The organism is Kitasatospora sp. NPDC058046, from assembly GCF_042885595.1.
Classification (GTDB): Bacteria; Actinomycetota; Actinomycetes; order Streptomycetales; family Streptomycetaceae; genus Kitasatospora.
Genome location: NZ_JBHVRS010000001.1, coordinates 488,290 through 544,295, shown reverse-complemented (window position 1 = coordinate 544,295; position 56,006 = coordinate 488,290). Strand labels below are relative to the sequence as shown.

Sequence of the window (56,006 nt, the reverse complement as noted above, 5' to 3'; positions counted from 1 at the left end):
CCCGGGGGCGGGCTGTCCCGGGGGGACCGGCGGCAGCACCGTGGTCGCGAACGGGTCCACCACCGGCGCGTTCGGGTGGCTCTCGTCGGCCACCTGGTCGGCGGTCTGCGGAACGTACGGGCGGACCAGCGGCGGGCCCTCGACGTGCGGCAGGACGGCGGTCTCGGTGAGGCTCGGGTCCGGGACGCAGCCGCACCCGGTGGAGCGTGCGGTGCCGCACGTCGGGCAGTGCTGGTCCGGCATCGGCCGGTCCTCCTCGGTTTCGCGTCGACTTCGCGGTCGGTCGGTCGTCGGTCAGTCGTCGTTCGTTCAGTTGGTCGATCGTCCGGTGCGCGTTCGGCGCGTGTTCCCGGCGGATCCGGGCGCACGATCGGGCCTGATTATGCAGGACCGTCCGAAGGGGGGACAGGGGCGTCCGTCCCCCGGCGGGGGTGTTGCGCCGGTTGGTGCGGGTTGGCTCCTCCGAGAACGCCCGGAGCGCGGCGGTTGTCCCCGGCGCTTACGCTCGGCTCAACCCGGTGGAACATACCGGGACGAAACCGACCAGCGCGGTGAGCTGGGAGTGATCATCCGCACGGCCCGGCCGACGGGCCCGGGACCCCATGGAGACGCCATGCCCACGGAGACGCCGTGATGCCCGGGGAGACGCCGTGACGCCCGCGGGGACCCGATGACGGAGCCGCGCACCGCGTCCGGCCGGAGCCCGGCGGGCGAGCCCGGCCCGCCGGCGGTCACCGTCCCCAACCTCTGGGTGCCGATCGGCGCCCTGCTGCTGGCGATGCTGCTCGCGGCCCTCGACCAGACCATCGTCTCCACCGCGCTGCCGACCATCGTCAGCGACCTCGGCGGCCTCGACCACCTCTCCTGGGTGGTCACCGCCTACCTGCTGGCCTCCACCGCCGCGACCCCGCTGTGGGGCAAGCTCGGCGACATGTACGGCCGGAAGCGCTTCTTCCAGGCCTCCATCGTGATCTTCCTGCTCGGCTCGGTGCTGTGCGGGATCGCCCAGAACATGGGCGAGCTGATCGCCTTCCGCGCCCTCCAGGGCCTGGGCGGCGGCGGGCTGATGGTGCTCTCCCAGGCGATCGTCGGCGACCTCGTCGCGCCCCGGGACCGCGGCCGCTACCAGGGCCTCTTCGGCGCCGTCTTCGGCGTCACCAGCGTGCTCGGCCCGCTGCTCGGCGGGGTGTTCGTCGACCACCTCAGCTGGCGCTGGGTGTTCTACATCAACCTGCCGATCGGCATCGTCGCCCTGGTGGTGATCGCGGCGGTGCTGCACGGGATGGAGGTCCGGCGCGAGCACCGGATCGACTACCTGGGCACCGTCCTGATCGCCGCCGTCGCCACCTGCCTGGTGCTGATGACCTCGCTCGGCGGGACCACCTGGGCCTGGACGTCCTGGCAGGTCGTCGGCCTCGGCGTGCTCGGGCTGGTGCTGCTGCTCGCCTTCGTCCAGGTCGAGCGGACGGCCGCGGAGCCGGTGCTGCCGCTGCGGCTGTTCCGCTCGCGGACGTTCAGCCTGGTCGCGGTGATCTCCTTCGTGGTCGGCTTCGCGATGTTCGGCGCGCTGACCTACCTGCCGACCTTCCTCCAGGTGGTCCAGCAGGTCTCGCCCACCATGTCCGGCATCCACATGCTGCCGATGGTGCTCGGCATGCTGCTCACCTCGATCGGCTCCGGCCAGATCGTCGCCCGTACCGGCCACTACCGGATCTTCCCGATCGCGGGGACGGCCGTGACGACCGTCGGGCTGCTGCTGCTCTCCCGGCTGGACGAGCACAGCAGCACCGCCGAGATGAGCTTCTACTTCCTGGTCTTCGGCCTCGGGCTGGGACTGGTCATGCAGGTGCTGGTGCTGATCGTGCAGAACTCGGTCGGCTACGAGGACCTCGGCGTGGCCACCGCGGGCGCCACCTTCTTCCGCTCCATCGGGGCCTCCTTCGGCGTCTCCATCTTCGGGACGGTCTTCGCGAGCGGACTGCGCAGCCGGCTCGCCGACGCCCTGGCGGGGGTGCCGCTGCCGCCCGGCTTCCGACCGGAGGTCATCACCTCCGACCCGCGGGTCATCCCCCGGCTGCCGACCGCCGTCCAGCCGGGCGTCTACCACGCGTACGCCGAGTCGATCACCCGGGTGTTCCTGTACGCGGTGCCGGTCGCGGTGGTCGCCTTCGTGCTGTCGCTGTTCCTGCGCGAACAGAAGCTGCGCTCCACCGTCACCGCTCCGGACCTCAGCGAGTCCATCGGGTTCAACCCGGTCGAGCGCACCTCGCTGGACGAGATCGCCCGCGCCCTCTCGGTGCTGAACAGCCGCGAGGCCCGGCGCGACCTCTTCCGGCGGATCACCGAGACCGCCGGGCTGGACCTGCGGCCCGCCTCCAGCTGGCTGCTCCTCCAGATGCACCAGCACGGCTCGGTCGAGCCGGCCGAACTGGCCGAGCGGCGGATCGTCCCGGTCTCGGTGATCGAGGAGGCCGTCCGGGAGGTGGAGGGCCGGGGGCTGGCGGCGAGGGCCGGCGGGCTGCCGCTGCGGCTCACCGAACCGGGGGAGGAGGCGGCGCTGCGGCTGGTCGCCGCCCGGCGCACCCAGCTCGCCGAACTGCTGGGGGACTGGGACGAGCAGCGGTACGCCGAGCTCGCCGGGGTCCTGAACCGGCTCAGCTCCTCGCTCTGCGCGGACCTGCGCGACCGTCCGGACCCGTCGGGACCGCAGGGGCCGTACCGTGGGGAGGGGCGGTCGTTCTGACCGTCCGTTCGTCCGTCTGCCCGTGGGGCGTGACCGGGAAGGGGTGGTGCGGCGTGCCGCTCGAGATCGAGCGCAAGTTCCTGCTGGAGGCCTTCGAGCCGCCGGAGACGGCGGTGCGGCAGCACATCGAGCAGGGGTACATCGCGATCAAGGACGACGGGACGGAGGTGCGGCTGCGGCGGATCGGCGGCAGCTGCGTCCTCGGCGTCAAGCGCAAGGCGTCCGGCGTCGGTTCCCCGGTGCGGATCGAGGTGGAACGCGAGCTGGGGGAACAGGAGTTCACCGAACTCTGGCCGGCCACCGAGGGCGCGCGGCTGGTCAAGGAGCGCTACACCTTCGACGCGTCCGGCGTCACGGTCTACGCGGACGTCTACCAGGGGGAGTTGGCCGGACTGCGCACCGTCGAGGTCGAGTTCGGCTCGGAGGCCGAGGCGGCGGCGTTCTCGGCGCCGGAGTGGTTCGGCGCCGAGATCACCGGCGTGAAGGCGTACAAGAACCAGACCCTGGCGACCGGCGGTCTGCCCAACTCCTGAGACCGGTAACGGGGTTACGGTGCCCCGAACCAGCGCGGGGTGTCGAGGCGGAACGGGTCGCCGGGGGCGAGCCGGCGCAGGCCGTCCTCCAGCTGGCGCAGCTGCTCCTCGCCCAGGGCCGCCGACCACTCCTCGCGCAGCTCGTCGAAGATCCGGGCCGAGCGGAGCAGGCAGTCCACCCCGCGTGCGGTGAGCCGGACCAGCTTGCGCCGGGTGTCGGCCGGGTCGGCGGCCCGCTCGACGTAGCCGAGCTGCTCCAGGCCGTCGATGGTCTTGCCCGCGGCCTGCTTGGTGACGCCGAGGCGGCGGCCGAGCTCGGTGGCGGTGGTGCCGTGCGGGCCGATCGCCTGGAAGACGAAGCCGTGCATCGGGCGCAGGTCGGGGTGGCCTTCGCGGGCGATGCGCTCGTGCAGCTCGTCGATGATCGTCCGGAAGGCCAGCAGCAGGCGCAGCGGTAGCTCAAATCCCGGCGGGGACGGTTCGCTTGACACGATAGACAACCTCATTGACCATATAGACAACTTCATTGTCCATCTTAGGGGGTTCCCTCGCCATGCCCGTCATCCGCCGGACCGACGCCCGCCGCACCGAGACCCCGAACGCCGTCATGACCACCTACGCCTCGCCCACCCAGGGCGCCACCTCCCTCGCCGTCTGGCACGTCGACATGACCGCCGGCGCCCGGGGCCCGCTGCACGCCATGGACACCGAGCAGGTCTGGACACTCCTCACCGGCACCGCCCGGGTCGACCTGGCGGGGGAGACCTTCACCCTCGCCGCCGGGGACACCGCCGCCCTCCCCGCCGACACCGTCCGGCAGATCGCCACCGACACCGGCTTCACCGCCGTCGTCGCCTCCCCGTCCCCCGCCCACGCCTACAACCCCGACGCCGTCACCCCGCCCGACGCCTGCGCCCTCGCCCCGCGCGACGATCAGCGCGTCCTCCCGCCGTGGATCGCCTGAGCCTGATGCGGACGAGGACGGGGGCGGCCGAGGACTCGCCCCGGCCGTCCCCGCTCGACGGTCGCCGCTACTGCTGACCCTCGATGTCGTCCTGCACGTCGTCCAGGTTCTGCTGACCCTGCTGCTGGGCCTGCGAGGCCTTCTGCTGGGCCTCGTCCTGTTGCGGTTGCCCGCTTCCGATGCGCTGCTTGGCCTCTTCCTCGGCCTGCTGGGCCTTGTCCCGGAACTTGTCGCCGATACCCATGACCGTTCCCCTGTCCCTCGGGTTCTGGGCTCTACCTCCAGGCTTCCACCCGGGCCCGGTCCCTGCATGTCGACGCCCCACTACCCGCCGTGACCGCCGGTGCCTCCGAACGGTCCGGCCGTGAGGTGTAGCAGACTGCTCCCCGTAAGCAGTCACCGGAGCAGAAGGAGTGCGCCATGTCCGTCGTCAAGATCAACGTCCTGACGGTGCCGACCGAGCAGCGCGAGGTGCTGGAGCAGCGCTTCGCCTCCCGGGCCGGCGCGGTGGAGAACTCGGACGGCTTCGAGTGGTTCGAGCTCCTCCGCCCCGTCGAGGGCACCGACCAGTACCTCGTCTACACCCGCTGGCGCAGCGAGGAGGACTTCAAGGCCTGGATGGAGGGCCCCATGAAGGCCGCCCACCAGAACGGCCCCGCCGGCGAGGCCCCCAAGCGCCCCGCCGCCTCCGGCTCCACCCTCTGGTCCTTCGAGGTCGTCCAGTCGGCGGGCCCCAAGGCCTGACGTATGTACGGAAGTTGCGCGCCCCGGGGTTCCTTGAACCCCGGGGCGCGCTGCTGTGTGCGGGCTGGATGCGGCCGCCGTATTGGAGTCGGGGAGGGAATCGCGCTGGCTGTGGATGCCTTGCTCATGCCTTCGAAAGTCCATCTGACGGATGCTCCTCGAAAGCCGTGTCTGCTCGTCTGCGGAGCGGCAGGTCTACGAGTCGTTCAGCAGCCGTTGACCGTGGATCTTCGCGGCGTTTCCCCAGTGGCAGGCTGTGCATCGCTCCAGGCGAAAGTAGGGTGACGAGTCTTTTGCTTTAGCCTCAGTCACCCTTCGGAAGTTGCTTGTATATTGCACACGCCCGCAGGGGGCATCGGCCGAGTGGTAGATGGTCAGGATGGGGCCTGGAGTGATGCGCACCAGGCATGGGAGGCTTGCGCTTCGACCGCCGAGACGCCTGGCCTCATGGTCGACCTCCCGCAGTTTGGTCGCCATTTGCATGCGCAACTCCTCCTGGGCTTGGTGGTGTTCATCCAGGATTTTGAGTCGACGAAGTCGAAGGGTGTTCATTTCTTCCGGAATTGCCATTGCAACCTCGTAAGCAGTTCTCCTAGCGTGAAAATCATTGAACATGGAAATCTTGGGCAAGCGCAAGGCGATGCTGGAAATATTTCCAATATGATCATCTTGGTCAAATGGAGGATCGATCTTGATCATGAATGGCAGAGCTTGATGTATTAGCAGTTGGGGAAATGCCTTGCATATTAATCCGTTCAAGTGGGCGGCCAGTGCCCTGTGAGAACTCGCTTCGACCTTCGGCCGCAAGATGATTGGCCCGCCGGGCCGGGATGGCAAGGGGGAAGGGCGTTGTGGGCGGCAACCTGCACCGGCTTGTCGTTGAGTCGGAGGTCGCGTACTGGTCCGACGGCGCTGGCCGGTGGGGTGGGCAGCGTTCAGGGGGCTGCGACGGAGAGGGGGTAGTGGAGGGTGGGGAAGGGGGCGTGGTGGGTGGGCCAGAGGAGGCGGAGGTGGAGGGGTGGGGGGGTTGAGGGGGAGGCGGGTGAGGGTGCCGGCGGTGAGGTGGGTGTGGACGGCGTGGGTGGGGAGGAGGGCGATGCCGAGGCCCTGTTCGGCGCAGGCGCGGGTGGTGGGGACGGTGCCGGTGTGGAGGCGTCGGATGTGGTGGCCGAGGAGGCGTTCGCCGGCGAGGTGGTAGGAGCAGGCGGGGGTGTCGACGAGGAGGCGGTGGCCGCGGAGGAGTTCGGGGGTGAGGGCGGTGGCGCGGGCGAGCGGGTGGGTGGGGGCGGCGACCAGGGTGAGGGGGACGGCCTGGAGGTCGAGGTGATCGAGCGGGGCGGGCGGCAGGGGGAAGCCGAGGGCGCCGAGCGGGCCGGGGGCGTCGAGGATGAGGGCCGCTTCCAGGGCTCCGGCGGCGACGCCGTCGAGCAGGATGTCCCGGGTGGCGTCGGTGTGGAGGGAGATGTCCAGGTCGGGGCGGTGGTCGGTGAGGCGGGCCAGGACGGCCGGGAGGTGGGTGGCGGCGACGGCGGCCAGCACGCCGAGGCGCAGGCGGGTCCGGGTGACGGCGACTTCGCGGCGAGCCTGGTCGGCCTGGTCGAGGAGTCGGCGGGACCAGGGCAGGAGGCGTTCCCCGGCCGGGGTGAGGGTCAGGTCGGGCCTGGCCCGGTCGAACAGGTCGGTGCCGAGGCTGTGTTCGAGGGTGCGGACCTGTTCGGAGACGGAGGCCGGGGCGAGTCCGAGGGCCATGGCCGCGCCAGTGACGGTGCGGTGGGCGACGAGGGCCTCGAAGACGCGCAACTGACGTAGTTCCACTGGTTTCCCCGGTTCCCCCGAAGGTCCGTACGGTGCCTGTGCGAGTGCTGCGGGACAGGGTACGGGGGTGGACGGGGTGGATGGGGTGCCGGAGGTCAGTGGCTGCCCGGGGCCTCCGGCCGTACGGCGAGGGTGTGGGCCTCGTGGAGGGTGGCGGTCGCTTCGGCGTGGGCGCCGTGGACGAGTTGGGCCATGGCGAGGTCGGTGAGTGCCCGGACGAGGCGGTGGGTGTCGTCGGTGGGGCCGGTCGCGTGGAGGTGGCGTTCGATCCGGACGCTCCGCCGTAGCCGGGGGAGCGTGAGGTGGGCGTAGTAGGTGGGGTGGTCTCCGCGGACCGCCCGGCGCAGGTCGAGCCGCCGGGTGAGGGTGCCGAGGGCGGCGAGCAGGGCGCGGTCCTCCGGCAGGGGTAGGGGGTCGTCGGGGTGCTCGGACGGGTCGTCCTCGTCGGGCAGTCGGTCGGTGGGCTCGGGCCTGCCGGTGACGGCTTCGACGGCCCGCGCGAGGGTGGCCAGGCCGTCCTCGAAGGACTCGCGCAGGCTGAAGGACCAGTGGTGGAGGCTCAGGCCCAGCACCGGTTGGAGGGGGCGGCCCGGGTCGACGCCGAGCGCGAGCGGGTCCGGGGTGTCGGCCGCGGCCTGTTCGTCCCGTACGCCGGAGCGGGCGAACAGGGCGCTCCGCAGGCCCTCGTTGAAGCCGAAGTCGCCGGCGTCGCCGCGGGCGGGCAGGAGTTCGCAGGAGCGGGCGGCGTCCGCGAGCAGCCGGTGCGACTGTTCGGCGCGGCCCAGATCGGCGAACCACAGGGCGGCGCCGGCCGTCCGCAGGGCCGGGACGGGGCTGCGGGCCGGTTCCGTGCGGCCCTCGCGCAGCCGGGCGAGGGCCTCGTGTTCGACGGCGACGGCCTCCTCGGTGCGGTCCGCGAGGCGGAGCAGCACGGTGAGGTCGAGCAGCCGCCACGCCAGGTCGCTCCCGCCGGGCTCGGTCACCGCCCGGGAGCGGTCGGCCACCGTGCGGGCGGCGTCCACGGCCTCGTCGAACCGTCCTGCCTCGGCGAGGCCGTGGGCGAGGTCGGCGTGCAGGACGGCGGCCTGGCCGAGGCCTTCCACCGGCTGGTCCGCTTCGGCGCGCCGGGCCAGGTCGGCCGCCTCCCGCCGGGCGGCGAGGGCGGGGCCGTCGGCGTGCGCCAGGGAGAGTTGCAGGGCGAGGGAGGCCAGCGCGCGGGCGGCGTCGGCCAGGTGCTCGGTGCAGCCGTCGGCGACCAGGGCGCGGTAGATGCCGGCGGACTCCTCCAGGAACGGGACGGCCTCCTCGGGCCGGGGCTCGGGCCGGCCGTAGGCCCGGCCCCGCAGCGCCTCGGCCAGCGCGGGCAGGCCCGAGGCGGGGTCGGTGCGGGCCTGGATCCGGAGCCGGGCGACCGTCTCGTCGGTGACGGGTTCCCGCCCCGACCGGCGTGCTCGCGGTGCGGGGTGGTCGGACGGGGCTCCGTGCGCGGGTGTCACGCGTTTCCTTCCGGGGCGGGGGAGAGGGGTCTCCCGTCCGAACGTCCTTCCGGCGGGGAGGAGTTCCGGAGACCGCGTGCCCCTACTCGGCGAGCGCGCCGTCGAGGTACTCCCGCACCGGCGGGAACAGCGGGAACGGCACGTACTCGGCCAGCTCGGCGCGGGACGCCCACACCACCCGGTCCAGCTCGTCGGAGTCCACCACGGTGGCGGTGCCGCCGACCACCTCGCAGGCCGTGTACGCCATCCGCCGCCCGTTCTGCGGATGCTCCCGCTCGCCGAGCAGCCGGGCGGCGGCGACGCGCAGGCCGGTCTCCTCGGCGGTCTCGCGCACGGCCGCCGCCCCGGCGGACTCGCCCGGCTCGACCTCCCCGGCCGGGAACTGCCAGGACAGTTCGCCCTCGGCGATCCGCCGCCGCACCATCAGCACCCGGCCGTCCTCGACGACGATCGCGACGGCGACGGCGGGGGGTGCGTGCTCGGGGTTCTGCTCGGTCATCGCTCTGCTCCTCGGGTCAGGACGGCGTCGGTGTCGACGCCATCCTGACCCGGGGCCGCGGGCGCGGCCGACAGCAGGCAGCGGGTCGCGTGTCGTGTCGGCTGTGCGAGGTGTCGGCTACCGGTGCGCCGGCCCGTAGAGCGCCGACGGCGCGCCGGTGGCCAGTGCCCAGTAGCGGTCCCCGTACGACCAGTGCCACCACTCGGTGGGGTAGTTGACGAGCCCGGCGCCGGTCAGGACGCTGCCGAGCAGTCGCCGGTTGGCGCGGGCCTCCGTACCGATGTTGTCGGCGTGGGTGTAGCAGGCCCCGGCGCTCTCCTCCGGGTTGGCGTTGACCCTGGTGCCGAGGTCGAGTTCACGGCCGTCGGCGTCGACGAGGGTGAGGTCGACGGCGGCCCCGGCACTGTGCGGTGCGATCTCCGGCGGGGAGACGTAGCGGCTGGCCGACGACCTGATCCGGTCGTCCGGCCAGTCGGGGTTCGCGGCCCGCAACTCGGCGGCGTACTCGTCGAAGTAGCGGCTCTGGAGGGCCGGCGGCCGGTAGCCCTCGACGAACAGCAGCCGCAGGCCGTCCGGCAGGGCCGCCTGCGCGTCGAGCAGCCGGTCGAGCACGCCGGCCCGCAGCTGCGCGAAGGCCCCGGTGCCGTCCTGCTTGCGCCCGTCGACGGGCAGCCCGCCGCCGCTCCGTACGTCCGACAGCCGTACGTCCGACAGCCGCTCGCCGCAGTCCTGGACGGGGATCGCGGCGACCTTCGGGTCGGACATGAGGATGATCTCGCTCAACACGCCTCCTGGGTCTCGGGTCCGGGGTTAGCTCTTCTGGTCGTCGGCCCAGGTGATGTCCATCTGGTCGATGAAGTAGCGGCCCTCGAAGCGGAGGAAGACCTTGGACGAGGTGTCCCGGTCCGCGATCCAGCTCTTGTTCCACTGCACGACGGTGCCGGCGCCGTCGCGCTTGGGGTAGTAGAGGCCCTCGCGGCGTTCGGGCTGGCTGTAGAAGCCATGCCCGTTGGCCAGCCGGTACGGCGTCCGGACGAGGGCGCCGCTGTAGTCGTCGAAGAGCGCGGCCGGGAAGTTGGTGCGCGCGACGAGCTTCGGCGGGACGTAGTGGACGTCGACCTCGTCGGAGTTCACGTAGCGGGCGGGTTCCCCCTTCAGCCGGTGGAAGGCCCTGCGCGCGGCGCCCGCCGTGTCGTAGCTGTCGATGAAGGTCACGAGATCTCCCTCCCGCCCCTCCTGGTACCAGTCGCCCTGGGAGTGATGGTCGAAGTCGAAGGCCTCGATGCGGGTGCCCGGGGTGAGGAGCTCGCCGGGGACCTCCCGGAAGCTGGTCTCCTCGAAGAACTGCTCGACGGTCCGCACGCGCTTCTCGAAGCGGCGGGCCGGCACCCGGACCCGTCCCGTCCCCACCGGCAGGTCGGTGGCCTTCGGCGCCGGGGCGGGGGCGGGTTCCGGTGCCGGGAGGGGCGCGGGCGCCCAGGCGGTGCAGTTCAGGTCCTGGGCCCCGGCGCCCTTCTCCAGGATCAGGGGCCCGCTCGGCCGTTCGGCCGCCGGTTCGGCCAGGCCGAGGAGGCAGTTGGAGGAGTCGTGGAGGGCCATCAGCCGGCCGGTGTCGCGCTGGACGAAGGCCCGCCAGGCCTGCCGCCAGTACGAGGAGTCGCTGCCGGTGTCGGAGAACTTGGGCCGCAGGGTGACCTTGGCGCCCCGGCTCGACTCCTCGGCGGTCAGGTAGAGGCCGGTGGCCACGTGCCGGATCCGGTGGTTGAGCACCCGGAACCGCTCGGCCACCCACTGCTCGCCGTCGCTACCGGTCTCGGGCGCGAGCACCACCGGGGTACCCTCCGGGCTTCCCGGCGCGGCTCCGGCCACCAGGCCGGGAATGCGGTGGAGGCGTAGGACGAACGTCTCGGTGGGCCAGTCGACCAGCATCGTGGATACCTTTCGGCATGGGGATATGACAGAACGTCAAGACCATGATCGCTTGATCGGACGGATCGGCGCCAGGGCGTGCGGGGACGAAGGAACGGGCCAGTGGTCAGCAGGCCCGCAGGCGCTCCAGGAACTCCGGGACGCCGTCGACCCGGCGGTACGGCTCGAAGGCCGGTGCGAGCTCGCGGACCAGGGCGACGCAGCGGGGCGCGCCGATCCGGGTGGCCAGGTCGAGCGACTCACCGGTGACGGACACGGCCTGCTCGACCTCCTTGGCCTCCAGGTAGCCCCGGGCCTGGTACGTCAGGAAGACGCCGCGCGTCTTGTCTCTGGCGCGGGGCAGCAGCGCCATCCCCTCCGCGATCCGGGCCCGCGCCTCGTCCGTCCGGCCGAGGTCCAGGAGGCACTGGCCGGAGTCCACGGCCAGGTCGGCGGGGCCCATCCACGCGCACCACCCGGGTGCGGGGTCGGCGGCGTCGACGGCGAGGGCGGACTCGGCGTCGGACAGGTCCCGGTAGCAGGCGGCGCGGTCGCCGAGCGCCGCGTGGGCCCTGGCGCGGCGGAGGAGGAGCAGCGAGCGGGCGGTCGGGTGCGAGACGCCGGACAGGGCGTGCCCGAGCTGGTTGACGGAGACCCCCGCCTCGCCGAGCCAGGTGGCCTGGTAGGCGAAGTCGGACAGCACCCCGGCGCCGTGGTCGCGGTCGCCCGCGGCGTTCGCGGACTGCAGCGCGGCCTCCCACAGCTTTCCGGCCGCCCAGTGCCGGCCCTGGTCGAAGCGGTACCAGCCGCAGGTGGTGGCGAGCGAGGCGGCCAGCCGGTGGAGGCGTCGACCGGTCGCCTCGCCGTAGCGGCCCTCCTCGATCAGCTCCGTGACGGTGGCCAGGTGGGCGTCCATCAGGCGGACGGTGTGCTGGCGCTGCTCGGTGGGCAGGGCCGTCAGCTTCCTGCTGGTCTCCTCCAGCCAGTTCACGAGTTCGCCGTCCACGTGCTTGCCGTCCAGGGCCGAGGCGAGGCGCCCGGGCTCGGTCGTGGCCCACTGGGCGGCCAGGCCGCCCAGCGAGATCGCGCTGAAGGTCATGAAGCTGCGGCGGTCCATGGCGGCTCTCTGGGCGTCGTGGAGTGCTCGGACGGTGTGGGCGGCGCCCAGGGGCAGCGGCTCGTCCCGCCCGGGCAGCCAGTACGGCCAGCCGTACGCCTCCAACTCCGACAGCGGGACGTCGAAGGCCTCGGCGATGAGGAGCTGGGAGTCGGTGTTCGGCGTCTTGCGCCAGTGCTCCCACCGGCTGACGGCCGCCTTGTCGGCCCCGGAGCGGAGCCCGTGACGCCGGGCGGCCTTGTTCAGCTCCGCGACGAGGTCGCCCTGCGACCAGTGACGCAGTTCGCGCGCGTAGGCGAGGGGATGCCGGATCGGGTCGTCCACGGGGTCAATCCCATCATCGACAGTGACCGCGAGCCTACCGCCGGTGCGGGCGGGACAACCCCGGGACCACAGGCAATGGCTTTCCGGTGAGGGCGAGTTGGGCTGTACTCGACTCGCACCGACCGAGTTCCTCCACGAAGGGGATGACCGCGTGAAGTGGAACGCGCTCACCGACGCGCTCCGGGAGTCCGGGGCGCTGTCGGTCGACTGGGAGTCGGTGTTCCGGGCGGTGCCCCGACGCCTGTTCGTCCCGGACCGGGTCCACCACGGGGGTGAGTGGCTCGACCGGACGGAACGGCCGGGCGAGTGGGGGGAGTTGGTCGCCTCGGACGTCCCGCTCGTGACGAGGCTGGACGAGGACGGCCGCACGCCGGCCTCGTCCAGTTCGATGCCCACCGTCGTGGCCCGGATGCTCTGGCACCTCCGGGTCGCCGACGGCATGCGGGTGCTGGACATCGGCACCGGTGCGGGGTGGACGGCCGCGTTGCTGGCGCGCCGGCTCGGGGTGGAGAACGTGACCACGGTGGAGCTGGACCCTGAACTGTCCGGTGCGGCGTGGCGGCGCCTGGCGGCGAACGGCCTGCCGGTCACGGCCGTTGTCGGCGACGGCATGCTCGGCCATCCGGCGGGCGCGCCGTACGACCGGACCCATGTCACCGCGGCCGTGCAACGCGTCCCCGGGGCGCTGATCGAGCAGACGGTGCCCGGCGGCGTGATCGTCGTCCCGTACGGCACGGCGTTCTGCAACGGGGGGTTGCTGAGGCTCACCGTCGCCGATGACGGCCGGTCCGCGAGCGGGCCGTTCGTCGAGGATGTGGCGTTCATGTGGGTGCGGGACCAGCGCCCCGGGAGCGGCGAGTTCGAGATCGAGGACGTCCGGCACGGCCCGTCCGCCCTCGACCCCGCCGCCGTGGCCGAGTGCACCGACGCCGCGTTCGCGATCGGGCTGCGGCTGCCGGGCCTGTTCCGGCGGGAGGTGTGGGCGGGCTACGACCGTTTCGGTACGGGGCGGTTCGAGGTGTGGGACGGGGTCTCGTACGCCCACTGCCGCCTCGCCGACCGGGACGGGAAGCACGCCGTCTCGCAGTCCGGCCCCCGCGACCTGTGGGACGAGGTGACCGCCGCCCATGCCTGGTGGCAGCGCCAGGGCGAGCCGGGCCTCGACCGGTTCGGCCTGACCGTCACCGTCGCGGGCGAGCACCGGGTGTGGCTGGACGAGCCGGATCGCGTGGTCGGGTGATGGGTGGCATGAAGCGCGCCCTGGGCTCGCGGGCCCGGGGCGCGCCGGACTGTGCGCGCGTGCGCCGCCTGAACGGGTGATCAAGGAGCACCCGAAGGTGCTCGACACACTCTCGGATGCCTTCGGGGACGTTGTCGGACAGTGTCAGACCAGCGATCCCATGGCGCCGCATGCCCAGCGGCCGAGCCAGAAGGCGGCAGTGGATTCCTGTTGGTCTTCCGTGGAGCCGTCATGAGGCAGGAACTCGGTGGGTGCGATGTAGCCCTCGCCGGGATCGAGCCGAATGCGCAAGCAGTGGAGGGGGAATCCGCGTGCGACGTAGGACCGGAGGTCATCGGTGTGCGGGTAACAGGCGGCGTGATCCTCGCGGACCGTCCGGCAGACGTTCTGGATGTCGACGTCACCGAGCAGGATGTAGCGGGTGCCAGGCCCGAGGTTGATGCACAGTCGTCGCCGACCGGTGTGCTTGCGTGCGTGGCTCAGCTTGTCCCAGTTGTCGACGTGCAGGCCGATCAGCCGACCATCTTGGTAGTTGGGTGTCGTGGTCGGTGACTTGGCGACGCTGAGAGCCTTGCCAAGCATGTGGGTTCCAGGACTGTTGAGGTGGTCGGGGCCGATGCTCTCGGCCCCGACCACCTCGACGACGATGTCGTCGGCCGTGGACCGACCGGGTCGGAGCCGGTCGATCACGTCGTGATCGAGGGAACGCCAAGGGCCGATGGGAATGACAGCACCCTCTTCGAACCGGGCGTCGCCGCGGGTCGTGCCGACACTGGCGACCTGGGTGCGGGCTGCTAGGGCGGCAGGTGAGGCGTGGGCGACCTTGAGACTCATGGAGTCCTCCTGGACCCGGGCCCGTCGAGGTCATCCCCGAAAGTGACCTCCAGCTCGGCCATGAGCGCTTGGGCGAGCTCGATCTGCTGGGGGCGGTCGATGATGACCTTCGTGAGGTTGCCGATACCCCGAAGCATGGACAGGTCGTTGCCGCGCAGGTCGGTCGCTCGATAGGTGCCGCGGCCGAACTCGGTGTCTCGTAGCGAGCAGCCGTCGAAGACCGCAGCAGTGAGGTCGCACCCGTTGAAGGCCGACTCGGTGAGCACGCAGTCGGTGAAAGCGAGCGGGCCGGTGGTGCGGAGCTTCTCGAAGGTGGAGTAGTTCAGCTTGCAGTGGTCGAACAGCACGTTGTCGAGGGTGAGGCCGTTGTAGTTCCCGCCCATGATCTTGCAGTTCCTGAAGACGACGCGCGACAGCCTGCTGTCGACCCACTGGAGATTTCCCAGGTCGCAGTCGGTGAATTCGACCGAGTCCACGCGTACCTCGTCCATGCGAACACGGGAAGCACGAAGGTTGGTGACGCGGCCGGTGAGGAGACGGGTGTTGGCCAGGTCGAGGTCGCGTAGATCGGCGTCGGCATAGGCGAACTCCTGGACGATGCCCCGGCCGCTCTCCAAGGTCGAGGTGTTGGAGAGGTAGCCACCGGTGAGATCGGGCAAGGTGATGCTGATACGGCCGAAGGAACGGCTGGGCATGGTGAATGCTCGCTTTCCGTTGCGCCGGGCCAGCGCCGGTCGGCACTGGCCCGGCGACGCTCACTTCTTGTTCCAGTTGTCCCAGGTCGGACGGTTGTCGAACTTGGGGCCGGCGTTGTCCCAGGTGGGGCGGTTGTCGAACTTCGCCACCGCGGGGCCGGTCGTGCCGGCATCCACCAGGTCGCTGATCACGTCGGTTTCGATGGTCTTCAGCAGTTCGAGCAAGGTCATGACGCGGTCTCCGCTCGGACGGTATCGGACAGGGCGGTGAGAAGGGCCTGCCGCGACACGCGGCAGTGGTTCGTCTCGGTGGAGTCGAAGCGGCCGTTCTCGAAGAACCTGTTTCCGGCCTGAGCACCCCGACAGAAGCCGAAGTACTCGCAGGTGGCCTCGCAGGCGTCCAGGCCGGTCAGGAACTCGTCCACGTAGCGGAGCCGATGGGCGTTGGCCAGCATGTCGCGGATGGTGAGCTGCAGGACGTTCCCGGCCTGGAAGTCGTGGTACTCGGGGGATTGGACGCCCGCCAGCTCAGGGGAGAGAAGAACGACGTCCCCGATTGAAGAGACGGTCGGGATGGGGTCGATCCGAACGCTTTGCCAGCCGTCTCCGCCTCGCAGGGAGCGCAGGTAGGCGCCAAGGCGATCGATTTCGCGGACGGTCAGGCCGGGGTTCGAACGAGTCCAGGCGATCGCGCGGTTCCAGAACTCGGCTGCGGCTTCGAACATGGGGACGGGGCGGTGGGCATTGGCTCCCTCGCGCTCTTCGATGTTGATTCCTACGGTGTGGCAGCCCAGTTCGGCGAAGAAGTCCAGCAGTTCCTCCGGCCGGCCGATGCTGTCCACTGTGACCACGGCGATCGTGGAGAAGCCGATTCCGTGTCGGCGAAGACGCGCAATGCCTCGGAGGGTGCGATCGAAGACCGGCTTTCCTCGGCGGTCGACGCGCTCCGTGTTGAACTCGGCGGGACCGTCGATGCTCACCCCCACACGTACCTCGCGCTCCGCGAAGAACTCGCACCAGCGGTCACTGACCAAGGTGCCGTTGGTCTGGACATAGTGGTGCAGCAGGCCTTCATGCCGAAGGCTCTCGAACGGATCGGTCAACTCGGAGAGACGCGACGTCCCGAGCGCCAGCGGTTCACCCGCGTGCCACACAAGGTCCATCGGGGCATCGACGGTTGCGATCTCGCGGATCGACCGGGCAATGGCCTCGGCGACATCGGACGTCATCGGCGTCCGACGGTCCTTTCCGGGGAGGTAGCAGTAGCTGCACGCCACATTGCAGAAGCCGTCCGGTTGCACGACGACCGACCGCGGTCGGGGGGAGATCCGCCGGCGGTAGCGCTCGCGGGAGGTGAGTGGAGGTGTGCGGGCCACGGTGGTCCTCTCAAGCGTAGGGACGATCACTGGAAGCGGAGGTCTGCGTGCACGGTCTTGCAGGATTTGCTGACCAGCTCCGTGGCGATCGGGAGGTCACGCAGGCCTCCCGCTGGGATGCCGGATCGTTCGGCCGCCCAGGAACTCCCGAACCCGATGGCGATTTCCAGTTCCAGAGCGGCTGATCATCAGTCAACAGTGCTTCTGCGGATGAGACGAGGTCAGACTGGAGGACACATCACCGGACACTTCGATCGGTACGCCGTATCTCCTGTCGCTGGCCGATGTCGGCGGCTTAGCCTGGATCTGCGGGGGTGCAGAGATGCCCGGACACACACCGAATGGAACGTTCGTCACTGCGCGGATCAAGCGTGGGTGGCGCACTCAGGAGGACTTCGCTGAGGCGTACAACGCCACGGCTGGCACCTCGGGCTCGAAGGCCAGGATCTCGGTGCGTCAGGTCAGACGGTGGGAATCGGGACAGACCCTGTGGCCGAACCGGGACGCGCGTCAGGTCTTGATCCGGATGTTCGGTATGCCCTTGGGGCACCTGGGCTTCGTTCCGCCCGCCGGCAAGGCGATGGCGCGGGACACTGCGGCCGATGACGAACCCGGCATGGAGGATCATGTGCTTCGCCGAACATTCGTAGGCGGTGCTCTTGTCGCACCCTTGCTCGATCTTGCGGCACTGGACCATCTCGCAGCCGCAGCCCGGGACGCCTACCGATACGCCGACCAGGATCTTGTCGATCATCTGCGCAACGCGCTGGACGAGACGGCTCGGATTGATCTTCTCGACGGGCCGCATCGGGCAATGCCCGCCGCGCTTGGAATCCTCTCCGCGATCAACGGTGCTGCACGAGATGCCAAGCCCGGCATTCGTCAACAGCTACTCGGCCTGGGGGCGCGTGCGGCCGAACTGGCAGCGTGGCTTCACCGGGATGCCGGATCGCCTCACCGGACGATCACCTACTGGCACAACCAGTCGAAAGAATGGGCCACCTTCACCAGCGACGGTGCCATGCACGCCTACGTTCTCCTGCGTCAGGCGCAGGCCATGGGACGCCACGACCCGGCTCGGATACTCGCCTTGGCAGATGCGGCCACCAGTGGGCCGTGGGTCCTTCCGCCACGTCCACGTGCTGAGGCACTTCAGCAGAAGGCGCGCGGACTTGCGATGACCGGGGCCGCCGAGAAGCAGATCGAGCGAGTCCTGGACGAGGCGCATGGTTCGTTGGACCAGGCGGCCGAGCCGTGCGGGGCGGCGACCTGCACCGGGCCTCTCGGGGACGGCTACACCCGCGATCGGCTGATGGTGCAGTCCGGGATCTGCTGGCGTGAGGCCAAGCGGCCGGACAAAGCAGTTGCGGTGTTTCGGGCGCATCTCTCGGGGAGCGTCCTCGGACCTCGCGACCATGCCCACTACAGCGCGTTCCTGGCGGGGGCTCTCGCCGAGGCAGGTGAGCCTGACGAGGCGGCTGACGCGGCTCTCCGTGCCCTGGCCGTGGCCGCGCCTCCGCGTTATGGGCAGGTGATCACCGAACTCCACCGCACGGCAGAGATCCTGTTCCCGCACCGCGACCGTCCGGCGGTGCGGGAGTTCCACGAACGTCTGATGGTGACCGTGTCATGTTAGGACGAGACGAATTCCGCCACCTTGGCGATCACCTCGCTCTGCCAGGCCTTGGACTGCGGGTGGGCGTAGGACGGGTCGTCGTGGACGGCGAACCCGTGTTGCGCGCCGTCGAGTTCGTACAGTTCGGCCCCGGCGCCGAAGAGCGGCGCGAATCGACGGGACAGTTCGATGTCGACGAAGGTGTCCTTCGTACCGTGGATGATGAGTACGGGTGACCGCACGCCGGTGCAGAGCTGCACGGGGTCGAGGTGGAAGACCTCGTTCAGGAGACCGCGGCCCGTCTCGAACGGTTGACGGACGGAGAAGCCACGCTCGTCCAGCTTCACGGCGTGCTCTGTGGAGAGGCGGTCCTCGACCCATCCGGCTGCTTCGGTGATGAAGCGGTTCCGGTAGTCCATACGTGGGTTCAGCAGGACCAGCTTGTCGACCTCATCGGGTCGGCTTCCGGCATGTAGGGCTGCCGCACCGCCGGAGAACGAGGCGGCAACGACGTGGACCCGGCCGGGGCGATCGGCGATCTCTGCCAGGTGTCCGGACGCGGCCCGGATGTCGTTGGCGATGGAGGCGATCGTGATGTCGGAGAAGCGCCCGGCGCTCCTGCCGTGGGCCCGCAGGTCGAAGCGGAGGCAGGTGATGCCGGTGGCGGCGAGACCGGCCGCCAGGCGGCCGAAGAATCCGCCTTCTTCACGGGTGACGCCGGCGCCGTGTGCGAGAACGGCCAGAGCAGTTGGGGGAGTTGGCGAGGGAGTGACCGTGCCGGACAGTGCGGTGCCGTCCAGCGACCGAAATGCGGTCTCGTAGTCAGTCATGTCCACCGACGGTATCAACTCGCGGACGAGGCTGGAGCGTCCAGGGAGCGGAGGTTCCGGGGCGCGCTGGGGTGAGTGCGCTCGCGCCGCCCGAAAGGGTGATGTGGGTGGGGGTTTGACGAGGTGTTACGGCGTTGCGGTGAAAATTGCGGTGTCGGGTGCTCGGAGAAGCGCCCGGTGCATGGGCACAAGTAACCCCGGCGGTGCTCCAACACCCCGGGGTTTGGCACCAGGAGAAAGCAACTCCAGATGCAGATTCATCGTATCCCTCAGCACGCTCCCGGGTACACGATCCTGGACAACGGGCATGTCGTCCGCAAGCACTCGCTGTCGTGGGCCGCACGCGGCCTCCTCAGCTACCTGCTCAGTCTGCCGGACGGGGCGCGCGAAGACGTCCGTACGCTGGCCGCCAAGAGCGTGGAGGGTCGGACGAGCGTGGCTCGGGCGCTCAGGGAGTTGGAGGCGGCCGGGCACTACGTCCGGCGCACCCAGCGGGACCCGCTGACCGGGCAGGTGCGGACGGTCGTCTCGGTGCACGAGGTGCCGGTGACGACGGGCAAGGCGGTGCACACGGTGCCGCCGCTTCCCGTGCCCCCGGCCGCCGGTGGTCCAGCTCCAGGTGGGCCAGGCGTCGGGAAGGCGGGAAGCCCTTCCAAGGAACGGGAAACCAAGGACGTGGAACAACCTTCCGTCCGTCCCCCGGAGAAGTTGACGGCGGGCATGGCGCTGCTGCTCGAACTCGGGTGCCGGGAGCCGAAGATGGCCCTGGCGGGGAAGCCGCTTGGTGATCAGGCCGCGAGGGTGGAGCGGCTGCTGGCACAGGGCTGGTCCCGGAGCGCCTTGCTGGGCATCCTGGCGGCGCCGCTGCCGGAGAAGGTCACGCACAGCGTGGGGGCGGTCCTGGCGGGGCGGTTGGCGAGGGTGCCCGCTGTCCCCGAAGCGGCGGGAGATACGGGGCCCCGCAGGCACGAGTGCCCCGGCCGGGGCGGGATGTGCGGGCGGCCCGTGGCCGGGCCCGGGCAGGTGTGCGGGGCGTGCCGGGCTTAGCGCTCCGGCGGGCGGAAGGTGACCGGGGCGTCGAAGGCGGCGCGGCGGGTGGTGCGGCGCAGGGCGCGCAGGACGGGGGTGCCGAGGGTGAGGCAGAGCACCACGGTGAGTGCGGCGCGCGGCAGGTCCCAGCCCAGCGACGTGGTCAGGCAGTAGGCGGCGAAGCGGACCAGGTTGGCGGGCAGCGGGTCGCCGGGGACGAAGGAGATGGAGCCGGCCAGGCCGCCGATGTACGGCCAGCCCTGGAGGTTCATGATCGTGCCGTACAGCAGGGACGCAATGGCGCCGTAGGACGCCAGCACCACGAGTTCGCGCCGGCCGCGCAGCGAGGAGGCCCCTGGGAGCAGGCCCGCACCCAGGCAGACCCAGCCCATCGCCAGCATCTGGAACGGCAGCCACGGCCCGACCCCGCCGGTGAGCAGCGCGGAGGCGAACATCGACAGCGAGCCGAGGACGAAGCCGAAGCCCGGGCCGAGCACCCGCCCGGACAGCACCATCAGGAAGAACATCGGCTCCAGCCCCGCCGTGCCCGCGCCGAGGGGGCGGAGGGCGGCGCCGGCGGCGGCCAGGACGCCCAGCAGGGCCACGGACTTGGCGTCCAGGCCGGGGGCGCCGCCGCCCGCCGAGCGGCCCTCGGAGATCTGGGCGATGACGACGGCGAGGAGGAGGGGGAGCAGCAGGGCGAACAGCCACGGTGCGTCGGTGGAGTGGCCGACCAGCGCCGACTTGGTGGAGGCGAGCAGCGGCCAGCCGAAGGCGGCGACGCCGACGAAGGAGACGGACAGCAGCGCCGCGACGGACCGGCGTCCCAGCGGGACGGGACGAGTGCTCATGCGTCCAGCGCCTCCGCGACCTGCCGCACGGTGAGCCACGGCCCGGGTGCGAGCACCTTGGCGACCTGCGGGGCGAAGGCGGGGGAGGAGACCACGACCTCCGCCGTCGGACCGTCCGCGACGATCTCGCCCTCGGCGAGGATCACCGTGCGGTGGGCGAGTTCGGCGGCCAGCTCGACGTCGTGGGTGGCGAGGAGCACGGCGTGGCCCTCGGCCGCCAGGCCGCGCAGGATCTCCACCAGCCGGGCCTTGGCGGCGTAGTCGAGGCCGCGGGTCGGCTCGTCGAGGAGCAGCAGCGGGGGCCGGGCGGTGAGCACGACGGCGAGGGCGAGGGTGAGCCGCTGGCCCTCGGAGAGGTCGCGCGGGTGGGTGTCGTCGTCGATGCCGGGCAGCAGGCGCTCGACCAGGGCGCGGCAGGTGCCGGCGGCGGCGCCGGCGTCGGTGTCGGCCGCGGCGCACTCGGCGGCGACCGATTCGCCGTACAGCAGGTCGCGCGGGTCCTGCGGGACGAGGCCGACCTCGCGGATCAGTTCGGCGGGGCGGGTGCGGTGCGGGGTGCGGCCGCCGACCCTGACGCTGCCGGAGGAGGGGGAGTGCAGGCCGACCAGGCTGCCCAGCAGGGTGGACTTGCCGGCGCCGTTGCGGCCCATCAGGGCGGTGATCTCGCCGGGGTGGAGGGCGAGGTCCACGCCGCGCAGGGCCGGGACGGGGCCGCGCCGGACGGCGAGGCGGTCGGTGACGGCGAGGGGGGCGGCGCCGGCACGGCGGTCGGCGGGAGCAGGCGTCCGGCCGTCCAGCCGGGCGCGCAGCGGCGCGGCCTTGCGGCGCGCGTCGCGGACCGAGAGCGGCAGCGGCCGCCAGCCCGCGAGCCGGCCGAGGCCGACCACCGGCGGGTGCACCGGGGAGTGCGCCATCACCTCGGCGGGCTCGCCGAGGACGGGCGGGGCGTCGGGGGTGAGCAGCAGCACCTGGTCGGCGTACTGGACGACCCGCTCCAGCCGGTGCTCGGCCATCAGCACGGTGGTGCCGAGGTCGTGCACCAGCCGCTGGAGGACGGACAGCACCTCCTCGGCCGCGCCCGGGTCGAGCGCCGAGGTGGGCTCGTCCAGGACCAGCACGCGCGGGTGCACGGTGAGCACCGAGCCGATCGCGACGCGCTGCTGCTGGCCGCCGGAGAGGGAGTTCAGCGCGCGGTCGCGCAGGTCGGCGAGGCCGAGCAGGTCGAGGGTCTCCTCGACCCGGCGGCGCATCACGTCGCCCGGCAGGCCCAGGGACTCCATGCCGTAGGCGAGTTCGTCCTCCACGGTGTCGGTGACGAAGTGCGCCAGCGGGTCCTGCCCCACCGTGCCGACGAGGTCGGCGAGTTCGCGCGGACGGTGCTCGCGGGTGTCCCGGCCGCCGACGGTGACCCGGCCGTGCAGCACCCCGCCGGTGAAGTGCGGCACCAGGCCGCTGACCGTCCCCAGCAGGGTGGACTTGCCGGAGCCGGACGGGCCCACCAGCAGGCAGAGTTCGCCCTCGGGGACGGTCAGGTCGACGCCGTTCAGGGCGGGTGTGGCCGAGTCCGCGTACCGGACGGAGACCTGCTCGAAGGTGATCACGATGCCCTCCGGGGCGGGGTCGGGGCGGCGAACGCCGGTACCAGGCCGAGCAGCACGGTCAGCACGGCGGCCAGTGGCAGCGCGGGGACGGTCGGCGGGACGACGGTGGGGGCGAAGGCGGCCGGGTCCCGCGCGGCCAGGTAGGTGGTGAGGGCCGCCACGGCCGCCCCGGAACCGGCCGTCAGCCACTCGGGAACGGCCCAAGGATCGGGCCGGTAGCGGCTTCTGACGGACCGTCGGCCACCCAGCAGCAGGCCGGCGAAGGCGGCGGCCAGGCCGAGCAGCAGGACGGGCAGCGCCCAGCCCGCGCCACCGGCCGTCAGCAGCCCGTACGCGGCCAGGCAGACCCCGAGCAGTCCGGCCAGGGTGAGCGCGGCCGTTGCCCGGGCGAGCCGGCGCGGGACGTCGGCGGTGCGGCCGAAGCCCCGGGTGTCCATGGCGGCGGCCAGTGCGATGGACCGCTCCAACGCGCCCTCCAGCACTGGGAGTCCGACGCTCAGCACGGCCGCGACGCCCTTGTCGGAACGGCCCCGCAGGCGCCGCGCGGCACGCAGCCGGCGGACGTCCGCGATCAGGTTCGGCGCGAAGGTCATCGCCACCACGACGGCGACGCCCGCCTCGTAGAGCGCGCCGGGCAGGGCGCGCAGCAGCCGGGCCGGGCTGGCCAGCGAGTTGGCGGCGCCGACGCAGACCAGCAGGGTGGCCAGCCGCAGCCCGTCGTACAGCGCCGCGAGCAGCCCCTCGACGGTGACCCGGCCGCCGATCCGCACGCCCTGCGCCCAGACGGGCAGCGGCAGTTCGGGCAGTGTGAACAGCACATGGGTGCCCGGGATCGGCGAACCGAGGAACACCGCGAAGACCAGCCGGATGCCCAGCACCAGCAGGCCCAGCCGCAGGAACGCCCCGTACGAGCGCGACCACGGCGCATCGCCGCGCCGGGCCGCGACCACGTACCCGGCGACGGCGACGAGCAGCAGCAGGATCGCCGGGTTGGTGGTGCGGGTGGCCGCCGCGCCCAGCCCCAGCGCCCACAACCACCAGGCCCCGGGGTGCAGTTGACGGGGGCCGGTGGGCGGCCGGGTGGTACGGACGGCGGTGCTGCTCACGGTGATTCCTGGGTGGGGGACGTTAGGGGTGACGGCGGCGGCGCGCCTGCCAGACGGCGCCACCGGCGAGGACGGCCACCAGCGCGCCACCGGCGATCAGGCCGACGTCCGGGCCGCTGCCGGTGCTCTGGTCGGCGGATCCGGCGGCCGGTTGGGCGGCGCCGGCCGCGCCGACCTGGTCGCCGCAGCCCGCCTTCGGGTACCCGGCGATGGCGCACAGCAGCCCGTTGGTGTCGTAGCGCAGCGGCGGGGCGACGGTGGCCAGCACCTCGGCCGAGGTGGCGCGGGGCGCGACGGCGGCGCAGGCCGTGCGCTGCTCGGGCACCGAGGCGGCGGACGAACCGGCGGCGGACGAACCGGAGGTGGACGAGCCGGAGACGGACGAGCCGGCGGCGGAGCCGGCGTCCTCGGCGGTGCCGAAGTCCAGCACGACGGCCACCCGCTTGCGGCCCTCCTGCGCGGGCGTGTCCGCGCAGATGTCGGCGAAGCTCCCGGCCGTCCGGGGCTTCGCGGCGTCCTGCCCGCCGTCCGGGCTCAGCGCGAACCGCCAGCCGTCCACGGCCCCGTCCGGCGGCACCGCGACGGAGGGCCCCTGCTGCTGGTACGTCCAGCTGCCGCCCTCGGCGCCGCGCCAGAACGACCAGTACCGGTACCCGGCGGCCTGCGCCGGAGCGGCGGAGGCGAGCAGCAGCACCGCCCCGAGGAGGGGGAGGAGCAGCGCGGCGAGGGCGGTGCGACGGCGGGCGCGGGCGCCGTCACCCGGCAGGCCGGGGCCCGGCCCGCCGGGAGCGGCGTGGGAGGCGGGACGCATCAGAGGTGGGTGTTGCGCTTGCGCTGGAGGCTGAGGAGGAGGCCGCCGCCGACGCCGATGAGCAGGCCGACGCCGATCAGCCAGTACTGGCCGATGCCGCCGTCCTTCTTCTTCGCCGGGGCGGTCGCCGTCGCCGTGGCGGAGGCGTCGGTGGCCTTGGGTGCCGGGCCGAGGGCGGTGAGCTGCCCGGTCAGGGCGGCGGTGTCGCGGTGGGCGGCCTGGGCGACCAGCAGGAGGGTGGCGGTGGCGCCGGCGTCGGTGCCGCCCTTGCTCCAGGTGGCGCCCTCCTTGGCGAGCCAGTCGACGGCGCCGGCGGCCTGCTGGGGGTGGCCGCTCTGGCTGAGCGCGAGGGCGGCCCAGGCGGTGGCGGTGTAGTCGGGGGTGGGGGCGGCGCCCGGGGTGGTGAGGGTGAGGTGGTCGCCGCCGGCCGCGAGCTGGGCGGTGAGGTAGGCGCCGACGGCCTCGCCGGACTCCGCGTGCGAAACCGGGGCCGAGGAGGCCGAGGAGCCCTGGGCGGCCGGGGCGTCGGCGCAGGCCAGGGCCTTGGGCGCGGCGTCGGCGTGCACCGTGCCGGCGACCGGCAGGTGGCCGCCGCTCGCGGCGAGCGCGGCCTGGGCGCTGGCCAGGGCGTTCGGGGTGAGCGCGCCGCCGGCCGGGTCGGTCTGGTAGGCGAAGGCGCCGCGCTGGTCGGCGGGGGCGGCGCAGCCGAGCTGGAAGAGGGCGAGCCCGTCGAAGGCGGACCTGCCGGCCTTGGCGACGCCCGCCGGGTCGGTCTTGGCGGCGAACAGCGCGTTGACGGCGAGGCCGGTGGAGTCGGCGTCGCCGGGGCCGCCCGGGTTGTACGCCCAGCTGCCGTCGGCGTTCTGGTTGGCCTTGAGCCAGCCGACGCCCTTGTCGACGGCGTCCTGGTGCCCGCCGAGGGCGACCAGGGCCTGGACGGCGACGGCGGTGGCGTTGCTGTCCTCGGTCTTGGGGTCGCAGGCCGCGCCGGCGGCCCGGTAGGAGGGCCAGCCGCCGTCCTCGCACTGCTGCCCGGCGAGCCAGCCGACGGCCGAGTCGGCCGGGGTGACCTTGGCCGCCGTCAGCGCGGTGAGCGCCAGCGACTGCCGCCAGACGCCGTCGTACGTCGGGTCGCTCTTGCCGTACAGCCCGTCGGGAACGGCGGCGGGGGTCGGCGCGGGGCTGTCGGCGAGGGCCGGTCCTGCGGCGAGGCCGGTGAGCAGCGCGGCGGACAGGGCGGCGGCGCCCAGGCGGGCGGCGGTCAGCATGGTGCGGGTGTGCCTTTCGGTGAGCGGTGGTGGCCCGGGCGGGGCCGTTCCGTAGTCCTCGACGGTGCCGGGCGCGTGCGTCCGGACTGGCCGCTCGCCCCTCCCCGGGTGCTCCGACTCGTCCGGGCGGCCGATGGCGGCGCCGGTCTCACGGCTGCGGGGTCAGCGCCGGATTCGCACCGGCTTTCCCCGGGGGAGGAGCGGGATGGAGTTGTGCCGACTGTCGACTCTAGCCGCCGGAGCACGCCGCCTGCCCCGAGACAGGCAGGAACAGGTTCCAGTCGCAGCAGAGGGGAGGGCGGCTCACGGCAGGGCGAGCAGCCGGGCCGCGGTGTGCAGGTCGGCCCGGACCTCGGCGATCGAGGCGCGCCCGGAGAGCCAGGCGACCAGTGCCGAGTGCCAGGTGTGCTCGATCACCCGCACCGCCGCGCGCTGGCTCTCGGTGGGCGGTCCGGACTGGCCGATCGCGTCCAGGATGAGCTGCCCGGTGGCCGTGCTGACCTGGTCCACCTCGGCCCCCACCGAGCGGTCCGCGAAGGACAGCGCCCGGACCATCGCCTCGGCCAGCAGCGGTTCGCGCTGCAGCGCGTGGAAGGCCCGGGTGAGGGCGTCGGCGACCCGCGGCGCCGGTTCGCGGTCGGTCGGCGGGTGCCGCCGGATGTGCTCCTGGAGGCCCTGGAGCTGCTCCAGCATCACCGCCACCAGCAGGTGGACCTTGGACGGGAAGTACCGGTAGAGCGTGCCGAGGGCGACCTGGGCGCCCTCCGCGACCTCCCGCATCTGCACCGCCTCGTACCCGCCCCGCACCGCCAGCGCGGTGGCGGCCCGCAGGATGCGCCGGCGCCGTTCGGCCTGGCGCGCGGTCAGCGGCGGCTCGCCCGGGGGCGAGAGCTGCGGAGAGGTGGAAGGAGGGGGTGGCGGCAAGGGTGCTCCCGGGCGGGCGAGAGTGGCGGCGTGCTCCACATGGTCGGCAGGATCCGGCGTGGCGGGAATCACCAGCCCTGGCTCCTGAGGGAAAGCTACGGGCCGGTATCTTCGAGGTCTCTCATTGTTCACGTGGTCGACGACGAGTTCCCCAGCCACTGAAACCTGATCTACTTTAGCGACCGGAAGCACGACCGGCAGCACCGTAAGCAGCTAGAGAAGAGGGCCCAGGATGACCGCGCAGCCGCTGCGGATTGCCCTGCTGTCGTACCGAGGGGACCCCTTCTGCGGCGGTCAGGGCGTGTACGTACGGCACCTCTCCCGGGAGCTGGCCAGGCTCGGCCACCACGTGGACGTGATCGGCGCCCAGCCCTTCCCGGTGCTCGACGAGGTCGACGGCCCCGGCTCGGTGCGCCTGGTCGAGCTGCCCAGCCTGGACCTCTACCGCGCCGACGACCCCTTCCGCACCCCGGCCCGCGACGAGTTCCGCGGCCCGGTGGACGTGCTGGAGTTCGCCACCATGCGCACCGGCGGCTTCCCCGAGCCGCTCACCTTCTCGCTGCGCGCCCGCCGCTACCTGGCCGCCCACAAGGGCCGCTACGACGTGGTGCACGACAACCAGACCCTCGGCTACGGCCTGCTCGGCCTGGCCCGGCACGGCTTCCCGCTGGTCACCACGATCCACCACCCGATCACCGTGGACCGGCAGCTGGAGCTGGACGCCGCCACCACCCGCGGCAAGCGGCTCTCGCTGCGCCGCTGGTACGCCTTCACCCGGATGCAGCGCCGGGTCGCCGCCCGGCTGGACCACGTGATCACCGTCTCCGGCACCTCGCAGCGCGAGATCGCCGAGCACCTGGGCGTCGCGCCCGGCGCGATCTCGGTGGTGCCGATCGGCGCCGACACCCGGCTCTGGTCGCCCTCGGCGGAGATCGAGCGCGTCCCCGGCCGGATCGTCACCACCTCCAGCGCGGACGTCCCGCTGAAGGGCCTGGTCTTCCTGGTCGAGGCGCTCGCCAAGGTCCGCACCGAGCGGGACGCCCACCTGGTGGTGGTCGGCAAGCCGCAGAAGGAGGACGGGCCGGTGGCCGAGGCGGTGCGCCGCTTCGGGCTGGCCGGGCACATCGAGTTCCGCAGCGGGCTGACCGACCAGGAGCTGGTCGACCTCTACCGCTCGGCCGAGGTGGCCTGCGTCCCCTCGCTCTACGAGGGCTTCTCGCTGCCCGCCGCCGAGGCGATGGCCACCGGCACCCCGCTGGTCGCGACCACCGGCGGGGCGATCCCCGAGGTGGCCGGGCCGGACGGGGAGTCCTGCCTGGCGGTGCCGCCGGGGGAGGCGGACGCGCTGGCCGCCGCGCTCGGCCGGCTGCTGGACGACCCGGAGCTGCGGGCCGGGCTCGGCGCGGCCGGACGGGAGCGGGTGCTGGCCCGGTTCACCTGGGAGCGGGCCGCCGAGCTGACCGCCGAGGCCTACCGCGCGGCGCTCGCCACCGGCGTCGGCGCCCGGGCCCGCTCGGGGCCGGGCTGGCGGTACGTGGCCTAGCCGCCCGCCCGCGGCAGGTCGGTGACGGCCGGTCGGCGGAGGCGGGGCGGTGGCGGCAGGGCGAGCCTGCCCGACGAAGCGTGACGTGCCGGGAGTGGCGTGACGAAGCGTCAAGAACGCTTGGTAGCAATAGGAATGGGAGTCCTGCAGTGCTGACCGTCGATTTCTCGCGCTTCCCGCTCGCCCCCGGCGACCGGGTGCTCGACCTGGGCTGCGGCGGGGGCCGGCACGCGTTCGAGTGCTACCGCCGTGGCGCCAACGTGATCGCCCTCGACCAGAACACCGAGGAGATCGCCGAGGTCAGGAAGTGGTTCGCGGCGATGGAGCAGGCCGGTGAGGCCCCCGAGGGCGCGTCGGCGGTCGCGATGGAGGGCAACGCGCTGGCGCTGCCGTTCGAGGACGAGTACTTCGACAAGATCATCATCTCCGAGGTGATGGAGCACATCCCGGACGACAAGGGCGTGCTCAACGAGATGTTCCGGGTCCTCAAGCCGGGCGGCCTGCTCGCCGTCACCGTGCCCCGCTGGCTCCCGGAGAAGATCTGCTGGGCGCTGTCCGACGAGTACCACGCCAACGAGGGCGGCCACATCCGGATCTACCGGGGCGACGAGCTGCTCGAGAAGCTCAAGGACGCCGGCCTGGAGCCGTACGGCACCCACCACGCGCACGCGCTGCACTCCCCGTACTGGTGGATCAAGTGCGCGGTCGGCGTCGACAACGACAAGGCGCTGCCGGTCAAGGCCTACCACCAGCTGCTGGTCTGGGACATCGTCGGCACCCCGGTGATCAGCAGCCTCACCAGGGCCGCCGAGCGGGCCCTCAACCCGGTGATCGGCAAGAGCTTCGTCGCGTACGCCTCCAAGCCCAACCGCGCGCCGGGCGGGACGGCGTGACGGCCGCCGTCCCCGAGGTGCTGCTGCTCGACGGGGTGCTCGACGCCGAGCAGGCCGCCGACACCGTGCGCAGCATCCTGGCCGAGCAGCGCCCCGACGGCGCCATACCCTGGTTCGCCGGCCACCACCTCGACCCCTGGGACCACACCGAGGCGGCGATGGCCCTCGACACGGCCGGCGAGCACGCCGCCGCCGAGGCCGCCTACCGCTGGCTCGCCGCCGCCCAGAACCCGGACGGCTCCTGGTACGCCGCGTACACCGACGGCGCGGTCACCGACCGGGCCAAGGAGAGCAACTTCTGCGCGTACATCGCGGTCGGGGTCTGGCACCACCACCTCAGCACCGGCGACGACGCCTTCCTGGAGTGGATCTGGCCGGTCGTCCGGCGCGCCCTGGACTTCATCGTCGGGCTGCGGCTGCCCGGCGGCCCGATCGCCTGGCGGGTCGACGGGGACGGCACCGCCACCGACGAGGCGCTGCTCACCGGCTCGTCCAGCATCCTGCACGCGCTGCGCTGCGGCCTGGCCGTCGCCGAGTACCTGGAGGAGCCGCAGCCCGACTGGGAGCTCGCGGCCGGCCGGCTGGGGCACGCCGTCTCCCACCACCCCGAGCGGTTCCTGGACAAGGGCCGCTACTCGATGGACTGGTACTACCCGGTGCTCGGCACCGGCCTGCGCGGCGAGGCGGCGGTGGCCCGGATCGAGCGGGACTGGGAGCGCTTCGTCGTCCCCGGCCTCGGCGTGCGCTGCGTCAGCGACCGTCCGTGGGTGACCGGCGGCGAGAGCGCCGAGCTGGCGCTCGCGCTCTGGGCCATCGGCCAGTCCGACCGCGCGGTGGACATCCTGCGCTGGATCCAGAAGCACCTGCGGCACGAGGACGGCTCGTACTGGACCGGGTACGTCTTCGAGGACGACGCGATCTGGCCGGAGGAGCGCACCACCTGGACGGCCGGGGCGCTGCTGCTCGCGGTGGCCGCGCTCGGCGGGGACCCGGCGACGGTCGCGGTCTTCGGCGGGGAGCAGCTGCCGGCCGGGCTGGTGGTCGCGGACTGCTGCTGAGCCCGGCGCACTGCGCGCGGAACGGCGCGCGGGGGACGGGCGCACAGGGCGCACCGGGCGCGGACACGGCGCGTACACGCGGAAGGGGCGGGACCGGAGAACCGGTCCCGCCCCTTCGCGGTGTGCGTCCGCGGGCGTCAGCCGTGCTGTCTCAGCCGCGCTGGATGCCCGTGGTGTCGGCCAGCACGCCCTGGCTGCCGTCCGGCAGCTGCGCGACCAGCGCGGCGCCGCGCTGCTCGACGGCCAGGTACCAGGTGCCCGGCACGACCTCGCCGACCGGGGCACCGGCCGGGTTGTCCTTCGGGGCCAGCTGGCGCGGGGCCGGGACGGCGAACCAGAACGGCTGGAAGTCCGCCGCCGGGGCGGGCGCCTGCTGCGCGGCCGGGACCGGCTGCGGGGCCGGGGCGCCGGCGTCGTGCGGCTGGGCGGCCTGGACCGGCTGGCCGGGCTGCGGCTGGCCGGCACCCGGGTAGCCGTAGCCGCCCTGGCCGCCGAACGCCGGGTCGTGGCCCTGGGCCGGGTAGCCGTACTGGCCGGGCTGGCCGGGGGCACCCGGCTGACCGGGCTGGCCCGGGTAGCCGTACTGGCCGGGGACGGCCGCCGGGCGGTCGGCGGCCAGCGGGGCCTTCAGTGCGGGCACCAGGGGGCCCGCGGCGGCCGCGCCGGCCAGCGCGAGCAGCGCGATGAAGCCGAGCCAGGCGCCGAAGCCGTGGCTGACGACGGAGCTGGAGGTGCCGCCGCCGAGCGCCCAGACCGAGGTCCACAGCGCGGCGACGGAGAGGGCGATGCCCCACTGGTCCAGCCGCAGGCCGAGCACCTGGCGGTTGGCCGCGGCCGCACCCTGGAAGCGCTGCACCAGGATCAGCACCGCGGCGGCGATGCCGAGGAGGTAGATCGACGGCAGGATGGGGAACAGGTCCGTGCTCCACGCGTTCTGCGACGGCGGGCAGTACCGGCTGTTGCCGCAGTCCACGGTCCAGTAAGGCAGGAAGGAGGCGATGAAGAGCAGGACGGCCGCGCCTGCGACGGCGGCGTCTCCCCTGGTGAGAGCGCGCAGATTCACTAACGTTCCCCTCGTTGACGTGTCGTGGACGGTGGTTCGCGCGGTCGGGCCGACCGGCCGAAACTCCCGAACGGACCAGAAGCCTAGGCCCAACCGTCCTGCCGGTGCACGGCGGGACCGGGAATGGGGTGAAGTCGTTGCAAACCGTGCGGTCCGGGCGGAGCGTCGTCCTCCGCCGGTCGCGGCCCAACTCCCTTACCGCTCTTCGGTCTTCTCTTGGGTCGTCAGGAAAGCGGTCAGCGCGTCGGCGATCCCCCGGGCCGCCTGCTGGCGCCACTGAGGGTCCGTCATCCGCTTCGCGTCCGTCGAGTTGCGCATGTTACCGCACTCGATGAACACCTTGGGGACCGTCGAGAGGTTGAGGCCGCCCAGGTCGGAGCGGGTGTCCAGGCCGTCCTTGGCGATGTAGTCCGCGTACGGCTCGCCGGTCGCGGCGTGGAACCGGTCGCGCAGCAGGAGGCCGAGCCGGCGCGACGGGGCGACGATCGCCGCGTTGTCCGCCTTCCCCGCCACTACCCGGGCGGGCATGATCACGTGGAACCCGCTGCCGTTCGCCGGGCCGCCGTCCCCGTGCACCGAGACCGCGACGTCGGCGTGGGCGTCGGCGCCCGCGCGGGCCCGCTCGTCGACGCACGGGCCCCAGGGCCGGTCGCCGTCCTGGACCAGGACCACCGTGGCGCCCCGGGCGGCCAGCAGGGCGCGGGCCCGGCGGGAGACGTCCAGGGTGTACTCGGCCTCGGTGTAGCCGGCGTTGGTCTCGGTGCCGGTGGTGTCGCACTCCTTGCGGGCGTTGCCGATGTCCACCTGGCGGTTGATCTCGGCGGTGTGGGCGGAGTTCCCGGGGTTGTGGCCGGGGTCGAGCAGGACGGTGCGACCGGTCAGGACCGCGGCGTCGGCGGGCGCGGACGGGGCCTCGGCCGCCGGGGTGGTGGACGGCGGCGGTGCGACCGGCGGGGTGAGGGGCGCGGCGGTGCCGTCGGCCGGGGCGCCGGGGTCGGCGGTCCCCGGCTGGTCCGTGGCCGTCGGGGCGGGCGGCGCCGAAGCCGGGTCGGCAGTCGGGGACGAGGCGGCCGGGGCCGACGCGGCCGGGGCCGCCGTGGCGCCCGCCGGGCCGGAGTGGTCGAGGGCCCGCCAGCCGAACCAGCCCGCCGTGCAGAGCGGAACGGCCACGGCCGCGGCGGTGGTGGCGCGCAGCAGGGCGGAGCGGCGGGGCGGTCGGGGGGCGGTGCCGGTCACTGGTCGGTCAGATCCTGTCCTGGGTGCGCGGAGTCAGGCCGTAGCTCTTCGCGATCGCGTTCCACTTGGTCATGAAGTCCGTCTTCGCCTGCGTCGCCTGCGGGTTGAGCTCGTCCGCGTGCTTCTTGTCGGCGGTGGCCGGGGCCCGGCCGGTGCAGCCCTGGGCGGCGACGGCGCGCGCCCAGCTCGCGTACGCCTTGTCTATGTCGGCGGACAACTGCCAGGCGGACTTCAGGGAGTTCACCGCGTCCGCGCCGCCCGGCACATCCGTGACGCTCAGTTGGGAGAGCTTGGCCAGCAGGGCGGTCCGCTGGCTCGCGCCGTTGTCGAAGTCCTGCGCGGCGCTCTCGATGTCGGCCTTCGGCGGGCAGCTGGTCACCTTGGCGACGGCGCTGCCGATCGGGGCCTTGGCGCTCTCGCCCTCGCTGAGCAGGCCGTCCAGCGCCTGGGCCTGCGCCTTGGCGCCCGGACCGGGAGCGGTCGAGCTCGGCGACGGCGTACCGGCGGGCGAGCCGGACGCGCTCGTGGCGGCGCTCGGCGCACCGTCCGCACCCGTGGGCGCGGTCGCGGGCGGCGGGTTCTCCGCGCCGGTCGCCGGGGCCGAGGCCGGGGCGGGCGCGGCCTGGCCGTCCTTGTCGCTGCCGCCCCGCAGGGCGAACAGCAGGCCGCCGCCGACCGCCAGCACCAGGAGCAGCGCGAAGCCGATCAGCAGCGGGGCCCTGCGGTTGGTCGGCCGGTCCTCGTCGTCCCCGTGGGCGGTCCCGGTCGGGTAGTCGGGCTGGGCGCCGTAGGGGAGCGGGGTGCCGTACGGGGGCTGCGCGCCGTACGGGGACTGCGGCGGGGCGGCGGGCGGCTGCAGGAGGTAGTCGTAGCCGGGGGTCTGCCGCGTCTCCTGCTGCGGGGCGTGGGACGGCGGACCCGCGTGGGAGGGGAACGGCGCGGACGCCGGCGGGGCGGCCGGGGGCGGCGGGGCGGCGCCGGGGAACAGCCGGGCGGTCGGCGGGTCGTAGCCGGGCGAGGCGGCCAGGTACGGGCGGGCGCCCAGCGGCAGGCCCTGGTCGCCGACGGCGCCGGGCGAGGGCGGCGGGGCCATCGGACCGGGCTGGGCGGCGGACTGCGGGGCCGCGGGAGGTTGGGGGGTGGCGGGCGCCTCGGGGACGGGCTGCGCGTCGGCCGGGCGCTGCGGGCCGCGCACCCAGCCGCCGGCGCCGCCGCGCGCGGTCGGGTCCCAGACCGCCGGAGCGCTGTTCTGCTGGTCCGTCATGTCGCTGCTGGCCCCCACCGTCCGCCGATGCTCTGCCTGGTGCTGCGCGGCCACCGTACCGTTCGAACCCCTGCCCGGCAGCCCCGGCACGACGTTAGAGCATCGGCGCGGGGCCCCGGGAACGAACGGCGTCTCCTACCGGGCGGCGCGGCGCAGGACGCGCAGGGAGCCGGTCACCGAGACCTCCTCGAAGCCCTCGGCCAGCGCCCGCAGGTACACCCGGTACGGGGCCTGGCCGCCGTCCGCCGGGTCGGGGAACACGTCGTGCACCACCAGCAGGCCCTCCGGCGCCAGGTGCGGCACCCAACCCTCGTAGTCGCCGGTCGCGTGCTCGTCGGTGTGCCCGCCGTCGATGAACACCAGGCCCAGCGGGCGCCCCCACAGCGCGGCGATCCGCGGCGAGCGGCCGACCAGCGCCACCACGTGCTCCTCCAGCCCGGCGGCGTGCAGGGCACGGCGGAACCGCGGCAGGGTGTCCATCAGCCCGACCTCGGGGTCGACCAGGGTCGGGTCGTGGTACTCCCAGCCGGGCTGCTGCTCCTCCGAGCCGCGGTGGTGGTCGACGGTCAGCGCGACCGTCCCCGCCTCCCGGGCCGCCGCCGCGAGCAGGATCGCCGAGCGGCCGCAGTAGGTGCCGATCTCCAGCACCGGCAGCCCGGTGCTCCGGGCCGCCTCCACCGCCGCCGCGTACAGCGCGAGCCCCTCGTCCACCGGCATGAACCCGGTGGCCTCCTCGAACGCCGCCAGCACCTCGGGTGCCGGCTCGGCGCTCAGCAGCAGGTCGGACATGCGGTGCTCCTCGGGGGGTCGGGACGCGGGCGGACGTGCACGGACCCTACTCGACGGTAGCGGTAGCGGCGCCGCCGGGGCGGCCGGCGCCGACCGGTGCCGTGCGTCGCTCGGGCGGCGGTCAGCCCGCGAGCAGGTCCGCGGCGATCCGGGCGCGGTGCGGGGCCAGCTCGGCGGCGATCGCCCCGACCTCGGCGGGGGTGGCGGTGACGGCGGCCGGCCGGGCCTCGGCGCGCTCGACCAGGGCGATCCGCAGGTGGGTCGGAGGGTGGGTGGAGTCCACGGCGGCGTGGTCACGGGCGCTGAGCCGCAGCAGGCGCTCGTGCTCGGTGGCGGGGACGGAGCCGAGGTGCTCGCGCAGCCGCTCCCAGAGCAGTTCCGGGGCGGGCGGCTTCGGCCGCTCGGACTGTTCGGGCTGTTCTGGCTGCTCCGGGCCCCGGCCCCGGCCGCGGCGGACCGTCCGGGGGCGCCGGCGCTCCTCGGCGCGGATCCGGCCCACGGCGGTGCACACCGGGCCGAACAGCAGGAGCGTCGCGAGCATCCCGCCGGCCGCCTCGCTGCCGCCGACCCGGACGGCGAGGGCGTCCGCCCGGTACTCGGCCTGCTGCCCGGCGCGGGAGGTGAGCCGGTCGAACAGGTAGAGGCCCTGGAGCAGCAGCCAGGCGACGGCCCGCAGGACGACCGCGCCGACCAGCGCGCCGATCCGGATCAGCAGCGAGAGCTCGTCGCCGTGCGCGCGGCCCGGCCGGTCGGGCCGGACCATGCCGTACCAGGCCGCGAGCGCCGAGACCGCGCTGTGCAGCCAGAGCGAGCGGCGGTGGTCGCCGTTGACGTGGTGGCCGAACTCGTGGCCGAGCAGGGCGATCCGCTGCCGGTCGTCCAGCACCTCCCAGAACGGCAGGCCCAGTTCGAGGACGGGACGGCGGCGCAGCCCGACCAGCCCGTAGGAGGCGTTGAACTCGTCGGTGACCCGGATGACGGCCACCGGCGCGGCACCCAGCTCGGCGGCCACCCGGTCCGCCAGCCCGTACAGGGCCGGGGCCGAGGCGCGGTCGAGGACGTTCTGGTCGCGCGGCACCCGGCCGAGCCGGGGCCGCAGCGCGACCGCGACCACCAGCGCCACCACGCCCGCGCAGCGCTGCACCGTGCTCCCGGTGACGAGCAGCCAGACCGCCAGGCAGAGCAGGCCGACGGTGACCAGGTGGACCAGGCCGGCGGCGGCGGAGGCCAGCAGCCAGTCGCGGCGGGCGGTCGGGGAGTCGCCGCCGGCGGCCTGCTCCTCGAACAGCCGGTCGGTACGGTCGGCCGCCGCCCGCTCGCGCCGGGTGGGCGCGGGAGCGCCGTCCTGACCGGGAGACAGGTTCCAGTCGCAGGCCGGGCACCAGGCGGTGAAGCGCGGGTCGGCGGTCAGCGCGGCGGCGCAGCGGGGGCAGGCCGCGCCGTGGGCGGGCTGCTCGGGGGAGGTCGGCGAGGGCGCAGGCGGGGACGTCGGCGCGGACGTCGGAAGGGGTGTCGACACGGTGGTGATCATGGCGTGTCGCAGTGGTGGAAGGACAGTGAATTCGTACAGTTCCGCCGGCCGGTTGTTGTGGAACGCGTTCTAGTCGCGTCGCGCCGCCCGTGCCAGAATCGGCCCGACCGCCGATCCGAGGAACACCAGGCACCCCGGGAGCAGCACCCATGCGCGCAGCCGTCCTGCACAAGACCGGCCAGGAGACCCTCGACGTCCGCGAGGACGTGACGGCCGTGGGCTTCGGGCCGGGCACCGTACGGGTCCGGATGCGCGCCGCCAGCCTCTGCCACTCGGACCTCTCCGCGATGAGCGGCGTCCTGCCGCAGCCCGCGCCGTTCGTCCCAGGGCACGAGGGCGCCGGGGACGTGCTGGAGGTCGGCGAGGGCGTCACCGGCCTCGCCGCCGGCGACCGCGTGGTGCTCTGCTGGATGGCCCCCTGCGGCCGCTGCGACCACTGCCGCCGGGACCGCGGCCACCTCTGCATCGCCAGCCTGCGCAGCCTCGGCGCCCCGGGCTTCCGGATCGCCGAGGGCGGGCTGAGCGCCTCCGGCTTCTACGGCACCGGGGCCTTCGCCGAAGAGGTCGTGGTCGCGGCGAACGCCGTCATCAAGGTGCCCGACGACCTCCCGTACGAGGCCGCCGCGCTGATCGGCTGCGGCGTGACCACGGGCATCGGCGCCGCGGTGAACACCGCCCGGGTCGAGCCCGGCGCCTCCGTCGCGGTGATCGGCGCGGGCGGGGTCGGCGTGGCCACCGTGCAGGGCGCCCGGGTCTGCGGCGCCGGCCGGATCACCGTCGTCGACCCGGTGGCCTCGCGCCGCGAGCGCGCCCTGGCGTTCGGCGCCACCGAGGCGATCGCACCCGAGGAGCTGAAGGCGACGGCCAAGAAGCTGCCCGGCGGCGGCTTCGACTACGTCTTCGAGGCGGTCGGCCGCGCGGCCACCGTCCGGGCCGGCTACGAGGCCGCCCGGCGCGGCGGCGCGGTGGTCGTCATCGGCGCGGGCGCGCAGGACGACCTCGCGCAGTTCACCATGGGCGAGCTGTTCTTCAACGAGAAGCGCCTGCTGCCCTCGCTCTACGGCGGGGCGACGGTGGCGCGCACCATCGGGCTGGTCGTGGACCTCTGGCGGGCCGGGCGGATCGACCTCGACGGCATGGTCACCCACCGGGTGGGGCTCGCGGACGTCAACGAGGCGATCGCGCAGATGCGGAGCGGCGAGGCGCTGCGGACGGTCGTGACGCTGGGCTGAGGGCGGGCCGCGGCCGGGGCGCTGCTCGGGGCTTCGCACAGAGACTTCGGGCGGTGGCTTCGCACGGAGACTTCGGGCGGAGGCTTCGGGAAAGCCGAGGGCCCGCCGGGGGAGTCCGTGCCCTCCCGGCGGGCCCTCGTACGCGGTGCCCTGGTGGTGGTGCGGTCAGCCCAGCGCCCCGGCCGCGCGGTGGCGGCCGTGCGGGTCGGACTCCGGGCTGTCGTCGGCGGCGGAGCCACCGCGGTGGCGGCCGTGCGACGCGGTGTCCTTGGCCGTCTTCTCGTCGGCGTCGGTCCCGGTAACCGCGGGTCCGGTGGTGTCGGTGAGGGTGTCGGACATGAGAATCGTCTTTTCCGTGCGGAGGGTGCAGGTCATCGGCGCCCGGCCGGCGCCGGTGGCGCACGGTCTGGTCCCCGATCGGGCGCCCGGTGCGCGCCCGTAGCCGGTGATCGCGGCCCGTGCCCCGGTCACCATAACGGCCGGGACGGACGAGATCCTATCGAGATCATGACGCGAGTCCCGCGCTGGTCCCGGGCCGGCGGCCGACCGGCTCGCGGTGGCGCGGGGACGGCGCCCGGAGACCGCCGGGCCGGCCCGGCGGCCCGTGCCCGCCGTCCGGCGGCGGCAGCCGGGTCCGCCCGCGGTGCGGAACTGATGCGGCGCGCAACGATCATCGGCGATCATCAGTGTCCCCGTGTGCGCGGCGGAGGCCCGTTCGACCCGCTCCTCGGCGTCGGCGTCCGGACGACGGGCCGCCCGGTCCGGCAGCACGGCCGGGGCGGGGGACGGGCAGGTCCGTACCAAGGCCGACAAGTGGCGCCCACCTGCGGAGAGTTCACTCGGATCGCCTAGCGCGGCGTCGAGGCCGCCCGGGGCTGGCGTCTGGGCCTGGCGCCTGGGCTCGGTGCCCGAGCTTGGTGTCCGGGACGGCACCGGGCGGCGGGTCAGCCCGGACGGCCGGTCCGCAGGAACGTGGCCAGCAGCTCGTGCAGGACGGCGGCGCCCTCGTCGGCGAGCACCTCGTGCCCGGAGCCGGCCGCCTCGACGTACCGGAAGTCCTCGCCCTCGACCCGGCCGATCCGCAGCAACTCGTGCCGCAGCGACCGGGACTGGCTCACCGGTACGACCTCGTCCCGGTTGCCGTGCACGACCAGCAGCGGCGCGCTCAGCCGGTGCGCCAGTTGCAGCACGTCACGCGGTCCGCGGGCGTCGGCGACCTGCTCGCCGCCGCCCAGTCGGGTGGTCAACGCCCGTACGGGGGGCGCCGCTTCGGCCAGCAGCCGGGCGCCGGACAGGAACGGCGCGACCACCGCGCAGCGGGCGACCTGCTCGGCCGGCGCGTGCGAGGCCGCCAGCAGTGCCAGGAAGGCGCCGTAGTTGACCCCGAAGAGGGCCGGCGGCTCCAGGCCGAGGGCGGCGCGCTGGCCCGCGATGCCGTCCAGCAGGTACAGGACGTCGTCCAGGTCGGGACCGCCCCAGGCGCCCCGGATGGCCAGCGCGTGCGCCACGCCGTAGCCGGTGGAGCCGCGCTGGTTCGGCGCCACCACCGCCAGGCCCTCCGCGGCCATCCGCTGCAGTGTCGGGTCGAACTCCAGCCGCCAGGCGTCCGCCGGGCCGCCGTGCAGCGCCAGCACCAGGTGCGGGCTGCTCAGCCAGGCGTCCCCGCCGTACACCACGGCCTCCAACGGGCCTGCCGGGCCCGCGAGTTCGAGGCTCTGCGCGGGATGCCAGCGGCCGCCGTCCCCGGGCGGGGTGCTGCCGTCGAGCCGCCAGCCGGGCGGCTCGGTCCGCACCGGGCGCACCCCGCCGGGCTGCCAGGGCAGGATGGTGTCCCGCCACGGCCCTGGCAACCCCGAGGCCAGCGGCGCGAGTTGGAGCGGGAGCGGCGTCGGGCCGGAGACGGGCGGGAGCGGTCCGTGCGTCAGCAGCGTGTCGACGTCGAGGGTGGCCAGCGCCATCGGGTGGTCGGGCGAGGAGTACGGCACGCGCAGCCCCGCCTCGCCCCAGTGGCCGACCGCGCCGAGCCGCCCGGGCGGGACCGGCAGCGGGTCCAGCCGCCCGGCCGAGGGCCGCCACAGCGCGAGTGCCGAGCCCGCGCCGTGGTCGATCTGCACCGCGACCCGGGGGCCGCCCGCCGCGACCCGCAGGGCGACCGGCCGCAGGAACATGCCCGCGACGTGCAGGCACTCGGGGAAGCGCAGCGGCTCCCCGGCGCCGAGGACGCCCCAGCCGAGCCGGTCGGTGCCGGGCGCGTCGCTGCGCACCATCGCGAACCGGCTGTCCGGGTCGAACAGCACCAGGCGGTCGTTGCTCTGCGGGCCGATCTCCAGCAGGGGGGAGGTGCGGCCGGCGCGCAGGTCGAGCACCACGCTGCGGACCAGGCCCGCGTTCACCCGGTCCAGCGCGAGCAGCGTGCCGGTACGGTCCAGCCAGGTGCCGCCGCCGTGCAACCCCGGGATCTCGGCGACCTGTTCGGGCTCGCTGCCGTCGGTGCGCACCAGCCAGGCGGTGGTCGCCGGACGGGTGTCGCTGCCGAGTGCGACCGCCACCGGCGTCCGCGGGTCGGCCCCGGCCTGGGCGGGGAGCGGCAGGACCCGCAGGCCGGTCATCCGCAGCGAGCCCAACTGCTGTTCCAGGGCGCCGTTCCCGCCGTACGAGAGGCGGACCAGGTCGTGCCGCTCGCCGTCGTGCCGGCAGGTCAGCACCGAGCCGTCCGGCAGTGCGACCAGCTGTGAGCGCAGGCTCTCCGCGCGGTTGCCGGGCAGTGGCAGCGCGGTCGGCACGGCCGGTCCGCCGTCCTGCGGCAGCCGCCAACTCTCCACGTACCAGCCGCTGTCGGCGGAGGAGGCGAGGCAGGCGGCGTGGCTGCCGTCGGCGGCGAAGGTGAAGCTCAGCCGGCGCAGCGTCTGGGTCATGGTTCGGGTGGCCACGTTCATGCTCCGCTCACCCCGGTGGTGCTGGACGGGCCCGCCGGGTCGGAGGGGCCTGTGGTGCCGGACGGGCCCGCGTTGCCGGACGGGTCCACGGCGCCGGGGCGGGCCGGGCCGCCGGCCTGCCCCGGCCGGGCAGCGACCCGGCCGCGGCACGACGGAGGCCCGGCGATTCGTTCCTGCACCAGGACGGCGGAGTCCTCCTGGCCGATCGGACCGACGGCGGGCGGCACCGGCCCTCGCCCGGCGGGCCGGGCCGTGTGCCGGAAGCCGCCGACGGTGACCTCCCGGTCACCGCCGCCTCCCCGGCCTCCGGCACCGGCCGGTGCCGCCCGCGTCGCCTCCGGCCACGAACCCGCCGCACCCGGTCCGCGGTCCACCGATCCCCTGTCCCCGGCCGTACGCAGCGATGTGCCCGCCCCCATTCGCCACCACATCCCTTCGTCGAGGCCGCCGCCCCGGTGCCCACTGCTCGCGGCACCCGGGCGGCGGCCCGGCCTGATCGGTTCTTCCGGAAGGGGCGGCGGTACCGCCCCGGTACGGGAGTGCTCACCCGGATCCCGTCCGGCCCGGCACGGCACCGCCCGACTCCTGGTCGTGGCCGCCGCCGGGGCAACTCCTGTTCGCAGAAGTGAAGTTACTTTCGAGCCAACCGAAGCCTCAACGCAGAGCCGGTCACTTCACTCGTAAGGGTGCAAAGGCCTGCTTTCGAACCCGTACGGGAACCCTGCTGTGAGTAACGGACGACCGGCGCGCGGCCGCGTACGGAGCGCGCGGGGCCCGCCGGGCGCCTCTCGTCGCAGATTGACGTGCACCCGTACGCCCCCAGCTCCCCTGTCCGAACGGCCGCGAGGCACCGGCCGACGCCGCCGCGACGCGTCGACGACGGACCGACGACGAACCGAGGACGGACCGACGACGGACCGACGACGGACCGGCGGCGTCGGCCGGTGCCGCAGGCGCGACGCGACCCGGCCGCGACCGTTCCCCCGGCGCCCGGCCGTACGGCCGAGGCCCGACCGCCCCCGCGCGCACGGTAGTCTCGACAGGTGCCGAAACTGTCCGACGTCATCACCGCGCTCGAAGAGGTCTACCCCCCGCAGTGGGCGGAGTCCTGGGACGCCGTCGGCCTGGTCTGCGGAGACCCTCAGGCCGAGGTCAACCGCGTGCTCTTCGCCGTCGACCCCGTCCAGGCGGTCGTCGACGAGGCCGTGGAGTGGGGCGCCGACCTCGTGGTCACCCACCACCCCCTCTACCTGCGCGGCACCACCAGCGTCGCCGCGACCACCTTCAAGGGCCGGGTGGTGCACACGCTGATCACCAACGGCATCGCCCTGCACGTCGCCCACACCAACGCCGACCACGCCGACCCCGGCGTCTCGGACGCGCTCGCCGAGGCGGTGGGCCTGCGGGTGACCGGCCCGCTGGTGCCGGACCCGACCGACCCGCTGGGCCGCCGCGGCACCGGCCGGATCGGCCTGCTGGAGCCCCCGCTGACCCTCTCCGCCTTCGCCGCGCAGGTGGCGGCGGGCCTGCCCGCCACCGCCGCCGGCGTCCGCGTCTCCGGCGACCCGGACCGGCTGGTCAGCCGGGTCGCGGTGTGCGGCGGCTCGGGCGACAGCTTCCTGGCCGACGTCCGGTCGGCCGGCGTGGACGCCTACCTGACCGCCGACCTGCGTCACCACCCGGCCTCCGAGGCCGCGGAGGCGTCGCCCGTCGCGCTGCTCGACGCCGCCCACTGGGCCACCGAGTGGCCCTGGCTCACCCTGGCCGAGCGGGCCCTGCTGGCCGCCGCCGACAAGCGCGGCTGGGCCGTGGAGACCAAGGTCTCCCACCGGGTCACCGACCCGTGGACCGCGCACGCCCCCATGTCCTTCACCGCCTGACCCGATTCACAGGAGCTCTCCGCTTGAACGCCGCGCCCGCCGACCAGAACCGCCTGCTCGACCTCCAGGCCATCGACTCGAAGCTCGACCAGCTGGCCCACCGGCGCCGGAGCCTGCCCGAGCACGCCGAGATCGAGAAGGTCACCGCCGACCACACCGCGCTCAAGGACCTCGTCGTCGCCGCCGAGGCCCAGAAGGGCGACACCGCCCGCGAGCTGACCAAGGCCGAGCAGGACGTCGAGCAGGTCCGCTCCCGTGCCGCCCGCAACCAGCAGCGCCTGGACTCCGGCGCGATCACCTCGCCGAAGGACCTGGAGAACCTCCAGCACGAGATCGGCTCGCTCGCCAAGCGCCAGGGCGACCTGGAGGACGTCGTGCTGGAGATCATGGAGCGCCAGGAGAGCGCCAAGAGCCGGGTCGAGGAGCTGTCCGCCCGCCTGGAGCACTCCACCGTCGTCCTCACCGAGGCCGAGGGCCGCCGCGACGCCGCCTTCGCCGAGATCGACGGGGAGGCCGAGAAGGTCAAGCGCGACCGCGAGACCGTCGCCGCCGTCATCCCGGCCGACCTGCTGAAGGTCTACACCAAGCTGCGCGAGACCCAGGGCGGCGTCGGCGCGGCCCGCCTCTACCAGCGCCGCTGCGAGGGCTGCCGCACCGAGTTCTCGATCACCGAGCTGAACGCCATCAAGGCCGAGCCGGCCGACAAGGTCGTCCGCTGCGAGAACTGCTCGCGGATCCTGGTCCGCACCTCCGACTCGGGCGTCTGATCCGGTGGCGGCGCGCTTCATCGTCGAGGCCGACGGCGGGTCCCGGGGCAACCCGGGGCCGGCCGGCTACGGCGCGGTGGTCCGTGACGGGGACACCGGGCAGATCATCGCCGAAGCCGCCGAGTTCATCGGCCACGCCACCAACAACGTGGCCGAGTACAAGGGCCTGATCGCCGGGCTCAGGGCGGCCCGCGACCTGGACCCGGACGCCTCGGTGGACGTCCGGATGGACTCCAAGCTGGTCGTCGAGCAGATGTCCGGGCGCTGGAAGATCAAGCACCCCGACATGCAGCCGCTCGCCGCCGAGGCGCGCACCGTCCTCCCGCGCGCCCGGGTCACGTACACCTGGATCCCGCGCGAGCGGAACAAGGACGCCGACCGGCTGGCCAACGAGGCGATGGACGCGGGCCGCGACGGCCGCCAGTGGGAGCCGAAGCCCAAGGCCGCGGCCGCGGTCGTCGACGAGCCGCCGCTGGAGACCGCCGCCCCCAAGGCCGGCTGGGCCGCCCCCGCCGACCTCGGCACCCCCACCACCTTCGTCCTGCTGCGCCACGGCGAGACCCCGCTCACCCCGGAGAAGCGTTTCTCCGGCAGCGGCGGCAGCGACCCGGAGCTCTCCGACAAGGGCCGCTGGCAGGCCGAGCGGGCCGCCGAGGCACTGGCCGCGCGGGGCAGCGTCCAGGCGGTCGTCGCCTCCCCGATGCTCCGCACCCGGCAGACCGCCGAGACCGTCGCCGCCCGGCTCGGCCTGGAGGTCCGGTACGAGGACGGGCTGCGCGAGGTCGACTTCGGCGCCTGGGAGGGCCTGACCTTCGCCGAGGTGCGGGAGCGCTACCCCGACGACCTGACCGCCTGGCTCGGCTCCGCCAAGGCCAAGCCGACCGGCAGCGGCGAGAGCTTCACCACGCTCACCCACCGGGCCGGCGTCGCCCGGGACAAGATCCTCGCCCGGTACGCGGGGAAGACCGTGCTGGTGGTCTCGCACGTCAGCCCGATCAAGACCCTGGTCCGGCTGGCGCTCGGCGCCCCGCCGCACTCGATGTACCGGATGGAGCTGTCCGCCGCCTCGATCTGCGCCGTCCAGTACTACGCGGACGGCAACGCCTCGGTGCGGCTGCTCAACGACACCTCGCACCTGCGCTAGGGCCCGTCGTCACCGGGGTGCTCAGTGCACCTCGGTGACCACCACGTCCAGCTGCCACGGCTTGCGCGCGGTGCCCTCCGCCGCCAGCTCGACGTGGTGGCCCAGCTCCAGCAGCGCGTCCATCAGCTCGCCGGGGGTCTTCGGCTCCGCCCCGGCCGCCAGCAGGTCCCGGACGATCCGCCCCTTCGTCGCCTTGTTGAAGTGGCTGACCACGCTGCGCTTGCCGTTCCGCTCCTGGAGCACCCGGACGGTCGCGGTCCGGGCGGCCACCTCGCCGGCCGGCTTCCAGGCCGCCGCGTACGCGGAACTGCGCAGGTCCAGCACCAGCCCGTCCGCGACCTCGGGGAGCACGGGGGCCATCGCGCTCCGCCAGTACGCCCCGAGCGCCCCCAGCTGCGGGAGCTTGACGCCCATCGAGCAGCGGTAGGACGGAATCCGGTCGGAGATCCGCACGGCGCCCCAGAGGCCGGAGAAGACCAGCAGCGAACGCTCGGCCCGGTCGTACGCGGCGGCGTCCAGGGTGGCCAGGCCGAGGTTGTCGAACAGCACCCCGGTGTACACCTCGCCCGCCGGACGGGCACCCGCCGTCGGCAGCCCGGCGTTCTTGGCGACCTCGCCGCGCAGACCGGGGGAGAGGCCGAGCACCTCGGAGGCGGCGTCCTCGTCACCCCGGCACAGGCCCACCAGCGCGTCCAGCACCGCGCCGCGCGCTGCCGTCAGCCCCGGCAGCGACAGCCGCTCCAGCGCCACCGGCCCGCCGTCCCCGGACCCGGCCTTGCCCTCCGAGGGCGGCAACAGCACCAGCACAGCGGACTCCTCAACAATCTGTGGCGGACGAACCCCGCAACCCTACTGCGGCCGCCCCGGCCCCCAGCGCCACACAGAGCGGCGAGTAGTACCGCACGTTCAGCCGCCGGAACCGCTCCGAACGCTCACTCACCCGGCCGAACACCACCGGCCCGGCCACCCCGCGCGCCAGCAGCACCCCCGCCACCACCCGCACCCCGGCCCGTCGCAGCCGCCGCGGCCCCACCTGCGGCAGCACCCCGGCCTCCGCCCCCACCAGGTACGCCCCCGCCCCCAGCGCCCCCGCCACCGCCAGGCACGCGCCCACCGGCGGCACCCCCTCGCCCTGCCCCACCACGACGTCCGCGAACTCCTCCGCCGACCCCAGCGGCCACGGCGTCACCGCCCACACCGCGTGCAGCGCCCCCGTCGCCCCCAGCACCGCAGCCACCGCACCCCCGGCCACCTTCACCGCACCCATCGCCCAAACCCCCTTCGTGCACGGCCACTTGCCCCCACCGTACGAGTGCTTACGCCGCCCCCGGGCAGAGCCTGGCCCGGAACCGCCCGGCCCCGCTCTACCCTGGCGTGCATGCCTCGCCGAAAACTGCGCGTCAAGGCCGCCGACTCCGCCCGGATCAACACCGAGCTGACCGAGCTCCGCACCCGCCTGGAGGTCCACACCGAGTGGCCGCGGGCCGTGCTCGCCGAGGCGGAGGAGGCGGCCGAGCGCCCCCGGCTGCCGGAGTACGACGCCACCGACCTGCCGCTGTTCACGGTCGACCCGCCCGGCTCCCGCGACCTCGACCAGGCCGTGCACCTCGCCCACCGGCCCGGCGGCGGCTACCGGGTGCACTACGCGATCGCCGACGTCGCCGCCTTCGTCCACCCCGGCGGCGCGATCGACACCGAGGCCCGCCGCCGGGTCGAGACCCTCTACTTCCCCGACCACCGCGTCCCGCTGCACCCCACCCGGATCTCCGAGGACGCCGCCAGCCTGCTGCCCGGCGAGCCCCGCCCGGCCCTGCTCTGGCAGCTGGACCTGGACGCCGACGGCGCCGTCGTCCTCGCCGACCTGCGCCGCGCCCTGGTCCGCTCGCACCGCCGGCTGGACTACGCCGCGGTCGAGCGCGCGGTGGACCTCGGCGGCGCCGACGAGCAGCTCGCCCTGTTCGCGACCGTCGGACGGCTGCGCGAGGAGCAGGAGCGCGCCCGCGGCGGGATCAGCCTGCCGGTGCCCGAACAGGAGGTCGAGGAGACCCTGCACGGCTACGTCCTCGGCTACCGCGCCCCCGGCCCCGCCGACGGCTGGAACGCCCAGATCTCCCTGCTCACCGGCATGGCCGCGGCCGACCTGATGCTCGACGCCGGCGTCGGCCTGCTGCGCACCCTGCCCGCCGCGCCTGCCACCGGGTACGAGCGGCTGCGCCGGATCGCCGCCGCCCTGGACGTGGACTGGCCGCAGGCCGTCCCGTACCCCGAGCTGATCCGTTCCCTCGACCCGGACGTCCCGCTCAACGCCGCCTTCCTCAACGCCTGTACGGGCCTGCTGCGCGGCGCCGGCTACCACGCCTTCGACGAGTCCTGCGGCCTGCCCGCCCCCGCCGAGCCGGACCACGCCGCGCTCGCCGCCCCGTACGCGCACTGCACCGCGCCGCTGCGCCGCCTCGGCGACCGCTTCGCCCAGGAGGTGTGCGCGGCGGTGGCGGCGGGCGAGGACGTGCCGGAGTGGGTGCGCGAGGCGCTGCCGGCCGTCCCGGCGCTGATGGCGGGCGGGGACCGCCGCGCCGCGGAGGTCGAACGGGCCTGCGTGGACCTGGTGGAGGCGGAACTGCTCGCGGGCCGGGAGGGCGAGGACTTCGCCGCCGTGGTCATCGACGTGGACGAGCGGCGGCCCGGCTCCGGCACCGTCCAGCTGCGCGACCCGGCCGTCCGGGCCCGCTGCGACACGGCCGCGGACGGGCTGCCGCTCGGCCGGGTGATCGACGTCCGGCTGACGACGGCCGACCCGGCCACCCGGACCGTCCGCTTCACGGCGGTCTAGCGGGCCGCGTCCCCGTGCCACCTGGATTACGCCACCCGCCACCCGGACGCGCGGCTCACCCGCCCAGGCCCGCCCCGCGGTGGGAGGATCGGTCCCGTGCCCGCCCCCCAGCCCCGCGCCGCCGCAGCCGCGCCCGCCCCCGGGCCCGCGCTCGGGCGCCGCCGCCGTCTGCTCGTCCTGGCGATCTGCTGCCTGAGCCTGTTCATCGTCGGCCTCGACAACACCGTGGTGAACATCGCCCTGCCGGTGATCCAGCGGGACCTGGACGCCCCGGCGTCCGGGCTGCAGTGGATCATCGACGCCTACACCCTGGTGCTGGCCTCGCTGCTGATGCTGTTCGGCTCGGTGGCCGACCGCTTCGGCCGCCGCCGGGTGTTCCAGACCGGCCTGGTCTGCTTCGCGCTCGGCTCGCTGCTGTGCAGCCAGGCGCCGAGCCTGGGCTGGCTGGTGGCGTTCCGGGCGCTCCAGGCGGTGGGCGGCTCGATGCTCAACCCGGTGGCGATGTCGATCATCACCAACACCTTCACCGACCCGAAGGAGCGGGCCCGGGCGATCGGCGTCTGGGGCGGCGTGGTCGGCATCTCGATGGCGCTCGGCCCGCTGCTCGGCGGCTTCCTGGTGGACGGCGCGGGCTGGCCGTCGATCTTCCTGATCAACGTCCCGGTGGCGCTCGCCGCCATCGCGCTGACCGCCCGCTACGTCCCGGAGTCCCGCGCCCCCCGGCCGCGCCGGCTGGACCCGGTGGGGCAGCTGCTGATGATCGTGCTGCTCGGCTGCGGCACCGCCGCGATCATCGAGGGCCCGGCCAACGGCTGGACCTCCCCGCTGATCCTCACCCTGGCCGCGACCGCGCTGGCCGCGCTGGTCGCCTTCCCGCTCTGGGAGCGGCGGGTGGCCGAGCCGCTGGTGGACCCCCGGTTCTTCGCCAGCGTGCCGTTCACCGGCGCCGCCGTCACCGCGGTCTGCGCGTTCGCCGCGCTCGGCGGCTTCCTCTTCCTCAGCACCCTCTACCTCCAGGACGTCCGGCACTACAGCCCGGTCGAGGCCGGCCTGTGGACGCTGCCGATGGCCGGGATGATGCTGGTCTGCGCGCCGCTGTCCGGACGGATCGTCGCCGGCCGGGGCCCGCGCCTGCCGCTGGTCGCGGCCGGGATCGGCCTCGCCGCGAGCGGGCTGCTGCTCACCCGGCTCGCCGCCGACTCCCCGCCGGCCCTGCTGCTGGTCGCGTACGCGCTGTTCGGCTTCGGCTTCGGCATGGTGAACGCGCCGATCACCAACGCCGCCGTCGCGGGGATGCCGCGCGCCCAGGCGGGCGTGGCGGCGGCGGTCGCCTCGACCAGCCGTCAGGTCGGCCAGTCGCTGGGCGTGGCGGTGATCGGTACGGTCGTCACCGCGGCCGTGGTCGGACCGGTCGCGACCGGTTTCGCCCCGGCCAGCCACGCCGGCTGGTGGATCCTGGTCGGCCTCGGCGGCGCCGTCCTCGCCCTCGGCCTGGCCACCACCACCGCCCGGGCGAGCGTGACGGCGGCCCGGGTGGCCGCCCGCCTCGGCGCCGAGGCGCCGGCCGTCCGGTCCGGTGTACGGGAGGCGCCGCCCGAGCGGCTACGATGACCACTACGGCGGAAGAGCCGGCCGGGCGGTCGCGACGGGTCCCAGACCCGCCGAGGAACGTCCGGGCTCCACAGAGCAGGGTGGTGGGTAACGCCCACCCGGGGTGACCCGCGGGACAGTGCCACAGAAAACAGACCGCCCACCGCTTTTCGTGGTGGGTAAGGGTGAAACGGTGGTGTAAGAGACCACCAGCGACCGGGGTGACCCGGCCGGCTAGGTAAACCCCACCTGGAGCAAGGTCAAGATCGGCGCCCTCGGGCGCCGTGCGCGGACGATTGAAGGCTGCTCGCCCGAGTCCGCGGGTGGACCGCACGAGGCTGTCGGCAACGGCAGCCCTAGATGGATGGCCGCCTCCCCGGGCCGCGCAAGCAACCCGGGAGACAGAACCCGGCGTACAGGCCGACTCTTCCGCCCCCTTTCCCGCCCGCCGGTCAGGCGGGGCGGGCGCCGACCGCGGTCCTGACCGCTTCGGCGGCCGTGTCCGGCGGGACGTGCTCCCAGATCCGGACCACCGTCCACCCGGCAGCCTTCAGGGCCTCGTTGGTCTCCGCATCGCGTTCCCGGGTGCGGTTGAGCTTCTTCTCCCAGAACGAGCTGTTGGCCGAGGGCCGGGTGCCGTGGTCCGGGCAGCCGTGCCAGAAGCAGCCGTCGACGAACACGGCGACCTTCGTCTTCGGGAAGACCAGGTCGGCTGTTCGCCTAAGGTCGGGCAGGGGCCGCGCCGACACGCGGTAACGGAGTCCCTCGGCGTGCAGCAGCGAGCGAAGCCGAAGCTCCGGGGTCGTGTCCCTGCCCTTGTTCGAGCGCATGGAACGCCGGGTCCCGGGCGAGGACGCCCAGGAGGCGACACCCTGCTTGGCGACGTCGACCAGGAGTCCGGCCTCCCGGGCAAGACGCCATCCCTCGCGCAGGTTGGCGCCACGGGTACGACGGTCGACGACGCCGAGCCGGACGCTGCGCGTGCGGCCGTCGACGGACCAGCGCAGACCCGCGCGGGTGGTGCCCGTCCGGGGCGATGTGGTGAGGACGACACTCGCAGGCCGTAGCCGGCCACCTCCGATGTCCACCAATCGGGCTTCCGAGCCCCCGGCTGCACGATCCTGCTCGCGTGATCGCTCGGCCCGGCTCAGTGACCGTGCGGGGTCGGTCCGCGAATCCGTGGCGTTCATCCTGATCAGTCCCGTTCTCCGCCTGTCAGGCACGTGTGTGGCCTTTGAAGGCCCGGCTGCAAGGGCCAGCCTAGGACCCTGCCACGGACACTCGGTCCCATCGTGAGGGCCGAGTGGTGAACAGGAGGCGGTCGAAACGGTGATTGCCTGTACTGTTTTCGCGATCGATCCATGGCCGGGGCGCTCGCATCGCCGTCGTGCCTTGGGTGGGGCGTGGACGAATCAGCTGTACAGGGGAGCCGGGCGGCGCAATGAACGAGTTCGATCTGCAGTACGAGGCGTTTAAACAGCTGATCAAGCAGAAGACGCCCGAGCAGGCCCTGAGCACGATCAGGCTCTTCGGGATGAGTGAGGAACTGGTCAGGCGCATCGCCGAACGGCACCAGCAGGAGACCATCAAGGTGCGGGACATGCGTCAGCCCGGCTCCGTGGTCCGCAACAACCGTGAGACCTGGTACGTCGGTCCACAGGAGGGTGACCGTTGCTGGCCCGCGCTCCAGAACCTGCTCGGGCGGACCGCGTGGGACGAGGAGTCCGTTCAGAGTCTGGACGAGGCCTCCACCAAGGTGGTCTCGATGCTCGACCACCCCCTGGAGAAGTCGTTCTCCACTCGCGGACTGGTCGTTGGATACGTCCAGTCCGGGAAGACCACCAACTTCACGGCGCTGATCGCCAAGGCGGCAGACGTCGGATACAAGTTCTTCATTGTTCTGGCCGGCATGCACAACGGACTGCGCAGGCAGACCCAGCTGAGGCTTCAGGACCAGCTGGTGGATCCGGTGCTGGATCAGTGGCACACGCTGACCAAGGCGGAAGGCGACTTCGAACCGCACGGCAATCCGGCTGCCTTCTTCGCCCAGAGCAACGGGCAGCACGTGCTCTGCGTGGTGAAGAAGAACGTCCCCCGACTGAAGAAGCTCAGGAGCTGGCTTGAGCAGGCGCCCGACTATCTGAAGACGTGCCCCACGCTCATCATCGACGACGAGGCGGACCAGGCCAGTGTCGCCTCCAAGACGACGAACCCGTTGATCCGGGAGATCATCGACCTCTTCCCTCGTGGCGGCTATGTGGGCTACACGGCCACCCCGTTCGCGAACCTGCTGATCGACCCGGCCGCCGGGGACCTCTATCCCAAGGATTTCATCGTCAACCTGCCGAAGCCGAAGGGGCACTTCGGGACCGAGGTGCTGTTCGGCCGGCAGCCGATCGACGGGGAGGACCCGGAGGACGTTCCGGACGGCTACGACATGATTCGTACGGTCCCGTACGAGGAGATCCCCCTGGTTCGGCCGGGACGCGACGAGATCGACGGATTCGTTCCCGAGATCGAGGGGGCCCTGCGCGATTCCGTTCTCTACTTCTGGCTCGCGACCGCCGCCCGCCGCTTCCGCGGCACGGGGAACCGCCATTCCACGATGCTCGTCCACACCAGTGTCGGCACCGCTGTGCACGAGAGCTTCAAGGCTCCGCTGGAGGACTTCCGGGAGGAGGTCGCCGCGCTGGTCGAGCACCGGGACACGGCCGCACTCGGCGAGCTGCGCAGCCTGTGGGGGAGCGAGACCTGCCGTGTGGACGCGGGCGAGTTCGACGAAACGGAGACCTCGTTCGACGAGCTCCTGGAACACCTGCCCGCGGTTCTCGCGGAGTGCCGGATCATTCTGGACAACTCCACGAGCCTTGAGCGCCTCGACTACGAGAACGGTCCGGTCACGGCGATCGCGGTCGGAGGGAACACCCTCTCCCGCGGCCTGACTCTGGAGGGCCTGATCGTCAGCTACTTCGTGCGTGGTGCGTCCACGTACGACACGCTCCTCCAGATGGGGCGTTGGTTCGGTTTCCGCAACGGCTATGCGGACCTGCCGCGCGTGTGGATGACGGACGACCTGCGCGACTCGTTCCGGCACATCGCGATGGTCGAGGCGGAGATGCGGCGTGACATCGACCGCTTCCTCGTCGAGGACAAGACGCCGGAGACCTTCGCGGTCCGCCTGCGCAGTCACCCTTCGCTGAGGATCACCGCAGCCGCGAAGATGCGCGACGCGATCAAGGCGAGTTCGTCGTACGGCGGTCAGCGCATTCAGACCCGGTACTTCCACACGCACGACGCGGCCTGGCTACGGGCCAACCAGGAGGCCGCCAGCGGGCTGCTCCGTGACGCGTTGAAGCTCGACGGTGCGCGGCACGAGGACCACACGGTTCACGGCCGGCCCGGTAGGCACGTGCTGAGGGACGTCTCGCACGGCCTGGTCCTCAGGTTCCTGAACGAGTACCGATTCCATGAGAAGTCGATGGACTGCGACACGAAGCTGCTGCGGGAGTACATCGAGAAGCGCACCCGGGCCAGTAACGGAGGAGGTCTGCGCCGCTGGAACGTCGCGGTGGTGGGCAACGCCCCGAGCGGTTCGTCGGACATGCTCTACGAGTTCGTCGAGGGCATCGCCGTCGACCGGATCGTTCGCGCGCGGCAGATCACGGCCGATCCGGCGACCGCGGACATCAAGACCCTGATGAATCCGATCGACGCCGGTATCGACCTGGACCTCGAGGGCTGGTCCGGCGGGAAGGTCACCGAGGACGTGCTCAAGCAGCTCAGGCAGACCCAGCTGCCGGACACCGGGCTGCTCGTCCTCTACCCGATAGACCGGGTTTCGCCGACCAGGCGCAAGAAGCGTCTCCCGCTGGACGCCGTCGACCATGTGATCGGTGTGGGCATGGTGTTCCCCGTGCCGCGTGGCGAGGACACCAGGGTGGACTGGTACAGCGCGGACCTCTCCGGTGTCGTGCAGGACGACGACCTGGACGCGCTGCCGGAGGAGGACCTCTCGGCCGTGCTCTACGAGGAGCAGGGCTGATGACGGACGGAGGCCTTCAGAGGATTCTCGAGGAACACTGGGCGGCCCTCGGTGCCGGTCCCGCCGGTGGTGTCGATGTCGTCCGGACCTCGGAGTTGCCGGTCGACACGGAACAGGGGCGTCTGTTGGCGGCAGTGGACGGTCACGGATTCCGACACCTCCTGGTGCCTCTGCAGCGCCGTCAGAGCGTGGCCGGCAGTGGGGCCGGAGCGGCTCTGCGCATATTCGAACGGCCGCTGCAGGACGATGACGCGTACGGGCGGTACGCCGACATCACCTGTGCGCTCCGGGAGCTTGACGACGTCTTCACCGGTCTGTGCAAGGACGTCCTGCTCGCCCTGGAAGCGGATGGTTCGCGCCCGTACCGGACGGCCCTCGCGGTCGTGGACCGCTGGCGCCGGTTGTTCGCCGGGGTCCCGAGGATGCTCAGCCGCGAACAGCTCGTCGGGTTGCATGGTGAACTGACAGTCCTGGAGCGACTTCTCACGATCGATCCGGGGGCCGTTCGACTCTGGGCGGGCCCCGACGGGCAACGCCACGACTTCACCGACGGACGCCACGCCGTCGAGGTGAAGAGCACGATCGACGCCTCGGAGCGGAGAACCGTCCATGTGCACGGACTGGACCAGCTCGAGGAGCCAGACGGCGGCGATCTTCTGCTGGGCTGGCACAGGTTCGAGGAGCGTGTCGACGGAGAGACCCTGAAGGAACGGGTCCAGCGGGTGCGCGACCTCTGTGACGACGAGTCCGGGTTCATGACCAGGCTGCTGAGCGCGGGTTACCGGTCGGGCTTGGGCGACCCGCAAGCCGACCGCCGTCTTCGGTTGGTGGAGAGTCGGTGGTACACGGTCGATGAAACGTTCCCGCGGTTGACGGTGGGCTCGCTCGTCGACGGCGTACCCGAAGGCGTGTCGGATGTCGGATACATGGTCGACCTGGTCGGGGTGCGTGCGGAGCCGCTGGAGCCCGGCGTCGTCGACGAGCTGCTGACACGAATGGGGCGGGACGCGTGACGACGGTGCCGCGATGGTTCTCGGAGCAGCACGGACCGGGCGGTGGGAACGGCGGGTCCCTGCTGCTGCGTCGGCTCGATGCGACGGAACTCGATCACCTGACCCTGCTGGTGCGGGAGTCGGCCCAGAACAGCTGGGACGCCCGGATCGGGGACGGGCCGGTCGACTTCAGGATCGAACTGCGGACGCTCGGCCCGGCCGAGGCGCCGGCGTGGCGCGCGTTGCTCGAACGCGACGCGCCGACGCCCGCTCATCTCCCGCTGCGGGCGTCCCTCCACCGTTCGGCACCGAGGATGCTCATGGTCACGGATCTCGGCACCAAGGGCCTCGGCGGCCCGACCCGGGCCGACGAGGTGTCGGAGGAGGCCTCGGACTTCGTCGCGTTCGTGAGGAACGTCGGCGACTCCCAGGACGCGGAGGGCCGGGGCGGTACGTACGGCGCGGGCCGGGTGGTCTTCCACCTCGCGTCCGCCGCACACACCGTGCTCGTTCACACCCGCTGTCGGATCGGGAAGCGGATCGAGACCCGCCTCATCGGGTGGGCGCTGCACGAGCGGTACACCACGGAGACCGTTCTCGGTCCCCGATCCTTCACCGGGCGCCACTACTGGGGCGAGGTTCGGGACCGAGGAGACCAGACAGGCGTGTCGTACGTCGAGCCGCTGACCGGGGAAGCGGCCGACACCGTAGCCCGGGAACTCGGCCTGCACCCGTTCCCCGATGACGCGACCGGGACGACGGTCGCGATCGTCGACCCCGATTTCGGAAGCCGCACCGCGGCCGAGGCGATGCGGTGGATCGCCGATGCCATGGTCTGGAACCTGTGGCCCAAGATGCTTCCCGGTGCCGACGGCAAGCCGCCGCTTCGTCTCTCCGTGGTGCACGACGGCACCACGGTGCCGGTGTCCGATCCGGCCGCGGTCCCGCACCTGGGGCCCTTCGTGCACGCGTTCCGCTCGATGGACAGGACGATCGAGCACCGAAGCCTCGGCCGGGTCCTGGGCACCTTCGGACTCAAGCCGTTGATCTCACCGTTCGGTGAGCCGCCTGAACCGGCGAGGGAGGCCGGCATCGTCGGGCGGGTGCACCACGCATGTCTGATGCGGCCCGTCGATCTGGTCGTGAAGTACCTCGAAGGGCCCGCGCCCACGGATGAGGCGATGGGGTACGCGGCGGTCTTCCGAGCGGACTCCGCAATGGACCGCGTCTTCGCGGCCAGCGAGCCGGCCACCCACGACGACTGGCTGGTCGAGAAGCTGAGCGGGGACGAGTACCGTCTGGCCGGATGGGCCATGCGCGAGATCAAGCGCGAAATGAAGGACGCGGCCGCCCCGCGAGCGCAGGGCGTGGAGTCCGGCGACGGCGTCTCGCTCGCCCGCATGAGCCGGTTGATGTCGGGCCTCATGGTCGGCGCCGCAGGACAAGGGGGCGCGGCCGTGTTCGGCTCGCCCGATGGGATTCGCCAGCCGGGGGAGCGGTCCGGTACGGCGCCGGCCGGCTCGATGGCGAAAGGCCCATCGGACACGACGGTGAATCGGTCCGGTAGGCGTGGTGCCCGGGTCCGGCACCTGGACGACCCGTTCCCTGACATCTTCGAAGGGCGTCCGGTGGTGGTCCAGCGTTTCCAGCTGCCGGACTCCGGACCGTATGAGGTGAAGGCGGTTCTCGGCGTCACCCTGGGGGGAGGCGGCCGGGAGGACTCGCCACCGGAGGGTGCGGCGGTACCCGAGGTGATGGGCTGGACGTCCGACGCGGGTGACTTCGCGACCACGAGAACCCTGCAAGCGGAAGGCGGGGACGGGAAGGTCTGGTCCCTCCTGGTCAGGCCGGCGCCCGACACCGTGATGCAGGTGACACTCGAAGCCGGGTTCAGGGAGGTGTCCGCATGAGCCGTCAGGTGTTCCCCTACCGGCGGCCGCAGAACGGCGAGGTGTCCGCGGACGACTGGTCGGTCCGCTTGGACGGGGAGGGACGCGGGCCGCTCCCGGCGTTCATCCCGGACTGGGACTACCAGTACGACCTCCGCCTCGAACGCGAGGTGCGCATCGACGTCGACGCGGTTCGCCGGTCCACCGGACTCCCCGTCGAGGCGGAGCTGACGTTGGTGGCCGTCTGGAGTTCCTCCGGCTCCGGGCTGAGAGTGCGGGCACATCGCGTCACGCTGCCGGCCGTGGGGACGACGGTGGTACCCGTCTCCTTCACCGTGTACGGCCGGGAGAGCGGTGGGGTGCTGGTGTTGGACACCCAACTCGTCCTGACTTCGCGGGTGAACACGACGTCCCTCTGGACCGCCGGCCGCGCCGGGTCGATCCTCTGGCGGGACGAGGCCCAGGTCAGGTTGCAGGGGGACGACTCCCAGTTCCCCATGTCGGTGGTCGACTTCAAGCATGCGGGTTATCCGGAGGACGCCCCGTGGCTGCTGTCGATCGGGCCGGACCCCAGGGCGGCCGCCATGGGCGCGATGGTCCTGCTGGTCAACAGCGGGACGCCGTCGGTGCTCGAAGCCATGAGGAGGGCCGATCAGCCGACACCGGCCGACCGCCCTGTCCACTCGGCATTGAGGGCGGATGTGGTCCGTCTTCTTGTCGAGCACGCGGTCCGGAACCCGGAGCTCCGTGAGGACTGGCGATACGAACCGGACACGCTCGGGCACCTGTTGCTCGGGATCGTCCACACCTATTTCCCCGACACCTCCTTGGAGGGCCTCCGCAAGGTGTATGAGAACGACCCCTCCCTGTTCTCCGCACGCGTCCAGAGCGCCGTCCGGCTTTTCGCGAAGGAGTCCTGATGGCCTTCCTGATGCCGCAGCTGCTGCCGGCCGCCGTCGACGGGTTGTGCGTGGAGCTCAAGGACCGGACGGTCGAAGAGCTCC

At 73.1% G+C, this 56,006-nt stretch carries 51 protein-coding genes, 1 other RNA gene, 1 pseudogene and 1 riboswitch (2 of these 54 only partly in view); of the genes and pseudogenes, 22 read left to right on the top strand and 31 right to left on the bottom strand.

What is annotated here, in order from left to right:
* A protein-coding gene (locus ACFVU7_RS02510; RefSeq protein WP_388043924.1) for a hypothetical protein crosses the window boundary here: on the bottom strand, positions 1–243 show its 5' portion. Its footprint begins 1,008 nt before the window's first position; 243 of the gene's 1,251 nt are visible here — the first part of the coding sequence; the start codon lies at positions 241–243; its stop codon lies beyond the left edge, outside the window.
* 427 nt (positions 244–670) lie between these two features.
* On the opposite strand from ACFVU7_RS02510, the gene ACFVU7_RS02505 reads away from it, so the two are divergent.
* Both ACFVU7_RS02505 and ACFVU7_RS02500 read left to right on the top strand, forming a co-directional pair.
* Positions 671–2,743 carry an MFS transporter gene (locus ACFVU7_RS02505; protein WP_388043922.1) on the top strand — a complete coding sequence of 691 codons (2,073 nt, stop codon included), beginning with the start codon at positions 671–673 and terminating at the stop codon, positions 2,741–2,743.
* A 53-nt stretch (positions 2,744–2,796) separates the two neighbouring features.
* Entirely contained in the window at positions 2,797–3,276 is a 480-nt protein-coding gene (locus ACFVU7_RS02500) for a CYTH domain-containing protein (protein ID WP_388043920.1), read from the top strand.
* Between the two features lie 14 nt (positions 3,277–3,290).
* On the opposite strand, the gene ACFVU7_RS02495 is transcribed toward ACFVU7_RS02500, so the two are convergent.
* Positions 3,291–3,782, bottom strand: a complete 492-nt coding sequence (locus tag ACFVU7_RS02495; protein WP_181970558.1) for a MarR family winged helix-turn-helix transcriptional regulator — start codon at positions 3,780–3,782, stop codon at positions 3,291–3,293.
* A 47-nt stretch (positions 3,783–3,829) separates the two neighbouring features.
* Here ACFVU7_RS02495 and ACFVU7_RS02490 point away from each other — a divergent pair, with 47 nt between their 5' ends.
* A complete protein-coding gene (locus ACFVU7_RS02490) occupies positions 3,830–4,240 on the top strand; it encodes a cupin domain-containing protein (protein WP_387819801.1) in 411 nt (136 codons plus the stop codon).
* A 67-nt stretch (positions 4,241–4,307) separates the two neighbouring features.
* Here the strand turns inward: ACFVU7_RS02490 and ACFVU7_RS02485 are convergent, their stop codons facing one another.
* On the bottom strand, positions 4,308–4,484 hold the full coding sequence (locus ACFVU7_RS02485; protein WP_380776330.1) for a hypothetical protein: 177 nt from the start codon (positions 4,482–4,484) through the stop codon (positions 4,308–4,310).
* A gap of 176 nt (positions 4,485–4,660) precedes the next feature.
* Between ACFVU7_RS02485 and ACFVU7_RS02480 the strand changes: the two genes are divergently transcribed.
* Complete coding sequence (locus ACFVU7_RS02480; RefSeq protein ID WP_049650519.1) at positions 4,661–4,984, top strand: antibiotic biosynthesis monooxygenase; 324 nt, start codon at positions 4,661–4,663, stop codon at positions 4,982–4,984.
* A 195-nt stretch (positions 4,985–5,179) separates the two neighbouring features.
* Here ACFVU7_RS02480 and ACFVU7_RS02475 read toward each other — a convergent pair whose 3' ends face one another.
* From ACFVU7_RS02475 to ACFVU7_RS02445, 7 genes and pseudogenes are all read right to left on the bottom strand, one after another.
* Entirely contained in the window at positions 5,180–5,683 is a 504-nt protein-coding gene (locus ACFVU7_RS02475; RefSeq protein ID WP_143204459.1) for a hypothetical protein, read from the bottom strand.
* A 339-nt stretch (positions 5,684–6,022) separates the two neighbouring features.
* A pseudogene (locus tag ACFVU7_RS02470) lies at positions 6,023–6,733 on the bottom strand (LysR family transcriptional regulator); the annotation flags it as partial.
* Between the two features lie 161 nt (positions 6,734–6,894).
* On the bottom strand, positions 6,895–8,295 hold the full coding sequence (locus tag ACFVU7_RS02465; RefSeq protein WP_388043919.1) for a hypothetical protein: 1,401 nt from the start codon (positions 8,293–8,295) through the stop codon (positions 6,895–6,897).
* Positions 8,296–8,377: 82 nt separating this feature from the next.
* Complete coding sequence (locus ACFVU7_RS02460) at positions 8,378–8,794, bottom strand: NUDIX hydrolase (protein ID WP_388043917.1); 417 nt, start codon at positions 8,792–8,794, stop codon at positions 8,378–8,380.
* A 117-nt stretch (positions 8,795–8,911) separates the two neighbouring features.
* A complete protein-coding gene (locus ACFVU7_RS02455; protein ID WP_388043915.1) occupies positions 8,912–9,577 on the bottom strand; it encodes a M15 family metallopeptidase in 666 nt (221 codons plus the stop codon).
* A gap of 27 nt (positions 9,578–9,604) precedes the next feature.
* Entirely contained in the window at positions 9,605–10,723 is a 1,119-nt protein-coding gene (locus ACFVU7_RS02450; protein WP_388043914.1) for an RICIN domain-containing protein, read from the bottom strand.
* 106 nt (positions 10,724–10,829) lie between these two features.
* Positions 10,830–12,143 carry an XRE family transcriptional regulator gene (locus ACFVU7_RS02445; RefSeq protein WP_388043912.1) on the bottom strand — a complete coding sequence of 438 codons (1,314 nt, stop codon included), beginning with the start codon at positions 12,141–12,143 and terminating at the stop codon, positions 10,830–10,832.
* A gap of 151 nt (positions 12,144–12,294) precedes the next feature.
* Here ACFVU7_RS02445 and ACFVU7_RS02440 point away from each other — a divergent pair, with 151 nt between their 5' ends.
* Positions 12,295–13,383, top strand: coding sequence for a methyltransferase domain-containing protein (locus tag ACFVU7_RS02440; RefSeq protein ID WP_388043910.1), 1,089 nt, complete (start codon positions 12,295–12,297; stop codon positions 13,381–13,383).
* A gap of 144 nt (positions 13,384–13,527) precedes the next feature.
* Here ACFVU7_RS02440 and ACFVU7_RS02435 read toward each other — a convergent pair whose 3' ends face one another.
* Genes ACFVU7_RS02435 through amcB form a run of 4 tightly spaced genes read right to left on the bottom strand, consistent with a single transcriptional unit; the run spans position 13,528 to position 16,288 of the window.
* A complete protein-coding gene (locus ACFVU7_RS02435) occupies positions 13,528–14,217 on the bottom strand; it encodes a hypothetical protein (RefSeq protein WP_074000823.1) in 690 nt (229 codons plus the stop codon).
* The gene (locus ACFVU7_RS02430) at positions 14,214–14,912 is read right to left on the bottom strand and encodes a pentapeptide repeat-containing protein (protein WP_388043908.1); all 699 of its coding nucleotides are present in this window, start codon (positions 14,910–14,912) and stop codon (positions 14,214–14,216) included. The genes ACFVU7_RS02435 and ACFVU7_RS02430 overlap by 4 nt, the downstream gene beginning before the upstream one ends.
* 60 nt (positions 14,913–14,972) lie before the next feature.
* Positions 14,973–15,143 (bottom strand): multiple cyclophane-containing RiPP AmcA, encoded by a 171-nt coding sequence (gene amcA / locus ACFVU7_RS02425; protein ID WP_198959297.1) that lies wholly within the window; start codon positions 15,141–15,143, stop codon positions 14,973–14,975.
* Positions 15,140–16,288 (bottom strand): cyclophane-forming radical SAM peptide maturase AmcB, encoded by a 1,149-nt coding sequence (gene amcB / locus ACFVU7_RS02420; protein ID WP_388043906.1) that lies wholly within the window; start codon positions 16,286–16,288, stop codon positions 15,140–15,142. Before amcB ends, amcA begins: the two co-directional genes overlap by 4 nt.
* Before the next feature lie 322 nt (positions 16,289–16,610).
* Between amcB and ACFVU7_RS02415 the strand changes: the two genes are divergently transcribed.
* Complete coding sequence (locus ACFVU7_RS02415) at positions 16,611–17,924, top strand: multiprotein-bridging factor 1 family protein (protein ID WP_388043904.1); 1,314 nt, start codon at positions 16,611–16,613, stop codon at positions 17,922–17,924.
* Here the strand turns inward: ACFVU7_RS02415 and ACFVU7_RS02410 are convergent.
* Complete coding sequence (locus tag ACFVU7_RS02410; protein ID WP_234348288.1) at positions 17,921–18,751, bottom strand: alpha/beta hydrolase; 831 nt, start codon at positions 18,749–18,751, stop codon at positions 17,921–17,923. The genes ACFVU7_RS02415 and ACFVU7_RS02410 overlap by 4 nt on opposite strands.
* 231 nt (positions 18,752–18,982) lie before the next feature.
* Between ACFVU7_RS02410 and ACFVU7_RS02405 the strand changes: the two genes are divergently transcribed.
* Positions 18,983–19,780 carry a helix-turn-helix domain-containing protein gene (locus ACFVU7_RS02405; RefSeq protein WP_388043902.1) on the top strand — a complete coding sequence of 266 codons (798 nt, stop codon included), beginning with the start codon at positions 18,983–18,985 and terminating at the stop codon, positions 19,778–19,780.
* Here ACFVU7_RS02405 and ACFVU7_RS02400 read toward each other — a convergent pair.
* From ACFVU7_RS02400 to ACFVU7_RS02375, 6 genes are all read right to left on the bottom strand, one after another.
* Positions 19,777–20,613: an ECF transporter S component gene (locus ACFVU7_RS02400; protein ID WP_074000827.1), complete on the bottom strand. Its 837-nt coding sequence runs from the start codon at positions 20,611–20,613 to the stop codon at positions 19,777–19,779. The genes ACFVU7_RS02405 and ACFVU7_RS02400 overlap by 4 nt on opposite strands.
* A complete protein-coding gene (locus ACFVU7_RS02395) occupies positions 20,610–22,214 on the bottom strand; it encodes an ABC transporter ATP-binding protein (RefSeq protein WP_388043900.1) in 1,605 nt (534 codons plus the stop codon). Before ACFVU7_RS02395 ends, ACFVU7_RS02400 begins: the two co-directional genes overlap by 4 nt.
* Positions 22,211–23,326 carry a CbiQ family ECF transporter T component gene (locus ACFVU7_RS02390; RefSeq protein ID WP_388044174.1) on the bottom strand — a complete coding sequence of 372 codons (1,116 nt, stop codon included), beginning with the start codon at positions 23,324–23,326 and terminating at the stop codon, positions 22,211–22,213. The genes ACFVU7_RS02395 and ACFVU7_RS02390 overlap by 4 nt, the downstream gene beginning before the upstream one ends.
* A 16-nt stretch (positions 23,327–23,342) precedes the next feature.
* Positions 23,343–24,131 carry an SCO2322 family protein gene (locus tag ACFVU7_RS02385; RefSeq protein WP_388043898.1) on the bottom strand — a complete coding sequence of 263 codons (789 nt, stop codon included), beginning with the start codon at positions 24,129–24,131 and terminating at the stop codon, positions 23,343–23,345.
* Positions 24,131–25,399: a prenyltransferase/squalene oxidase repeat-containing protein gene (locus tag ACFVU7_RS02380; RefSeq protein WP_388043897.1), complete on the bottom strand. Its 1,269-nt coding sequence runs from the start codon at positions 25,397–25,399 to the stop codon at positions 24,131–24,133. The genes ACFVU7_RS02385 and ACFVU7_RS02380 overlap by 1 nt, the downstream gene beginning before the upstream one ends.
* A 106-nt stretch (positions 25,400–25,505) precedes the next feature.
* A riboswitch (cobalamin riboswitch) is annotated at positions 25,506–25,589 on the bottom strand.
* A 113-nt stretch (positions 25,590–25,702) separates the two neighbouring features.
* Positions 25,703–26,323 carry a TetR family transcriptional regulator gene (locus ACFVU7_RS02375; RefSeq protein ID WP_049660100.1) on the bottom strand — a complete coding sequence of 207 codons (621 nt, stop codon included), beginning with the start codon at positions 26,321–26,323 and terminating at the stop codon, positions 25,703–25,705.
* Positions 26,324–26,555: 232 nt separating this feature from the next.
* Between ACFVU7_RS02375 and ACFVU7_RS02370 the strand changes: the two genes are divergently transcribed.
* The 3 genes from ACFVU7_RS02370 to ACFVU7_RS02360 all read left to right on the top strand — a co-directional run bounded on the left by ACFVU7_RS02370 (position 26,556) and on the right by ACFVU7_RS02360 (position 29,817).
* Positions 26,556–27,866, top strand: coding sequence for a glycosyltransferase family 4 protein (locus tag ACFVU7_RS02370; RefSeq protein WP_074000830.1), 1,311 nt, complete (start codon positions 26,556–26,558; stop codon positions 27,864–27,866).
* Between the two features lie 149 nt (positions 27,867–28,015).
* The gene (locus ACFVU7_RS02365; RefSeq protein WP_049660417.1) at positions 28,016–28,759 is read left to right on the top strand and encodes a class I SAM-dependent methyltransferase; all 744 of its coding nucleotides are present in this window, start codon (positions 28,016–28,018) and stop codon (positions 28,757–28,759) included.
* Positions 28,756–29,817, top strand: a complete 1,062-nt coding sequence (locus ACFVU7_RS02360) for a prenyltransferase (RefSeq protein ID WP_234348709.1) — start codon at positions 28,756–28,758, stop codon at positions 29,815–29,817. Before ACFVU7_RS02365 ends, ACFVU7_RS02360 begins: the two co-directional genes overlap by 4 nt.
* Positions 29,818–29,968: 151 nt before the next feature.
* Here the strand turns inward: ACFVU7_RS02360 and ACFVU7_RS02355 are convergent, their stop codons facing one another.
* The 5 genes from ACFVU7_RS02355 to ACFVU7_RS02335 form a co-directional block, all read right to left on the bottom strand.
* The gene (locus tag ACFVU7_RS02355; RefSeq protein ID WP_074000831.1) at positions 29,969–30,880 is read right to left on the bottom strand and encodes a hypothetical protein; all 912 of its coding nucleotides are present in this window, start codon (positions 30,878–30,880) and stop codon (positions 29,969–29,971) included.
* A gap of 195 nt (positions 30,881–31,075) precedes the next feature.
* Positions 31,076–32,116 (bottom strand): N-acetylmuramoyl-L-alanine amidase, encoded by a 1,041-nt coding sequence (locus ACFVU7_RS02350; RefSeq protein ID WP_388043895.1) that lies wholly within the window; start codon positions 32,114–32,116, stop codon positions 31,076–31,078.
* 7 nt (positions 32,117–32,123) lie between these two features.
* Positions 32,124–33,380 carry a hypothetical protein gene (locus tag ACFVU7_RS02345; protein ID WP_388043893.1) on the bottom strand — a complete coding sequence of 419 codons (1,257 nt, stop codon included), beginning with the start codon at positions 33,378–33,380 and terminating at the stop codon, positions 32,124–32,126.
* A gap of 135 nt (positions 33,381–33,515) precedes the next feature.
* On the bottom strand, positions 33,516–34,169 hold the full coding sequence (locus tag ACFVU7_RS02340) for a class I SAM-dependent methyltransferase (protein WP_375874062.1): 654 nt from the start codon (positions 34,167–34,169) through the stop codon (positions 33,516–33,518).
* A 121-nt stretch (positions 34,170–34,290) separates the two neighbouring features.
* Positions 34,291–35,688, bottom strand: a complete 1,398-nt coding sequence (locus tag ACFVU7_RS02335; RefSeq protein ID WP_388043891.1) for a M48 family metallopeptidase — start codon at positions 35,686–35,688, stop codon at positions 34,291–34,293.
* Between the two features lie 161 nt (positions 35,689–35,849).
* Here ACFVU7_RS02335 and ACFVU7_RS02330 point away from each other — a divergent pair, with 161 nt between their 5' ends.
* The gene (locus ACFVU7_RS02330; RefSeq protein ID WP_388043890.1) at positions 35,850–36,932 is read left to right on the top strand and encodes an alcohol dehydrogenase catalytic domain-containing protein; all 1,083 of its coding nucleotides are present in this window, start codon (positions 35,850–35,852) and stop codon (positions 36,930–36,932) included.
* Positions 36,933–37,097: 165 nt separating this feature from the next.
* Here the strand turns inward: ACFVU7_RS02330 and ACFVU7_RS02325 are convergent, their stop codons facing one another.
* On the bottom strand, positions 37,098–37,271 hold the full coding sequence (locus tag ACFVU7_RS02325; RefSeq protein WP_158077660.1) for a hypothetical protein: 174 nt from the start codon (positions 37,269–37,271) through the stop codon (positions 37,098–37,100).
* A 605-nt stretch (positions 37,272–37,876) separates the two neighbouring features.
* Positions 37,877–39,862, bottom strand: coding sequence for an alpha/beta hydrolase family protein (locus ACFVU7_RS02320; RefSeq protein ID WP_388043888.1), 1,986 nt, complete (start codon positions 39,860–39,862; stop codon positions 37,877–37,879).
* A gap of 1,049 nt (positions 39,863–40,911) precedes the next feature.
* On the opposite strand from ACFVU7_RS02320, the gene ACFVU7_RS02315 reads away from it, so the two are divergent.
* From ACFVU7_RS02315 to ACFVU7_RS02305, 3 genes are read left to right on the top strand one after another with little or no spacing between them, the layout of a single operon-like run.
* Complete coding sequence (locus ACFVU7_RS02315; RefSeq protein WP_388043886.1) at positions 40,912–41,748, top strand: Nif3-like dinuclear metal center hexameric protein; 837 nt, start codon at positions 40,912–40,914, stop codon at positions 41,746–41,748.
* Between the two features lie 23 nt (positions 41,749–41,771).
* Complete coding sequence (locus ACFVU7_RS02310) at positions 41,772–42,515, top strand: zinc ribbon domain-containing protein (RefSeq protein WP_049659174.1); 744 nt, start codon at positions 41,772–41,774, stop codon at positions 42,513–42,515.
* Between the two features lie 4 nt (positions 42,516–42,519).
* Positions 42,520–43,659, top strand: coding sequence for a bifunctional RNase H/acid phosphatase (locus tag ACFVU7_RS02305; RefSeq protein WP_388043884.1), 1,140 nt, complete (start codon positions 42,520–42,522; stop codon positions 43,657–43,659).
* A 21-nt stretch (positions 43,660–43,680) separates the two neighbouring features.
* Here ACFVU7_RS02305 and yaaA read toward each other — a convergent pair whose 3' ends face one another.
* Positions 43,681–44,466 (bottom strand): peroxide stress protein YaaA, encoded by a 786-nt coding sequence (gene yaaA / locus ACFVU7_RS02300; RefSeq protein WP_049659172.1) that lies wholly within the window; start codon positions 44,464–44,466, stop codon positions 43,681–43,683.
* A 10-nt stretch (positions 44,467–44,476) separates the two neighbouring features.
* A complete protein-coding gene (locus ACFVU7_RS02295; RefSeq protein ID WP_387966169.1) occupies positions 44,477–44,926 on the bottom strand; it encodes a DUF3995 domain-containing protein in 450 nt (149 codons plus the stop codon).
* Positions 44,927–45,037: 111 nt separating this feature from the next.
* On the opposite strand from ACFVU7_RS02295, the gene ACFVU7_RS02290 reads away from it, so the two are divergent.
* From ACFVU7_RS02290 to rnpB, 3 genes are all read left to right on the top strand, one after another.
* Positions 45,038–46,489, top strand: a complete 1,452-nt coding sequence (locus tag ACFVU7_RS02290) for an RNB domain-containing ribonuclease (RefSeq protein ID WP_388043882.1) — start codon at positions 45,038–45,040, stop codon at positions 46,487–46,489.
* Positions 46,490–46,585: 96 nt separating this feature from the next.
* The gene (locus ACFVU7_RS02285) at positions 46,586–48,100 is read left to right on the top strand and encodes a DHA2 family efflux MFS transporter permease subunit (RefSeq protein ID WP_079271748.1); all 1,515 of its coding nucleotides are present in this window, start codon (positions 46,586–46,588) and stop codon (positions 48,098–48,100) included.
* A gap of 13 nt (positions 48,101–48,113) precedes the next feature.
* An RNA gene (rnpB, locus tag ACFVU7_RS02280) (RNase P RNA component class A) lies at positions 48,114–48,511 on the top strand.
* A gap of 20 nt (positions 48,512–48,531) precedes the next feature.
* Here rnpB and ACFVU7_RS02275 read toward each other — a convergent pair.
* A complete protein-coding gene (locus tag ACFVU7_RS02275) occupies positions 48,532–49,167 on the bottom strand; it encodes a very short patch repair endonuclease (protein WP_241852711.1) in 636 nt (211 codons plus the stop codon).
* A gap of 299 nt (positions 49,168–49,466) precedes the next feature.
* On the opposite strand from ACFVU7_RS02275, the gene ACFVU7_RS02270 reads away from it, so the two are divergent.
* The 5 genes in view from ACFVU7_RS02270 to ACFVU7_RS02250 are tightly spaced (each overlapping or abutting the next) and all read left to right on the top strand, a layout consistent with a single transcriptional unit that may run on beyond the window.
* Positions 49,467–52,121: a Z1 domain-containing protein gene (locus ACFVU7_RS02270; RefSeq protein ID WP_388043880.1), complete on the top strand. Its 2,655-nt coding sequence runs from the start codon at positions 49,467–49,469 to the stop codon at positions 52,119–52,121.
* A complete protein-coding gene (locus tag ACFVU7_RS02265; RefSeq protein ID WP_074000842.1) occupies positions 52,121–53,134 on the top strand; it encodes a PD-(D/E)XK motif protein in 1,014 nt (337 codons plus the stop codon). The genes ACFVU7_RS02270 and ACFVU7_RS02265 overlap by 1 nt, the downstream gene beginning before the upstream one ends.
* Entirely contained in the window at positions 53,131–55,023 is a 1,893-nt protein-coding gene (locus ACFVU7_RS02260) for a hypothetical protein (RefSeq protein WP_388043878.1), read from the top strand. The genes ACFVU7_RS02265 and ACFVU7_RS02260 overlap by 4 nt, the downstream gene beginning before the upstream one ends.
* Entirely contained in the window at positions 55,020–55,922 is a 903-nt protein-coding gene (locus ACFVU7_RS02255) for a hypothetical protein (protein WP_388043875.1), read from the top strand. The genes ACFVU7_RS02260 and ACFVU7_RS02255 overlap by 4 nt, the downstream gene beginning before the upstream one ends.
* Positions 55,922–56,006, top strand: partial view of a DUF6339 family protein gene (locus ACFVU7_RS02250; RefSeq protein ID WP_388043873.1) — the start only. 1,811 nt of this gene lie beyond the right edge of the window; 85 of the gene's 1,896 nt are visible here — the first part of the coding sequence; the start codon lies at positions 55,922–55,924; the stop codon falls past the right edge of the window. The genes ACFVU7_RS02255 and ACFVU7_RS02250 overlap by 1 nt, the downstream gene beginning before the upstream one ends.

What these genes read in the sequence shown, in the direction of transcription:
- ACFVU7_RS02485 (WP_380776330.1), bottom strand. Translation starts at nt 4,484, where the DNA reads ATGGGTATCGGCGACAAGTTCCGGGACAAGGCCCAGCAGGCCGAGGAA.
- amcA (WP_198959297.1), bottom strand. Translation starts at nt 15,143, where the DNA reads ATGACCTTGCTCGAACTGCTGAAGACCATCGAAACCGACGTGATCAGC.
- ACFVU7_RS02405 (WP_388043902.1), top strand. Translation starts at nt 18,983, where the DNA reads ATGCAGATTCATCGTATCCCTCAGCACGCTCCCGGGTACACGATCCTG.
- ACFVU7_RS02505 (WP_388043922.1), top strand. Translation starts at nt 671, where the DNA reads ATGACGGAGCCGCGCACCGCGTCCGGCCGGAGCCCGGCGGGCGAGCCC.
- ACFVU7_RS02345 (WP_388043893.1), bottom strand. Translation starts at nt 33,380, where the DNA reads ATGACGGACCAGCAGAACAGCGCTCCGGCGGTCTGGGACCCGACCGCG.
- ACFVU7_RS02325 (WP_158077660.1), bottom strand. Translation starts at nt 37,271, where the DNA reads ATGTCCGACACCCTCACCGACACCACCGGACCCGCGGTTACCGGGACC.
- ACFVU7_RS02265 (WP_074000842.1), top strand. Translation starts at nt 52,121, where the DNA reads ATGACGGACGGAGGCCTTCAGAGGATTCTCGAGGAACACTGGGCGGCC.
- ACFVU7_RS02330 (WP_388043890.1), top strand. Translation starts at nt 35,850, where the DNA reads ATGCGCGCAGCCGTCCTGCACAAGACCGGCCAGGAGACCCTCGACGTC.
- ACFVU7_RS02385 (WP_388043898.1), bottom strand. Translation starts at nt 24,131, where the DNA reads ATGCGTCCCGCCTCCCACGCCGCTCCCGGCGGGCCGGGCCCCGGCCTG.
- ACFVU7_RS02495 (WP_181970558.1), bottom strand. Translation starts at nt 3,782, where the DNA reads ATGAGGTTGTCTATCGTGTCAAGCGAACCGTCCCCGCCGGGATTTGAG.
- ACFVU7_RS02450 (WP_388043914.1), bottom strand. Translation starts at nt 10,723, where the DNA reads ATGCTGGTCGACTGGCCCACCGAGACGTTCGTCCTACGCCTCCACCGC.
- ACFVU7_RS02290 (WP_388043882.1), top strand. Translation starts at nt 45,038, where the DNA reads ATGCCTCGCCGAAAACTGCGCGTCAAGGCCGCCGACTCCGCCCGGATC.
- ACFVU7_RS02370 (WP_074000830.1), top strand. Translation starts at nt 26,556, where the DNA reads ATGACCGCGCAGCCGCTGCGGATTGCCCTGCTGTCGTACCGAGGGGAC.
- ACFVU7_RS02490 (WP_387819801.1), top strand. Translation starts at nt 3,830, where the DNA reads ATGCCCGTCATCCGCCGGACCGACGCCCGCCGCACCGAGACCCCGAAC.
- ACFVU7_RS02295 (WP_387966169.1), bottom strand. Translation starts at nt 44,926, where the DNA reads ATGGGTGCGGTGAAGGTGGCCGGGGGTGCGGTGGCTGCGGTGCTGGGG.
- ACFVU7_RS02475 (WP_143204459.1), bottom strand. Translation starts at nt 5,683, where the DNA reads ATGATCAAGATCGATCCTCCATTTGACCAAGATGATCATATTGGAAAT.
- ACFVU7_RS02435 (WP_074000823.1), bottom strand. Translation starts at nt 14,217, where the DNA reads ATGAGTCTCAAGGTCGCCCACGCCTCACCTGCCGCCCTAGCAGCCCGC.
- ACFVU7_RS02340 (WP_375874062.1), bottom strand. Translation starts at nt 34,169, where the DNA reads ATGTCCGACCTGCTGCTGAGCGCCGAGCCGGCACCCGAGGTGCTGGCG.
- ACFVU7_RS02480 (WP_049650519.1), top strand. Translation starts at nt 4,661, where the DNA reads ATGTCCGTCGTCAAGATCAACGTCCTGACGGTGCCGACCGAGCAGCGC.
- ACFVU7_RS02430 (WP_388043908.1), bottom strand. Translation starts at nt 14,912, where the DNA reads ATGCCCAGCCGTTCCTTCGGCCGTATCAGCATCACCTTGCCCGATCTC.
- ACFVU7_RS02400 (WP_074000827.1), bottom strand. Translation starts at nt 20,613, where the DNA reads ATGAGCACTCGTCCCGTCCCGCTGGGACGCCGGTCCGTCGCGGCGCTG.
- ACFVU7_RS02255 (WP_388043875.1), top strand. Translation starts at nt 55,020, where the DNA reads ATGAGCCGTCAGGTGTTCCCCTACCGGCGGCCGCAGAACGGCGAGGTG.
- ACFVU7_RS02380 (WP_388043897.1), bottom strand. Translation starts at nt 25,399, where the DNA reads ATGCTGACCGCCGCCCGCCTGGGCGCCGCCGCCCTGTCCGCCGCGCTG.
- ACFVU7_RS02460 (WP_388043917.1), bottom strand. Translation starts at nt 8,794, where the DNA reads ATGACCGAGCAGAACCCCGAGCACGCACCCCCCGCCGTCGCCGTCGCG.
- ACFVU7_RS02415 (WP_388043904.1), top strand. Translation starts at nt 16,611, where the DNA reads ATGCCCGGACACACACCGAATGGAACGTTCGTCACTGCGCGGATCAAG.